The following is a 57,671-nucleotide window of genomic DNA, read 5'->3' as shown; positions in this document are numbered from 1 at the left end:
ACTCGTTTACTAAAACGCTACATGCCTGAAGATGAAAAATCTCAAGGCTACGCAACCTTGTTGGAATGGAAAAACATCTTCTTCGAACCAGATACTAACGTGATTCGTTCACGTAAAACCCAAGTTCGTATCGGTGCGATTCAGTGGCAAATGCGTGAAGTAGAAAGCGTTGACGAGCTACTAAAGCAAGTCGAATACTTTATCGATGCAGTATCTGATTATAAAAGTGACTTTGTATTATTCCCTGAATTTTTCAATGCACCATTGATTGGACTAAGCCCAGATCAAAGTAACCAGACTGAAGCCATTCGCTTTTTAGCAAGCTTTACTGAACGCTTTATCAATGAAATGTCCCAGTTCGCGGTCAGCTATAACATCAACGTCATTACCGGCTCCATGCCAGTAATTGAAGACGAGACTGTTTATAACGTCAGTTACCTATGTCGTCGTGACGGTACCGTGGAAGAGCAAAAGAAAATACACATCACTCCCCACGAACGCCGTGACTGGGTTATTGAAGGTGGCAATGATTTACGCGTCTTCAATACTGATGCGGGCCGAGTAGGCATCTTGATTTGTTACGATGTGGAATTCCCTGAGCTAGGTCGATTACTGGCCGAGCAAGACATGGACATTTTGTTTGTACCATTCTGGACAGATACGAAAAATGGCTACTTGCGTGTACGTCGCTGTGCCCAAGCACGTGCCATTGAAAACGAATGTTACGTGGTTATTTGTGGTAGCTGTGGCAACCTTCCACAAGTGGAAAACCTTGACATTCAATATGCACAGAGTTCCGTGTTTTCACCATCTGATTTCTCTTATCCGCACGATGCGGTTATGGCGGAAACTACACCAAACACAGAAATGATCATGTTCTCGGATCTAGATTTAGATAAGCTAAAATTGACTCGCAGCGAAGGCTCAGTGAACAACCTAAAAGACCGTCGTACCGATCTTTACTCAGTCAATTGGAAAAAATCGAAATAAGCGATACAGCTTTTTCCTGTGATAACATGGACGTTATCGCAACATCTTAAAGAGACCTCTCATGGCCAAAGCAAAAACCGCCTTTGTATGCAATGAATGCGGAGCCGACTACGCAAAATGGCAAGGACAGTGCCAAGCCTGCAGTGCGTGGAATTCACTATCCGAAATACGCCTTACTTCTAGCAAAACTTCTGCTCGTGTTTCCGCTAGCCAAGATCCACGTTATCAAGGTTACGCTGGCGCTGTTACTGGTATACAGAATTTATCCGATGTGGATTTAGGCGATGTTCCTCGCTTTAGCTCAGGTGCAAACGAATTCGACCGAGTATTAGGCGGCGGATTGGTTCCTGGTGGTGTAGTACTGATCGGTGGACATCCCGGCGCAGGGAAAAGTACCTTATTGCTGCAAACCATGTGCTGGCTTGCGCAACAACAAACCGCGTTGTATGTAACTGGCGAAGAATCTCTTCAACAAGTTGCCATGCGAGCACAACGCCTTGGTTTACCGACTCAAAACCTCAAGATGCTGTCAGAAACCAATGTGGAAGCGATTTTAACCATCGCCCAACAAGTTAAACCGAAAGTCATGGTTATCGACTCGATCCAAGTAATGCATTTGGATGGTGTTGAATCCGCCCCAGGCAGCGTATCGCAGGTTCGAGAAAGTGCGGCTGTCTTGACACGTTTTGCCAAGCAAACACAAACTGCGGTATTGCTCGTTGGTCATGTGACTAAAGACGGCTCTTTGGCTGGACCAAAAGTACTAGAACACATGGTGGATTGCTCTGTGTTGCTCGAAGGCTCAGAAGACTCACGCTTTCGCACCCTTCGCGGCATGAAAAACCGCTTTGGTGCCGTGAATGAGTTAGGCGTTTTCGCCATGCTAGAAAATGGCCTAAAAGAAGTCAAGAACCCAAGTTCCATTTTCTTAAACCGTAGCAATCATCCAGCAGCTGGCAGTCTTGTGATGGTCGTTTGGGAAGGCACTCGCCCTCTTTTGGTGGAGCTGCAAGCGCTGGTCGATGATTCAGCTTTAGGTAATCCAAGACGGGTCACAGTGGGCTTTGACCATAATCGTTTAGCCATGCTTTTGGCCGTTTTGCATAAGCACGGCGGCTTACTAACATCAGATCAAGATGTGTATCTGAACGTGGTTGGCGGTGTAAAAGTATTGGAAACCAGCGCAGATCTCGCGGCCATCGCTGCAGTCGTTTCTAGTTTCCGCGATAGAGTATTACCGCATGATTTAGTGGTGCTTGGGGAAGTTGGTTTATCGGGTGAAATTCGTCCTGTACCATCAGGACAAGAACGTATCAGTGAAGCGGCGAAACATGGCTTTACCAGAGCTGTGGTACCAAAAGCTAACTGCCCGAAAAAGCCTATCGAAGGCATGAAAGTCATCGGAGTTGAACGTTTATCTGAAGCGCTAGACGCAATTTTTGAGAATTAATTGACCGATTAACAACCCGAATAGGTCAGTAATCATTTGTTAGTTCAAACAGGTCTGTCATCTGTTCATCTTCCATACCATATGGAAGCGCCTTGGCAGAATCGGCTTCCAATCTTTCTTGGCGAGCTTTTAGCAGACGCGCACGACGTTGCTGACAAAGATCCAATACATGATGTCGCGCTTCATTGGACAAAGAAAACCAATGAAAGCGCTCTTCCCTACTGCGCAAACAACCTTTACAGAATCCTTTGGCACTGTTTTCACACACACCTCGGCAAGGGCTTTCTATGGCAAACAGTTCTATTTGTTCCATAACGCCTCCCTCTAAAGGTTTATGTGAGTCTGCTTTATTCTGTCGCTAGCTGAAAATCGTACACTTCTTCAGGCGACAAAAAATACACTCGGTCCGCTGGAGCGGCATCCAAGGAAAACCAATAAAAACGTTCTGGCACACCCATTTCCAAATAAAAATTAACATAGGCGGCGTGAACAGGATCAGATACATTTAAATTTGTTGCTTTAATTCTTGTACCATCCGACCAAGCATGAACACCTACGCCAGCACCTGCACCGATACTTCGTGTTACGCCTCCTAAGAATAAATCAACTCCGCCAGAAAGCACATAACCAGTCTGAGCGATACTAGTATTCAAGCCAAGGCGACGAATCAATCGCGCACCTTCCATTGTCGCTTCTTGATCAACAGAACCAGGCACGTCAACTAAGACTAAGTCCGTTACATTCGGATTTTTACGCACCATATCACTGAGCTGTTTAACTAGATCACTACCTAAGACACCGGACAAATAAGCCGAATTTCCTTCTACATCAATTACTAAACTGTCAGATACGTCGACATCTGCTTTTTTATTTGCCTCCATTCCTGAACAAGCGGTTAAAAATAACGCTATGATTAAGCATAAGAATCTTGATAATGAAGCAACGCTACGCTTTTTCTTCATATGACATCCGGTAGTGTAAAGAAAAATTTTAATAGAAATGAACCAAAGTAGATTCTATTTCGTAATTATAAAAGTGCAATTAATTGATGAAAAAGCACTTTTGTATACTCAACTAAACAAGTCAAGGATTGCAGCACTCGTGGTAAATACTAGCAAATTTAAGCACCAGCATTCTTTCACTTCAAACCACATATTCAATAGCCTCCAGCAAACCTCTAAAATTTTAAATACAGCATCCTCTATTGGGTGTGTTGCTCATTTTATTTTCATTTTATTATTTATCTACCTCGATCACCCCCTGCTTGCTTGGATCAATATTTTAAGTGTATCCGCTTGGCTACTGACATTTTGGTTTAATCGTATTGGACGACACGATATTTCTATTTTAATCATGAGCATCGAAGTACTCAGCCATGCTGTTTTAGCCACCAGCTTATTGGGAGTTGAGGCAGGCTTTCAGTATTACCTTTGGCCGATGGCTCTACTCTTGATGGCCATTCCCTGCTTTAGTGTTGCTTGGTCAACAGTGATTGCTTTAATCCATATAACAGCATTCACTCTACTTAACGTATTCTCCCAAGATAAAGCAGATAGCTTAACCTCTTACTATCCGCTGTTTTTTATATTCAATGTCATGGGAGCAAGCCTTCCCTTCATCATCACTGCAGCTATTTCTCGCTCGGCGTATGATAAACAATACTTTTTAATGGCTGAGTTAGCCGAGAAAGATGAACTAACACAGCTATTTAACCGTCGCTTTGGTCTTGAAGCGTTAAATTATTACGCTAATCAAAAGGGTGAGGATAAAGCCCCTTTCTGTATTAGTTTAGTTGACGTTGACCATTTCAAAAGAGTAAATGACCAACTGGGGCATAGCAAGGGTGATGAGATTCTCGTCAAGATCTCAAGTTATCTGTCGAAATCCATGCGTGAAACCGATATTTCAAGCCGTTGGGGTGGCGAAGAGTTTCTGTTCATCTTCCCTAATGTGGAACTCGCTAAAATTCAACAACGTATAGAGACAATCTGTAAAGAGATGCCTAATCATGTATTTTTAGAAAACTGGGATAAGACTATCAGTTGTAGCTTTGGTCTGATTCAAGTAGAAGAAAATGAAACCGCTGAAGACGCTTTAAAACGAGTCGATGATTCGCTTTATCAAGCTAAAAAAAATGGCCGCTACCAAGTAGTAAGCGACCATTAAAACATTTCTCACATTGCATAAAAGAATCGAAAGAAACGTCTGAGATTTAACTTATTCAACTTATGAAGGGAAAGAAAAACTCTTTCCCTCACGAACACCAGCCGAAGGCCAACGCTGAGTAATGGTTTTGCGTTTAGTGTAAAAGCGCACGGCATCTGGACCGTAAGCGTGTAAATCACCAAACAGAGAACGTTTCCAACCACCAAAGCTGTGATACGCCACAGGCACAGGTAAAGGTACATTAATACCTACCATGCCCACTTCAATATGATCAGAGAAATAACGCGCCGCTTCGCCATCACGAGTGAAGATACAGGTGCCGTTACCGTATTCATGGTCGTTAATCAGCGTCATAGCCTCTTCCATAGTATCGACTCGCACCACTTGCAGCACAGGGCCAAAAATCTCTTGCTGATAGCTTTCCATGTCTTTGGTCACGCCATCTATCAATGTCGCCCCAACAAAGAAGCCATTCTCATAACCTGAAACATTTGGATGGCGACCATCAACAACAATAGTGGCACCTTGTGATTCTGCACTATCAATAAAGCCAACTACTTTGTCTTTATGCTCTTTGGTGATAACTGGACCAAAGTCATTACTCTTATCTGAGCATTCCCCCACCTTAAGCGGTTTCATGGCGTCGGCCATTTTACTCACCAAAGCATCTCCAGCCGCTTTACCAACCGCAACAGCAACCGACAAAGCCATGCAACGCTCCCCAGACGAACCGAAGGCCGCACCAAGTAACTGGCTGACGACGTTATCCATATCTGCATCTGGCATGACAATCGCGTGATTTTTTGCTCCGCCTAGAGCTTGGCAGCGTTTGCCATTTGCACTGGCTTTGCTATAAATATATTCAGCAATTGGTGTGGAACCCACAAAACTCACAGCTTTTACTCGTTTGTCTTCCAACAAGGTATCAACTGCCACTTTATCACCATTTACCACGTTAAAGACGCCGGCAGGCAAGCCCGCATCATGCAGTAACTCAGCGATAAATAATGCAGTGCTCGGATCACGTTCCGATGGTTTCAAAACAAAAGTATTGCCGCACACAATCGCCATCGGGAACATCCATAGCGGCACCATGGCTGGGAAGTTAAATGGTGTAATACCAGCAACTACTCCTAACGGCTGAAACTCGCTCCAAGAATCGATATTTGGACCGACGTTTTTACTGAACTCGCCTTTTAATAACTCTGGCGCACCACAGGCGTATTCAACATTTTCAATGCCGCGCTGCAACTCTCCGGCGGCGTCATGGCAAATCTTGCCATGCTCAGCGCCAATCAGTTCGCAAATTTTATCCGAGTGTTTTTCTAATAAGACTTTGTAATTAAACATAATGCGGGCGCGCTTTAATGGCGGAGTATTACGCCATTCTGGATAAGCAGCTTGAGCAGCGGCAATCGCTTCTTCAACCGTTGCACGAGAAGCAATAGCGACTTTTTTTGATACCTTACCAGTTGCTGGATTAAACACATCCTGAGTACGTTCGGCTTGCTCTGAATACTTGCCGTCGATCAAATGCCCGATGATTTCCATGAGTACTCCATATAGTCATTCTAAAAGGGTTAGTCGCATCATAACGACATAAAAAAGTCACATTAGTAACAAACATTGACTCTACTATGCCTATGGGAATAGATTATAAAAAGTCGAATCTATTAACGCTTAGTTAATCATTTACTTAACTAACTTAACGAACATATAGGCCAACAATGAACCAATTTCAAAGTCAGGTAAGCGATGCAGATCTACGCGTATTGCGGATTTATCGAACCGTGGTGGAATGCGGTGGCTTTTCAGCCGCAGAGGTTGAGTTAAATATCAGTCGAGCCGCGATCAGTATTGCCATATCTGATTTAGAAACACGTTTAGGCTTCCGTTTATGTCAACGAGGACGCTCAGGGTTTTCGCTGACAAACGAAGGCAGTCAAGTCTATGACTTTACCTTACAGCTACTGTCTTCCATCGAAGATTTCAGAACCAATATCAACGCTCTTCACCAACATCTAAAAGGTGAGTTAAATATTGGCATCACTGATAATCTCGTTACCTTGCCGCATACTCGTATCACAAGAGCTTTAGCAGGACTAAAAGACAAAGGCCCACAGGTTGCCATTAACATTAGAATGATTCCGCCTACGGATGTAGAGCGAGGCGTGCTAGATGGGCGTTTACATGTTGGTATCGTGCCAGATTTAAAAATACTCAGCGGTTTGGATTATCACCACCTTTACGAAGAAGAGTCCAAACTCTATTGTAGTGACACTCATCCATTGTTTAGTGTCGCTGATAATAAAATATCAAAAGCCAAACTTAAAGAGTTTGATGCTGTACTTCCTGCCTATGCCCAAACACCCGAAATAAAAGCCCAGCATCAACCTCTTACCGCAAGTGCCACAGCCACAGACAGAGAAGGAATTGCCTTCCTTATTTTAACTGGCCGTTATATCGGTTTTTTACCAGATCATGTGGCTGCCCACTGGATTCGTGACGGACGCATGCGCCCTATTCTCCCAGAAGAATGCCACTACATAACACAATTCTCAGCTATCACCAGAAAAGGTGCCCGCGCCAATCTTATTTTAGAAACTTTTTTAGATGAGTTAGAAAAAACACAATAAGGCAAAATAGCAGCTATTCTCATTAGATATCCCTTTAGAGGAATATCTTTCATATATATTTAAAAGTTCATATCCTTAAGCAAGAGATATAATATAGATTCATCTAACTATTAATTTCCTAAATATTTACGGAGCAATGAATGAACCCCAAAAAACGTTTAAATACGATTATTGGTATGACGCTGGCTGCCTCTCTGCTTCTAGTCGGTTGCTCATCGAACGAAGATGAAGCCGTCGTAGAAAAAGAAATTATTCGCCCAGTTAAGCTGATTTCAATTGCCGCAACCGATGCTGTAAATGTCCGTCGTTTCCCTGCTGAATTAAAAGCCAGTGAAGAAGCTGATATAGCATTTCGTGTTGGTGGACAGTTAATGGAGTTAAATGTTGTTGCAGGGCAACGCGTGAACAAAGGCGAACTACTTGCAGTTCTTGATCCAACGGATTTCAAACTTCAAGTAGAACTTGCTCAAGCAAACCAAAGCCTTGCCGAAGCACAATTCAAACGTATTCAAGCAATATATAAGCAAAACGCTACAACAAAATCCGAGTACGATTCAAGTAAAGCAACATTAGATCAAATGAATAATGCTCTAGAAACGGCAAAAAACCAGCTTAAATACACTAAAGTATACGCGCCATTCAAAGGCGTCATTGCCTCTGTACCCACAGAAAATTTCCAATACGTAAGTGCGACACAAACACTCATGCACATACAAAACATCGAAGATTTAGATGTGGAATTTCAAGTACCTGAAAGTTTAGTCGTCAGTATTAAATCCACTAATTCAGATTACAAACCGACGGTTGTTGTGGACGTTGCACCAGACGAAGTTTTAACTGGCAGCTATAAAGAACACAAAACCACACCAGATCAAACAACAAAAGCCTACGATGTAACATTACGACTCCAGCGTTATGATGGCCCACACCATACGCTACTACCTGGTATGACGGCCAACGTAGACATAGATCTTAGCCGCCTATTAGGTCAGAAGAAACATTATGTTGTTCCCGTTGAAGCAGTTCTTCGCCACGAAGACACGACAACTGGAGAATCAAATAGCACTGTTTGGGTATTTAATAAAGACACTAACCAAGTTAATGCTCGCCAAGTGAAGTTAGGGGCATTACAAGGTAATCAAATTGAAATCGTTTCAGGACTTAAAGCCGGAGACCAAGTAGTTGCAGCTGGTGTACATAGCCTGACTGAAGCCATGCACGTTCGCCCATGGACACGTGAGCGAGGCCTATAATGGATATTGCTGCTTATTTTATTAAACGTAAAGTTACGAGCTGGATGGTCACGCTGATCTTATTGGTTGGCGGTATTATTGCATTCACAAGCCTTGGTCAATTAGAAGATCCTGAGTTTACTATCAAGGACTCTCTTATTATTACTTACTACCCTGGCGCCTCACCAGAACAGGTAGAAGAAGAAGTTACTTACCCTATTGAGCGAGAACTACAAAACTTGCCTTACGTTGATAAAATCACATCGACCTCAAAGGCAGGCTATTCAAAAGTTCAATTGACGATAAAAGATACCTATCGAGCAAAAGAACTTAAACAGATATGGGATGAAGTACGTAAGAAAATTCGTGATATTACTGGTACTTTTCCTAGTGGCGTTGCAACACCTATCGTTTTAGATGATTTTGGCGATGTATACGGTGTCATGCTGGCAATCAATGGCCAAGGCTATCCATATAAAGACCTGAAAAACTACGTAGATTATGTCAAACGCGAGCTAGTTCTTGTGGACGGCGTTGCTAAAGTGACTGTGGCTGGCGAGCAAGATGAGCAAGTCACCATTGAGATCTCTCGCTCTAAGCTAACTAACATGGGCATTGCTCCTAGTCAGTTAGAAACCTTGTTATCAAACCAAAACAGCGTATCTAATGCTGGTAGCGTCAAAGTAGGTAGTGAATACATTCGCATCAGCCCTACAGGTGAATTCAAAGATATTTCTGAACTTGAAAACCTCATTGTTGGTACACCAACGGATGGGAATTTAATTCGTTTGAGTGACATAGCCACCATCAAACGTGAATACGTAGAGCCAAGAACTCACATTGTCGATTTTAACGGTGCCAAATCCCTATTACTTGGCGTCTCGTTTTCATCGGGTGTAAACGTCGTCAAAATTGGTGAAGCATTAGAAAACCGAATTGAGGAGCTGCAATATCAGCAACCGGTTGGTTTAAACATGGAACCAATCTACTTCCAATCTAAAGAAGTAGAACGCTCCGTATCGAATTTCCTACTAAACCTAGCTGAAGCTGTGGGTATCGTTATCCTTGTGCTGTTGGTTTTTATGGGCATTCGCTCTGGTATTTTGATTGGTATCATTTTACTACTTACCATTCTTGGCACCTTTATCGTGATGGATTACTTCCATATCAACCTGCAGCGGATTTCCCTTGGTGGATTAATTATAGCGCTCGGGATGCTGGTCGATAACGCCATAGTGGTAACCGAAGGTGTGCTTATTGGAATGCAAAGAGGCATGACCAAATTGCAAGCGGCTAGCGCCGTTGTGAAACAAACTAAATGGCCTCTTTTAGGCGCAACCGTAATTGCTGTTACTGCGTTTGCACCCATTGGCTTATCTCCAGATGCTGTAGGGGAATTCGTCGGTTCACTTTTCTATGTATTGTTGATTTCACTGCTGCTCAGTTGGATCACAGCTATTACGCTAACACCTTTCTTCTGCGATTTATTTTTCAAAGAAACGATTGCAAAAGCCAACAGTGAAGACAGTTCTGCTGAGGAACTAGTCGACCCTTACAAAGGATTTATCTTTACTGGTTATAAATGGTTGTTAGATAAAGCCATGCATTACCGCTGGGTAACTGTCATTCTTTTGGTAGGTAGCTTGTTTACTGCAGGTTGGGCGTTTCAATTTGTAAAACAATCTTTCTTCCCACCTTCAACAACACCTATGTTCTATATGGACATTCAAATGCCTGAAGGAACGCACATTGATAATACTTACCTTACTGTGCAGGAGATCGAAAAAGAACTATTGAAAGACGACCGAATTGAATACGTCACCTCAACCACAGGACAAGGCGCTTTGCGCTTCATGCTGACTTACGAGGCAGAGCAAACTAACTCAAGCTACGCGCAGTTTATTGTTCGAACTAAAGACACTGACGTTATTCCTGGCTTGCTCAAAGACTTGTATTACAAAATGCAGGAAGAGTACCCAGAGCTTGAAGTTAAACTACAGCGCCTTCAGTTAGGCCCCTCAACAGGTGCAAAATTAGAAGCTCGTATTAGTGGCCCTGATCCTAAGCTTTTACGTCAATTCAGTGCTCAAGTTCAAGAAATCTACCGTAATGATGGTGGACTTGAAAATATTAAAGATGATTGGCGTCAGCCTGTTAAGGTACTTCGGCCTCTCTTTAATGATGCTCAAGCTCGACGTTTAGGTATTAGCAAAACAGAGCTAGACGATGTTCTGCTAACGAACTTCACTGGATCACAAATTGGCTTGTATCGTGAAGGCACAGATTTATTGCCTATCGTACGAACAGCACCAGAGAATGAGCGAGTTTCTATTGATCAAATCAGAGATCTACAAATCTATAGCCCAGCGACAGGATCGTACGTAACGCTTTCTACCCTGGTATCTGGATTTGAAACCGTCTGGGAAGATCCCATCATTGAGCGTCGTGATCGTAAACGAACCATTACTGTAATGGCAGATCCGAAGATTCTAGGGGATGAAACTGCCATGGCAATCTTCTCTCGTACTCGTGGTGCAATCGAAGCTATTCCATTGCCGCCAGGTTATGTCTTAGATTGGGGCGGTGAATACGAAAGCAGTACCGACGCCCAAGCGAATATATTCAAAGCATTGCCTATGGGCTACTTGTTTATGTTCATTATTACCATACTACTATTCAACTCAGTTCGTGTTCCGCTGACTATTTGGTTCTGTGTACCATTAGCATTGATTGGTGTATCAACCGGATTGTTAGTAATGAACTCTGCGTTTAGTTTTATGGCATTGCTTGGGTTCTTGAGTTTATCTGGCATGACTGTGAAAAACGGTATCGTATTAGCAGACCAAATAAACTACGAGCTTGAACAAGGTACAGAGAAGTACGAAGCCATTTTCGTCTCCGCAGTGAGCCGAGTTCGCCCAGTATGTATGGCCGCCGTTACCACTATTCTGGGTATGGTACCCTTACTTTACGACGCGTTCTTTGAAGGAATGGCGGTAGTTATTTCCTTTGGGTTAGGCTTTGCAACCTTACTGACACTAGTCGCAGTACCTGTGTTTTACACTATATTATTCCGAGTCAAATATCGTAATCACAATGACTTTGAATAATACCTAAATGTGATATTAAAAAGAGAGAGCCTTATCGTGGATAGAAGGTAAGGCTCTTGATTACCCAGTAATCTATCTTATTTGAGAAATTTATGCATTTAGACGAAATCTTAAAACTGGACATTAAGCTACTCGTCGCCTTCGTCACTATTATGGAAGAAGGCAGTGTTTCACGAGCAGCAGAAAGACTTGGAGTGACCCAACCAGCACTTAGCAAAAGTTTGCAGCGATTAAGGGACTTGTTTAAAGATTCTCTATTCACCCGCCAAGCTTATGGCTTAAGCCCAACGGCTCGCGCTTCAGAGTTACACGACCTGATACAGCCAATTTTAAGCTCTCTATCTGAATTAATGAGTCCAAATTCATTAGATCTAAAAAATTTAGATCGTCGCTTTAAATTACGTGCAGATGAAGGCGATCTTGAAAACTTTATTGAGCCATTACTAGCATCATTACAATACCAAGCACCAGGCATGAGATTATCAATAAGCTCATGGGGTGACTCACAGCTTGATGAACTTGTTTCTGGCAATATAGATCTTGGGATTATGCGTATTAATGATACGCCTGGAAATATTCGCAGCAAACTCATAGGTTATATGGAAGCCTGCATTGTATTAAGTGAAGCGCATCCATTATTCCATCAAGATGAATTATCGGTGACAGATCTACTTGCACATAAAGTGGTTACTCATCACTTGCGCAGTCATCGCAATAGCTCTTTTTCAAAAACAGAACAAAAGCTCAAACAACAAGGCCACATCATTCAACCTAGCTTAGAGACAGATAGCTTAATGGTCGCTATGCAGGCGGTGAAACGAGGAATGGCACTTGTCACTTCGCGCTCAATTGGAGACTTATTCTTGCAAGTGATGTGTGAAAAAGCACATTTTTACCCCGTAAGAATACTGCCAATTCCAAAAGAAGTATTGGAGATCGATGAATATCATGGTCGACATCCTATACATATTTTTTGGCATGAGCGTTTTAACAATGACCTTGCCCATCGCTGGCTGAGAGAGCAAATCATTTACTTCATGCGCGAATCACCCTGGATGCATTCGCCAGCCTAATACATGTCCAATATAATATTATTATCCCGCGTCGAGCTCTGCTCTGACCCAATCAAAACGCGGGATTCTTTCTCCATTTATCTCAACAGACTCTTGAAACATACTTAATGGCCTTGCCCACCAACCGAACTCACCATATAAGGCCTGATAAATCACCAGTTCTTCTTCTGTTTCACTGTGCTTTACCACTCGCTCAACCCAGTACAGCGCCCCTTTATAATGTTGATAAACGCCAGCCTTCATATCTAAACCCTCTATACTTTTTAAAAATCGACCATAATTAGCCAATATCTAGAAAAACTTGTCGCCAATTCGAAAGTTGCTCTCTTACACGCCTAATAGAACTCAGCAATAATACTTACATACTATCGCCCTAACTCATTTTCAGGAATTTTCTATGTATCTAGTACGTCCAGTAGATTTTGCAGATCTTCCTGCGCTGGAACGCCTTGCTCAACAGGCAGGTATTGGTATTACAAATTTCCCAGCCAATAGAGAGCGCCTGAACGACAAAATTGCTTCTTCACGCCGTTCTTTTCAAACCGACGTAGTGCAGCCAGGCGACGAATCCTACTTGTTTGTGTTGGTAGATACCAGCAATGAACAGATTGTTGGCTGCTGTGGTATTGATGCTATGGTCGGAGTCGATACACCGTTTTACAGCTACCGAATTGATGAAGTGGTACACGCGTCGCCACAGTTACAAATTCACAATCGTATCCCTGCTCTTTTCTTATGTCACGACTATAGCGGAACAAGTCGGCTTATCGCCTTAGTTGTCGACAAGGCCCACCAGAATCCCGTTGCCATGTCTTTGCTATCACGAGCTCGCTTACTCTTTATCGCTCGTTACCCAGAGCGTTTTACCAAACGATTATTCGCAGAGCTACGTGGTGAAAGCGACAAACACGGTTACTCTGCTTTTTGGGATGCCTTGGGAAAACACTTTTTTACCATGGACTTCAAGAAAGCCGACTATCTTTCAGGTGTCAGTAACAAAAACTTCATCGCAGAATTAATGCCGCGCTACCCTATTTATGTACCAACGCTTCCAGAAGCAGCACAAGAAGCCATTGGTGTTGTGCATGAAAACTCAGGTCAAAGTGCCGACATTTTATTAGAGGAAGGTTTTGAGTTCCGGGGCTATGTAGACATATTTGATGCTGGACCAAGTATCGAAGCAAGAACAGAAAGCCTGCACACCATTACCAACCAGAAAACTGACAAGGCACTAACGCTAACAGAAACCTCAAAAGGCGCTATGCACCTTATATCAACAGGCCATTTAGAACATTTTAGAGTGACTGCTGCACCTGCTGAACCACAAGCAGCAGGATTAGCATTAGAAAAAACCACCCAAGAACGATTGGGTATTTCTTCAGGAAAACGCATCCAATGGGTTGCTCTATAAACAATAATAACCACCTGCGTGACCTTAATAACCGTCAAAAGCAGCTTAATTAAACACGAGGAACACCATCATGATGGTCATACGCCCCATTTGTCAGAATGACCTAAAGTCACTTTACCGACTTGCCGAAAAAACCGGCATAGGTTTTACCTCTTTGGTATCTGACGAGACCATTTTACAAAAGAAAATCGACGGCGCCGTACGTTCTTTTAGCAAAGAAAACGTCACCAAACCTCACAATGAAGATTACTTAATGGTGCTTGAAGACACCACAACAGGTGACATCGTAGGTACCTGTGGGATATTAGCCACCGTTGGTTTAGATGAGCCATTTTACAGCTATCACCTAGGAACCATTACTCACGCTTCTCGTGAACTTGGCGTGCATAATGCCATTCCAACGCTAATACTCAACAACGACTTCACTGGATTTAGTGAAATCTGTACGCTGTTTTTAGAAGAAGATTACCGTCATTCAAAAAATGGCCAACTGCTTTCTAAAGCACGTTTTATGTTCATGGCACAATTTCCTGAACGCTTTACAGAGAAAGTCTTCGCTGAAATGCGTGGTGTCAGTAACGAAGAAGGAGTATCTCCTCTATGGGAAAGTCTTGGTCGTCACTTTTTCTCGATAGATTTCAAAGAAGCCGACGAGCTTACCGCGCAAGGCAACAAACAGTTTATTGCCGAGCTAATGCCGAACAATCCAGTTTACGTGAACTTGCTGCCACAAGAAGCTCGAGACGTCCTGGGACAAGTTCACAAAAATACAGTGCCAGCCCGTCGTCTATTAGAACAAGAAGGCTTTCGTTACGAAAACTACGTCGACATTTTTGATGGCGGCCCAAGCTTAGAAGCTCGCGTTCAAGACATACGCGCAGTCCGTGACAGCCGACTTTGCCTTGCAAACATAGGCCAGCCTAAAGGCATCCGTGAAGGTAAAAACGAAGGTAATTACTACCTAGTCTCGAATGCAAAGGTAAAAGACTTTCGTTGCATTCTGATTCAACGCTCAATACCGCCCGGCAGTGCCATGACCTTGACTCAAGAAGAAGCTGACAGTCTATGCATAACAAATAAAGAACCCGTTCGAATCGTGGAATTATCCCCCTATTCAAGATAAATACGCACGAATTAACAGGAGCTATCATGAAGCAAGCACATTATATTAATGGTCAATGGTTAGCAGGCGAAGGCCAGTTACTACGCTCTATCGACCCAGCGGACGCCAGTTTAGTATGGCAAGCTAACACCGCAACTTCAGGCCAAGTAGATTTAGCTATCAAAGCCGCTCGCGCTGCCTTTCCTGCTTGGGCCAATCGTCCTTTAGAAGAACGCTTAACGATTATTGAAGCCTTCGCAGAATTGGTAAAAGAACACAGCGAAGACATCGCTACGACCATCAGCCGAGAAACTGGCAAACCGATTTGGGAAACTCGTACCGAAGCCGCTGCTATGGTGGGCAAGGTCGCGATTTCCAAACAGGCGTATCACGAAAGAACAGGCGAAAAAAACACGCCTATGCCGGGCGCAACAGCTCGACTGCGTCATCGTCCACATGGCGTGGTTGCTGTATTCGGCCCATACAACTTTCCAGGTCACTTGCCTAACGGACACATTGTGCCAGCGCTGATTGCGGGTAATACAGTGGTTTTCAAACCAAGCGAACAAGCACCGGCCACGTCTGACCTAATCATCCAATTATGGGAAAAAGCAGGCTTGCCAGCTGGCGTACTTAACTTGATTCAAGGCGAGCGTGAAACAGGTGTTGCCCTAGCAAACCACCAAGGCATAGATGGGCTTTTCTTCACTGGCAGCCCACAGGTTGGTCATATTTTACATAAAGATTTTGCCAGCCATCCAGGGAAAATTTTGGCACTAGAAATGGGCGGTAACAACCCATTATTGGTTTCTGAAAAAGTGACGGATCAGCGTGCTGCTGTGCATGAAATCATCCAATCAGCGTTTATATCAGCAGGACAACGTTGTACTTGTGCACGCCGTTTATTATTGCCCAAAGGCGCGCTAGGTGATGCGATTTTGCAATCCCTTGTTACCGCAACCAAAGCCCTAAAAATTGATCGTTTTGATGCAATCGAACAACCCTTTATGGGACCTGTCGTATCAGCTCAAGCCGCCGACGGTTTACTGCAAGCCTACCAAAAACTGATCAAATTAGGCGCATCACCGATCCTAGAAATGACTCGCGGCGACAGCCAAACCGGCTTTGTTACACCGGGTATTATCGACGCAACAGACATGCTAGACGAACTTCCAGATCAGGAATATTTCGGTCCGTTGCTTACTTTGATTCGCTATGATTCTTTGGATCAAGCCATGACCATTGCCAACAATACAAAATTTGGCTTGTCTGCGGGTCTATTATCCGATGAGGCAGCCGAGTATGAATGGTTCTTACAGCATAGCCGAGCAGGGATTATCAACTGGAACCGTCAAACAACGGGAGCTTCCAGTAATGCGCCATTTGGTGGCACAGGAGCTAGTGGTAATCATAGAGCCAGTGCCTACTATGCAGCTGATTACTGCGCTTACCCAGTGGCCAGTATTGAGGCGGACAGCTTAACCATGCCAGAAAAACTCGGTCACGGCATTACCCTTTAACGAAATAGAATACGCAATTTACAAGAGGCAATTATGAACATAGCGACAGAAGCCAATTTTGACGGCTTAGTGGGCCCAACCCACAACTACAGCGGCCTATCTTTTGGTAACGTCGCTTCATTGAATAACTCTGCACGCCCATCCAATCCGAAAGCGGCGGCAAAACAAGGCTTGGTAAAAATGAAAGCCTTGGCTGACATGGGGTTTGTACAAGGCGTACTCGCGCCACACGAACGTCCGCACATCCCTACGCTGCGTCGTTTAGGTTTTTCTGGTACTGATGCCTATATATTGGAACAAGCCGCTAAACAAGCACCAAAACTGCTTGCTGCGGTTAGCTCTGCGTCTTGTATGTGGACAGCCAATGCCGCAACCGTATCACCAAGTGGTGACACCAGCGACAAACGAGTACATTTCACGCCAGCCAACTTGGTAAACAAGTTCCATCGTTCAATAGAACATGAAACCACTGGCGCGATTTTACAAGCGACTTTCAGCGACGATAAGCACTTCGCTCATCACCCCGCCTTGCCTAGCGTCGATCATTTTGGTGATGAAGGCGCAGCAAACCACACACGTTTTTGTCATGGTTATGGCGAACAAGGTATCGAATTCTTTGTGTATGGAATGGAAGCTTTTAATTATAACGCACCGCATCCTGCTAAATTTCCAGCTCGTCACACTCTGGAAGCTTCACAAGCGGTTGCTCGTCGTCACGGTTTATCCGCGGATCAAGTGGTTTACGCACAGCAAAACCCAAGTGTCATTGACGCTGGTGTTTTCCATAATGACGTGATCGCCGTTGGCAATCGCAATGCGCATTTTTATCATCAAGAAGCCTTCTTGGATACGGCTAAAATGAAGCAAGACTTACTCACAGCGTGGGGAGATAGGGCATCTAAGTTCCACCTGATTGAAGTACCAAGCGACGCGGTATCGGTACAAGACTGCATTCAGTCATACCTGTTTAATAGCCAATTATTAAGCCGTGGCGACGATGACATGGTACTGGTTGTACCAGGAGAATGTGAGAATAATACTGCAGTTTGGACGTATTTAAATAGCCTAGTTGCTGGTCAATCACCCATAAATGAAATCAAAGTCTTCGATCTTAAACAAAGCATGAGCAACGGCGGCGGCCCAGCTTGCCTGCGACTTCGCGTTGCTTTAACGCAAGCTGAGCAAGCGGCGATTAATCCATCTACTCTAATGAATAATACCTTGTTTGAGCTTTTAAATACTTGGGTAGATAAGCATTACCGAGATGAACTGCATGAAAAAGACCTTGCCGATCCGCAATTGCTAATCGAAAGCCGCAACGCATTAGATGAGTTAACTCAGATAATGAACTTGGGAAGTGTTTACGAATTTCAAAGGTAAGGTTCGAAATCAATAAAGAAGTTAAACATAGAGGCCTTTGCTCGATGTAGCGAGCAAAGCTAAAACAAGGCAAAAATAGACGAGGAAGCGGAGTTTATATTTATAAATGAGCATTCCGAGTCTATTTTTAACAAAGTGTTAGCAAGCGTAGTAATCGAGAAAAGGTTGCTCAAAAATGCTCGCCATTCTCGTAATAATCTTTGCCCTGTAGATCATGAAACAAAACGGTAATGTCTTGGCCACTATCTACCAATGGTCTAACCAACTCTTCAATGATTAACGCCACTTTGCGTTTTACTTCATCGCCTCGGTCAAACCACAAAACATCAAAAAACGGATAAGCAGGTGAAGCACCGCCGACAGCAAGGTAGGTTGTTGCTTGGTATTCAAGTGTAAAATGCGAATTAGGCGTATCGGTAATTTCAGCTAAATTTTCTATCAAAATATCTGCGATAGATTCTAATTCGTCAAAAGCGAGTCCACGAACACGTAAATGAGGCATATTAATCCCTAGTCGATATTAAAAATTAGCCGTAAATAATGCCTGATTTACTAGCCTTCATCTACATAATCAAACGTACGAGTTTCTATCACTTGGCCATCCTGAACAACATCCACACTCCATTTGCCATCAAAGCCTGGCATTAATCGCTTACTTGACCATACACGCCAACGGTCACCACCTATATCAAAACCTACATCCGCTTGATCTTCGCCGTCTAGCTTCCAACGATGAATCACTTGGCTGCCAGACATATCACGCAAATCAGTAAAGAAGTATATTCTTTGAATTTCACCGTATTCTACTTTTACAGTGGGACCAATATCATCAATTGGTTCGCGATCAACAACATCTGTTGAAAATTGAGCACGAGCCACAGTACCTTCAGCCCAAGCAGGTAAAATCATCGCAAACGATAAAATACCAGCCAAAGCAACTCTAGTTAACGTTTGCCACATATTAAAACCCTATTGTAATCACATAAAACATTTGCATTAAAAATGCGTGGAACACGCTATTTATTTCGCCGCTCTTTGACTCTAATTTAGAAATGAATATAACCATAAAGTTAGCTGAAAACTGTGTAAAGGAAGCGAGAGTTTTGTGTAATTTTGCAAACTCTCTCGCTCCTTTTGTGTCAAACGATAACTAACTTTCTGTTGAGGTTTTCTCTTTAGACTTTTTTAGGGAGTATGTGGCTGAAGTGAATACTTACTTTGCGTGACGATCTGCCAAAGGGGTTGAAAACGTATATTCCATATCCCAAGGAAAACGTATCCACGTATCTTGGCTTACTTCGGTAATAAAAGTATCAACTAATGGCTTACCGGCAGGTTTTGCGTAAATGGTTGCAAAATGTGCTTTAGGCAACATTTCACGTACTTTTGCCGCAGTACGTCCCGTATCAACTAAATCATCGATCAAAATAAAACCTTCACCGTCGCCTTCTACACCTTTCAAAACGTTCAGCTCACCTTGTTTCATTACTCCGTCGGCTTTTTCGCCAGCGCCGTAACTAACAATACAAATCGTATCAATTAAACGAATATCCATTTCGCGACATAAAATAGCCGCAGGCACTAAACCACCACGAGTGATAGCGATAATACCCTTCCAAGGACCTTGCTCAAGCAAACGCCAAGACAAAGCGCGAGCATTCCTATGTAACTCTTCCCAAGATACCGGAAAATCTTTTGAATAAGGGGTCATCAAAGCTCCTACGCCTTTCGCTATTGGTTTTGATTTCTCAATTATGTACCGCTAAAGGAATAACATAATACAAGAAAAGATTGAGTGGAAATAAAAGATTAAGATTTTAGCGGTAATGGTAGGCCGGCCGCAACAAAAGTTACCCGATCGGTCAATTTAGCTAGCGCCTGATTCATTGTGCCAGCCTCATCACCAAAACGCCTAGCCAGCGCATTCATCGGCATAATACCTAGACCTACCTCACTCGATACTAGAACTAAATCTCCTTCAAACACTTCAACCGCATTTAATAGTGCTTGTTTTTCCTCTTCCAAACGAGTTTCATCTTCTAGGCACAATAAATTTGTCATCCATAAGGTAAAACACTCAACAATGACTGCTTGATCAGGTGAATTAAGAGAATGTAAGACACTTGCCAATGCTAATGGCTCTTCTATCAATTGCCATTCACTCGGTCGGTTATCTTTGTGCTGACGAACACGATCCGCCATATCGTCGTCCCACACGTGAGACGTCGCCACATAACACACCGGTTTTCCAGAAGCGGCTATTTGTTCTTGAGCAAAAGCACTTTTACCACTACGAACGCCACCTAAAACGAGATGCTTCATGCTAGCTGCCCCCTTGAAAAGCCCTGCGTTTGGCCTCCTGCCGTTTTTAATAAACGAATCAATGCGCTATTTAAAGCATCCATTTCATGCAAAGCCGGTAATGCCACACGAATCCAACCTTCGCCTAAGCGAGTATGAACGCCAACTTGATGCAACATCTCAAATACTTGCGCCGCATAGTCACCACTTTCGAGAGTCCAGGTCACAAACAGCGGACTCAATACATACTCTTGAGAATCAAAGATAGTATTAAATTTAGGCACAACACGTTCAACAAACGCCGCTTGCCGTACTGCTAAGTTCTGTCTAGCCTGAGACTGCCAAGCCGTATCAGCAAAGGCCAATCGCACCAAATGCAAACTTGGCGTAGCCACTGGCCAAGGACCAAGTAAATTCTTTATCGCCGCTTGCCATTTACTGGCACAAAAAACGAATCCGACACGAGCCCCAGCCAAACCAAAGAATTTCCCAACCGAGCGCATCAGAAAAAGTGCTTCACTCAGATCTTCAGCCGTTTGATGATTTAACAAACTTAATTCAGGACTGGCATCAATAAAGGCTTCATCCACGACAAGATAGGCTTTCTGCTGTTCCGCGTAAGCAATCAATTGAGTTAAAACCTCAGCTGAAGCGACCTCCCCCGTTGGGTTGTTCGGCTGAATCACCACGGCAACCGCCCATTTCTGTCCTAATAACTCTTCCAATGCATCGTAATAAGCAATATCAAAGCCCCATTTTTCCCAAGCAAAAGCATGTTCCTGATAACCAATGCGCGGCACAAAAACCGTTTTCGTTGCAGTAAGCAAAGCCGAAGACTGACTCGCCAGCAACATGGGCGGCAAAGATTCGATAATATGCTGAGAACCCGCACCAATCGCATTGGGACGACGACCGAAATAGCGCTCGGCTTCGTCTAATAAATCCGCTTGATCGGGTAAATCCATCCACAAGGAAGCTGCTACCTCAGGAATAGGCCAAGGTTCACGATTACAGGCTGAAGATAAATCCAACCAATTTAACGCCTTGCTGCCAACCTTACGTTGCCAATAAGCCAAATCGCCGCCATGTTTCGGCGGAGTGCTTTCTAGATTAGGAACATTTCCTAAACTTGAAGTGCTGCCTAACTTAGAAGATTTTAGACTAACAGACATATAACCAATCCCCACAAAATCACGCTTTTATCCACCAGCCAAATGGCTTCTTTTAAATGTCGAGGCGTCGGCAAGTCGCCTTCCCCAAGAATCGGTCTGGTTTCTATTTTGCCAAAATACGGTGCTTCGCCACCTAACTGAATACCTAACGCACCAGCACCCGCCGCCATCACCGGACCAGCATTAGGGCTTTTCCAGCGCGCAGAAGGTCGACGAGCACTGCGAATGGCTGAATGCCATTTACCACAAGCCCCATAGGTATAAACCACAAGACGAGCCGGAATATAATTCAACACATCATCAAAACGTGCGGCAAACCAGCCGAAGTGCAATAAAGATTCTGTTTTGTAGCCCCACATGGCATCCAGCGTATTTGCCAAACGATACAAAAGCACACCCGGCGCCCCGAATATCAAAAACCAAAAAATAGGCGCAAAAATCGCATCACTGCCATTTTCTAATACTGACTCAATACCTGCTTTCGCCACGGCAGACTCATCCAAGTTTTGCGTATCGCGACTGACAATATAGCTCACGGCACGGCGTGCTTCATCGAGCTTATCGTCTGATAATGGCGATGCAGATAACGGCTGATATATGGCCAACGCATGCTCCCGCAAGCTTTGCCAACCAATGGCAAAATACAACACCAAAACGGACAACAAAATATCCAGCCAATCAGGGAGCAACCACAGCAGAGCCAATAAAACCATCAACCAAGGTAGAACCGCCACCAGCCAAGCCAAAACACCCACCAAACGTTGGCGAGAAGCAGAAGCATCTAATGGCAATTGAATATACTGACGACAAAGATCCACCCAACGGCCAAACCAAATAAGTGGATGCCAGCTTTTGGGCTCTCCCAACAAACGATCCAACACCAAAGCGGCAACTAAAATCAAACTGGTGACAGAAGAAAAGGCTAAGAAATGATCGCAAAAAGCATGAATAGCAGAGTCTAGATTAGAAAGGATCATAAATATAAGTCGTTTTTTCACTTAACAAGGTGAATAGGTCAGGTAGAATTCTATCACCTTATTGATTCAAAGCGTGATGATACTGAATGCCAGCCTTTAGTTTAATGATCCAAGGAACCACCTCGGATGCCGGAAAAAGCACCCTAGTCACGGCATTATGTCGTTTATTTTATCGTCGAGGCATTTCCGTTGCGCCCTTCAAACCGCAAAACATGGCATTAAACAGCGCGGTCACCAAAGACGGTAATGAAATTGGTCGAGCACAAGCGGTACAGGCCTATGCAGCCGGGTTAGAACCGCAAGTAGATATGAACCCCATTCTACTCAAACCCAATACAGACACCGGGGCGCAAGTCATCATCCAAGGCAAAGCCGTGGGCAACATGAACGCGGTTGGCTATCACGAATACAAAAGCATCGCCAAAGTCGCCGCATTGGATTCTTATCATCGCTTAGCCGAACAATACCAAGCTGTCTTAATTGAAGGCGCTGGCAGCCCAGCGGAAATAAACTTACGCGCTCGTGATATCGCCAATATGGGCTTTGCTGAAAGCATTGATTGCCCTGTTATCATCATTGCCGACATAGACAAAGGTGGCGTGTTCGCTCACCTCGTTGGAACGCTGGATTTGCTTAGCCCAAGTGAGCAAGATAGAGTCATTGGCTTTGTGATAAACCGTTTCCGTGGCGACATCAGCTTATTGCAGTCTGGCCTAGATTGGCTTGAAGAACGCACAGGCAAACCTGTCTTAGGGGTGCTGCCCTTCTTAAAAGGTTTCCATTTAGAATCCGAAGACGCCGTTGCCAAAAGCCCCATTAAAGCAGACAGCAAGGCCAAACTAAACATCGTCATACCGATCATGCCGCGCACCAGCAACCACACAGACTGGGACGCTCTGCGCCTTCATCCAGAAGTTCAAGTCACCCTAGTAGGCGCCAACGAAACCATTCCACCTGCTGACTTGGTTATTTTACCTGGCAGCAAAAGCGTACAAAGCGACCTCGCCTATTTACGTCAAGAAGGCTGGGAAGACTACCTCAACAAACACTTACGATATGGCGGCAAAGTCATCGGGATTTGCGGCGGGTATCAAATGCTCGGCGAACAACTGCTGGATCCACTAGGACTAGAAAACCAACACGCTAACACGCGATCTACAGGTTTTGGCTTTATTCCCATGGAAACCGTCCTAAAAGAAGAGAAACAGCTTAAGCAACGCCAAGGGCAACTCGCTTTCGCAGCAAATGCTCAAGTGACAGGCTATGAAATTCATTCAGGGGTTTCACGCTTTACCGATGAAACACAGATTGCGCATTTCGCTCTCTTAGATGATGGAAAGAACAAAGAAAACAGCGAGAAAGAAGGCTACATATCACCAGATGGTCAAATCATCGGCACTTATCTACATGGTGTCTTCGATCACCCAGACGCCCTACAAGCCCTACTCAACTGGGCGGGTGTCGACCAAGCTGCAGCATTTGACTACGACCAATTCCGCGACAAAGAAATTGACCGACTTGCCGACAGTACAGAACAAAATATGAACATCGATGCACTAATTGAACAGTGTCAAAACTTCCAACAATAAAAAAGCGAGCCGCGGCTCGCTTTTGTCAGTTCCAATAGAGAAAACTAAGTGCTAACTCAAGGCTCTGGAGTGATGCTCTAGGTGATCGTCGATAAAGCTGGCGATGAAGAAGTAGCTGTGGTCATAGCCAGGTTGACGGCGTAGCGTAATCGGATGTCCGGCTTTTTCACAGGCCGCTTCTAGGGCTTCTGGCTTAAGTTGTTCTACCAAGAAGTTATCCGCTTCGCCTTGGTCAATGAACAAAGGCAAACGCTCACTTGCCTTCTCGATTAGCAAAGTCGCATCCCATTCGTTCCAAGTGGCTTTGTCTTCACCCAAGTATCCAGTAAAGGCTTTTTCGCCCCAAGGACAGTTAGTTGGATTAACGATCGGTGCGAACGCTGAAACAGATTGATACTTGCCTGGGTTCTTCAACGCGCAAATCAAAGCGCCGTGACCACCCATTGAGTGACCAAAGATAGAACGCTTGTCGGTCACAGGGAAGTTGGCTTCTACCAAATGCGGCAATTCTTGAACCACGTAATCATACATGTGGTAAGTATTCGAATAAGGTTCAACCGTCGCATTGATATAAAACCCTGCCGCAGAACCAAAGTCGTAGCTTTCATGCTCGTTTGGATAATCCGTGCCGCGTGGGCTGGTATCTGGACAAACAATGGCTAAACCTAATTCTGCTGCTTTGCGAAAAGCGCCCGCTTTCTGTGTGAAGTTTTCGTCATTACAAGTCAAACCTGACAGCCAATACAAGACTGGCACTTTTTGCGTTTCTGCTTGTGGAGGTAGGTAAATAGCAAAGGTCATTTCGCTTTTCACTGACAAGCTTTCATGCTTGTAACGCTTCAACCAACCGCCGAAGCTTTTGGTGCTGGATAACAATTCCATAGCTGTCTCCTTAGCTGTGTTAAAAAAGCCCGCTTAGCGGGCTTATCAAAACGGTGTGATTTCGATTATTTATCGAAAAGAATGACAGTACGAATACTCTCGCCTTTGTGCATCAAATCAAACGCTTCATTGATGCGCTCAAGTGGCATAGTATGTGTCACGAATGGGTCGATTTCGATCTTGCCGTTCATATAGTCTTCTACGTAACCTGGCAATTGGCTGCGACCTTTTACACCACCAAAAGCAGAGCCTTTCCAGACTCGACCGGTTACCAATTGGAATGGACGCGTGGAGATTTCTTGGCCAGCACCAGCAACACCGATGATGATGGATTCGCCCCAGCCTTTATGACAGCACTCAAGTGCTTGACGCATAACTTGTACGTTACCGATACATTCGAATGAGTAATCTACGCCACCGTCTGTCATATCAACGATAACTTGCTGAATTGGTGCGTCGAATTTCTTTGGATTGATGCAATCAGTCGCACCAAACTGTTTCGCCATTTCGAATTTAGATTCGTTGATATCGATAGCGATAATGCGAGAAGCGCCTGCCATGCGAGCGCCTTGGATAACCGATAAACCAATGCCACCCAAACCAAAGACAGCAACCGTTGCGCCTTCTTCAACTTTCGCTGTGTTTAGTACTGCACCGATACCTGTTGTGATACCACAACCTAACAAACAGACTTTTTCTAGCGGTGCATCAACGTGGATTTTCGCCAAAGAAATTTCAGGAACAACGCTGTATTCAGAGAAGGTAGACGTACCCATGTAATGGAAAATTGGCTCGCCATTGATGCTAAAACGGCTAGTGCCATCTGGCATTAGGCCTTTACCTTGGGTAACACGGACCGCTTGGCAAAGGTTGGTTTTGCCAGACTTACAGAACTTACACTCGCCACATTCTGCGGTGTATAGAGGAATAACGTGGTCACCCACTTTTAGGGTCGTAACGCCTTCGCCTACCGCTTCAACAACACCTGCACCTTCATGACCTAGGATCGCAGGAAAAATACCTTCTGGATCTTCACCAGACAAGGTAAACGCATCTGTGTGACAAACGCCTGTTGCAACCATACGAACAAGTACTTCACCTTTTTGTGGATCTTGAACATCTACTTCTTCGATTTTAAGTGGTTGGCCTGGTCCCCAAGCAACAGCTGCTTTACATTTCATAGCGCACTCCAATGTGTGTTTTAAATTCAGTCTTGATGCAACCAGTGTAGACGTAAATAATTACAAGGATAATCCCCAATTTGGAAAATGATTATTGCTATACAGCAACAATCATTTTAAAAATCTTTTATTTGGTTATAATGTAACAACTCAAGCATCAAGCTAAACCTTTATCTATCGGTACAAAAAGACTATGAAAAACTGGGAAGCCATGGAAGCGTTCGTCGAAGTTGTCAGACAAGGCAGCTTTTCAGCCGCCGCAGTCAAACTGAGCGTATCCGCTTCGCACATTAGTCGATTGATCACCCAACTAGAGGCGGAGCTTGAAACCACCCTGCTGTTTCGTACCACGCGCCGTATTCGTTTAAGCGAAGCGGGTGAGCTTTACTATCAGCATTGTCGCGGTTTGCCAGAAGCGTTAAGTAGCGCCGAAGAAGTCATTTCCACGCTCAATCAAGCGCCAATAGGCTCATTTAAAATGACCTGCGCCACGACCTTTGGCGAACGTTACATTGCACCATTAATGAATGATTTTTTACTAAGCCACCCAAAGATAGAGCTAGATTTTCATCTAACGAACCGCTCGGTAGATTTGATAGAGGAAGGTTACGATCTTGCTATTCGCATGGGCGCCATGAAGGACTCCAGCCATTTATCGCGGCGTTTATGTGACCGTGAGGAATACCTTTGTGCATCGCGGGAATACATAGACCAACACGGCATGCCGCACACGCTGGCGGAATTAAGCAAACACAGCTGTCTAATTGGTTCAAAAACCCACTGGTTGTTTCAGCAAGATGGGCAACGTAAAGAAGTAAAAGTGAGCAGTAACTGGCGCAGTAATTCAGGCCCAGCTTTACTAGATGCGGTTAGAAAAGGCTTGGGAATTGCTCAGCTACCAGACTATTACGTCGGCGACGACCTTGCCAGTGGCAAGCTCATCCCCTTGTTAACGCAATATCAGTATCCCTACAGCGGTGTTTGGCTGGTTTACCCCAAGGTACGTCAGCCATCGCCGAAGCTACAGAGTATTTGTGACTATTTGATTCAACGCTTTAAACAAGATCCGCCATTTGCCAAATAACTCACGTATGGTTAAATACGCTCCACATACTCATTCTTAAGCATCATTAAGCGAAGCCCATGTTTTCACAAGAAGATCTCGTCCAAGTTGCTCGTCAAACCATGCCATTTGGTAAATACCAAGGTCGTGTTTTGATTGATCTACCGGAAGCCTATTTACTTTGGTTTGCCCACGAAGGTTGGCCGAATGGCAATTTAGGGCAATGGTTGCAGCTCGCGCTGGAAATAAAAATCAATGGCCTTGAAAAGTTGGTCGATCCTTTGCGTAAACCGACCGAGAAAAAGCCAGACGAACCGAAAGTCCGCATTCGCTTTGATGATTAATCTCTAACCTAAATTTGCTAAGATTTCTGGGGTGGTTGACGGCTATAAATTAACGTATTGCCGCCTTTTTTGACGCTCTTTTTTAAAACAAAGCCAGAACGCTCTGCCACTTTAATAGAGGCTATATTATCCGCTTTGACTTCAGCTAACAGTGGCTCATCAAAGTAACTCACCAATTTAGACAACATGTCATGAGCAAAGCCTTTTCCGCGAGCTTCTGGGGCAATTGTCCACGATAATTCCCACGCGTCTCCCACCCTATCCGCTCGACAAGACCCAACCGCGATGCCATCTACTTCCGCTATCCACAAAAGCCTTTTCTCAGGATTACTCAAGGATGCTTTTAACCATGTAAAATGTGATTCCAACACGACTTCATCGGTGTTATGGGATGCATGACGGGTTTCTGGATCATTGCGCCATTTAAATAGACAATCCGCATCTTGCTCATTAGCTGGTCGTAACAGGATGTTCGCCATTATTCATAACTCCTTACTATCTGCCGTCCATATTCACACAAACTTATTACCTTTACCAAGGGAACGATAGCAACACTTCGTCCACTTATTATCTCGCGTGTCGTCATAGGAGAAAACGAAGATGTTAAATAAGATCATGGCAAACTTAAATATGCAGAGCCATCATACTGCTGCAGCAAAAGGCAATAAGCCCTCAACAGAATTGCCAAAATTAAACCTTTTAACAGCACCTAAAGACAGTCTCCCTATTTCCAAAGACGTACAACTGAAGTCAGGCACTATTTATGAAGCCGCGGATTTAAAATCAGTTCTTAGTCGCATGTCTGATAAAAAACACCCTCCTATATGGCTTATGCTAAACAAGCAGTCTGACACGCCACAAAACACACCAGATAAAGTTGTACTCTTAGAGAGAGATAAAAAAGGTAATCTCAACTTAAGTTTTACTGACATAGAAGGCAGCCACAAAATCAACTTAGGCCATGCCTCTTCGAAAGCATCAAAAATGGATAAATTAGCTGACAAAATCCATGAAAACCTCGGTTATGTGCGCTATTTCATGAAGGAGTCAAACACCACAAAAGAACTCATCCAACAAGCCGATAATAACATCGGAATGGGTAAAGGCCGTGTGTCCGTTTCATTAAACCAGCCAGGCATCCCAGGTTTGAAACTCCCAGGACCTGTCCCCCGACCTACAGCCTCTATTGATGAAATAAGACTGACTGGCGCAGCACGGTGGCCAAATAAAAGCTTGGATAACTCCAGTTCACCTGACAACCAAGCCTACAGTAGCAGTATGTGGCGCCATGCAAGGGGCTCAGGAAAACACATCAAAGAAGGTCAAATAACCAGCTATCGACAGCTTTGGCGCGATGCGACGGACTGGCGTTTAAGCACCATTAAAAATAAGCAAGCGCCCGATCTGCAAAATTTTATACTTCCCCGTTCATTAGAAAAGTTCAGTAATGGTCTTTATATTACGCCACTGCATAGCGACGGCCCATACGCTTATATGAAAGATAGATTTATCGAGAAAGCCGAACACTATGGTATTCCAGTCGAAAAATGGCACTCCGAAGACGGTGGAGAAAACCTTAACTATACGGATTTCTCCCAATTAGGTAACAATGAAGTTGACCTTAATCATATCTATCTTAGCACTCCGCCCGACTCAAAAATCAATGAACCGATACGTCTAGGCACTATTCATCACACCGCAGGCTTCCAAATAAATGAAATCATGAATCATATTGAATCGAGCTTTCAAGAAGCCATGTCGGGAGAATTGTCACCGTCAGAAAGCATGGACAAAATCGCAGAAATGCATTGGTGGGTCACCAACTCCTGCCCAGATTTTCGCGGCAGCGCCGCCAAAGCCGAATATTGTGCCAGAGCCATGAGCGAAGCATTAGGCATAGAAATGCCACCATTTAAAGATGGTATATTACCTGATCTGGAAGCCATGGCCATGAGCAAAGAAGACTTTGTAAAGGCCTACTCAAGCTTGCTAGAACGCCCTCCTATTTAGAGGTGATGGATAGAGCAAAACTAGCAGACAAAAGACACCCTATACGATAAAGTTCAAACAAAGTTTTATCGTATAGGGGAAGGAAGTGGAAATAAAAGTGGACGATTTATCTGGCACAGAAGTCAAAAAAATACTCACAGAACACCTTGAAGATATGTTTGCTGCATCGCCGCCTGAATGCGTTTTTGCATTAGATTTCGATGGGTTAAAAAAGCCGAACATTACCTTCTGGACGGTTTGGGAAGATAAGCAATTACTCGGCTGTGGAGCGCTTAAAACGTTAGACGAAACACACGCTGAAATTAAGTCCATGCGCACCACCAGCGCTGCCCGTAACAAAGGCGTTGCTTCGACGCTGCTCCGCCATATTCTTGAAGCCGCAAAAAAGAAAGGTCTTAACAAAATAAGTCTAGAAACCGGATCGCAAGATTTCTTTGCGCCAGCAAGAAAACTTTACGCAAAACACGACTTTATTGAGTGCGGTCCTTTTGCCGACTATAAGCTAGATCCTTATAGCGTATTTATGACTCGTAGCCTGTAAAAAGGTTATTGTCGCATTACAGTCCGCTTCACTTATTTCATTATCTGTACATTACAGCCATTGAATAAGCTCGTTAGACTTTATGTATTCAGAATGGGAAACAAAGGATTCGAGCATGAAAACAATCGGCATTATTGGTGGCATGAGCTGGGAGTCTTCCGCTTTGTACTACCAAAATATCAATAAGATGACTAAACAAAAGTTAGGCGGGCTGCATTCAGCCAAGATTATTTTATCCAGTGTTGATTTTGCCGAGATTGAGCGGTTGCAACATCAAGGCGATTGGACTCAATTAGGGGAAATCCTCGCTGCAGAAGCCAAACGTTTAGAACAAGCTAAAGCTGATTTTATCCTTATCGCAACCAACACCATGCACAAGGTAGCTGATGTTGTTCAAAGTGCGGTAAAAATTCCTTTACTACATATTGCCGATGCCACTGCCAAAGAGCTTGTTAAACAAAAGCATCAAAAAGTAGGCTTTATCGGTACGCGTTATTCGATGGAAGAAGGCTTTTATATTAAGAGATTAGAAGAACAATATGGTTTGGAGGTAATCACTCCATCCAAGCAAGACAGGGACAACATACATAGAATTATTTACGACGAATTATGCCTTGGCAAAATTCTTCCTGAATCGAGACAAGTTTATATCGATATCGTCAATCGACTCCAAGAAAGCGGAGCGGAAGCTGTTATCGAAGGATGCACGGAAATTACTCTACTACTCAAGCAAGAACACGTTGATGTGCCTTTATTTGATACTACTTATATTCACGCTAAAGCCGCTGTAGATAAGGCGTTAAGCGTTTGACATGCATCTATCAATGAAGACTATATCAAACGCTAATTACTCCTTGAACTGATATATCAATATATGAATATTAAGTCGGGATTTATCAATTAGTGTCCGCTGGCAGCCTTTTTCGTAAAAAAAACAAACGGTGTCAGAACAAAAAATAAGACTGTCAGCATCATGAATAGGTCGATAGTTGACAGCATTAAGCCTTGTGACGTCACTGTTTCATTAAAGCTCATCAGACTTGCCGTGCTTGGGTTTTGAAGTTGCGGTGACACTATCGGGTTATATTGCGATATATTTTCACTTAATACCGAATGATGGGCGCTTGAGTTACGAGCCCATATCCACGCGGTTAAAGAAGATGAAAAGCTCGCTCCAAGCGTTCGAATAAAGGTAGACAAAGAGGCTCCATCCGCAATATCAGGACCATTCAAATCAGCCATCAAAATCGTCGTCATTGGCATAAAAAATAAGCCGATGCCAATACCCATAAACAACTGTATAAACGCAATCGTCGTAAAATCGACCTCTAAATTAAACAGCGTTCGCCAATAACAACTTATACCAATCACTACAAATGAACCACCTGCCAACCAGCGCATATCAAGTCGACTGCCGAATTTACCCAAAAAAGGCGACATTAATAGCGGTAAAACACCCATTGGCGCAGCCGCTAATCCTGCCCATAATGCGGTATAACCCATTTGAGTCTGAAGCCACTGCGGAAGAATGAGGTTAAGACTAAAAAAACCGCCATAACCCAATGTCAGCAAAATGGTACCGATACAAAAATTTCGATTTAAAAACAAACGAAGATTAATTGCCGGATGATCATCTGTTAACTCCCAAATAACCATAAATGTCAGCATGATGGCGGCAAATACTGCCCCACCAATAATCCAGTTATTTGCGAACCAATCTAAATCATTGCCTTTATCTAAGACGATTTGCAATGCTCCAACGCCCAACGCCATGCTTGCTAATCCGATGACATCCAGTTTCGGTTTGGTTTTCTGCTGAGGACGGTTTTTAAACTGCGCTGAGATAACTACAATCGAAAAAATACCTACCGGAATATTGATAAAGAAAATCCATGGCCAACTATAGTTGTAGGTTAACCAGCCGCCAAGTATTGGACCTACGATAGGCCCAACAACCGCGACCATGCCTATCAAAGCAAGCGCCATTCCTCGTTTCGCCCGCGGAAAAATCGACATCAAAAGCACTTGGCTCATCGGAAACAGAGGTGCAGCGGATAAACCTTGCAATGCGCGAAAAAACACCATTTCCGCCATATTTTGTGAGATACCGCACAAAAATGATGTGATAATAAAGCTGAGCAAAGCCGCAACATAAAGCTGCACTTCCCCAAAGCGACGACTTAACCAAGAGGTAATAGGTAAGCCAATCGCAAGACAAACAGTAAAGGAAGTAATAACCCAAGTACCTTGGTTAAAACTCACCCCCATGTTACCTGCAATAGTTGGTAGAGCCACGTTTGCAATGGTGGTATCCAACACTTGCATAAATACACCCAGCGAAATGGCAAAGATACACAGTGCCATATTCGCTGGACGGAACTCTTCTTGTTGACTCATAAGTCGACCTTACGATTTATCAGTAGATGTCTGTTTAAGCTGAGCATCGTTGTCTTTGATTATCTGGCTGATAACCTGCTGAATCTTTTCTGTAGGTTGGTTATAAGCATTCGTTTCAAAACGCGGCATTTTGGGACTGGTGGTCGATAACAATTGCCCCGACATATCTGTGGTGTCCACATCAACACTCATAGAAAGACCAATACGCAAAGGGTGACGTGCAATATCATCACCGTCTAGCTTGATACGAACAGGCAAGCGTTGGACAATCTTAATCCAGTTACCTGTGGCATTTTGTGCCGGTAACACAGAAAAAGCACTGCCTGTACCAATGCCTAAGCTTTCTACGGTGCCGTGAAAAATAACCTCGTCACCATACAAATCACTAACCATAGAAACTGGCTGACCAATACGCATATCATCCAATTGAGTTTCTTTAAAATTTGCGTCTACCCATACTTCGTTTAGTGGCACAACGGCCATGAGTGTTGAGCTTGGCGAAACTCGTTGGCCCAACTGCACTTGGCGACGGGCTACATAACCGGTCACAGGGGCAACAATGTCTGTTCGCTGTTTAGCTAGATAAGCTTGTTTCAAACTGGTAATCGCGGATTTAACAAGCGGATGTGTTTCCACTGTTGTACCAGAGATCATGGATGATTCTGCATTCAATTGCTCTATCGCAACAGCCAGTTCCGTGGTAGCTGAATCCACCGTATCTTTTGCATGACTTAATTCTTCTCTTGTCACGCCTCCGACATTCACCATATTTTTACGGCGTTCATAATCTCTTTGTACTTTGTTTAGCGTTATTTTCTTAGACTCAACAACCGCTTTCGCTTGGGTCTCATTGTTAAACATAACTCTTACTTGGCGGACTGTTTGAGCTAATTCTGATTTGGCATTTTCATATTGGAGATCTGCATCGGCGTTATCAAAACTGACTAACACTTGTCCCTTCTGCACAAAATCACCATCGTCAACGGTAATACGCGTAACCGTTCCTTCCGTTTCAGACGTGATAGAAACGATATTGCCTTGAACGTAGGCATCATCTGTATTTTGATTGCCAACAACATACTCTTTGTAGTACCAGCCAGCACCTAATGCACCAAGCACAACAATACTAAACAGAATCACTAAGCTCTTAGTTCGCTTGCTGTTTTTTGGTGTCACTGTGTTTTCAACATTGTCTTGCATGATTATTTTTCACCATTAGTTTTAAAAAGAGAAGAAGGGCAATCTTCTGATAGAAACGAGGCAACAATTTTACTTAAGCCATGTAATAAATTTTGCTTTTCTTCGAATGTTAAACATTCGGTTAAATTGTCAATGGCAGCTTGAGCAAGAGGAATAGCACGGGATGTCACAATATGGCCGTTGTCAGTTAATTTAATTAAAACGGAACGACGGTCATCAGGATCAGCTATTCGCTGAATTAAGTGTTTTTTCTCCAGCCGATCCAACATTCTCGTCATTGCACCGCCATCAACGTTTAATGACTTACTAATATCAGAAGAACGCTGATTATTTTGGAAATAAAGTCTAAACAGCACCTTAACTTGACCCGCTGTAATGTCCTCTTCAATCAAGAATTGATCAAGTAAACGATCTTTTATCTGATTGGTTTTACCGAGTAAAAATCCAATATTAGTAAATAAAAACTCATGAGAGTCTTGGGGGGATTGAGTCATTTTCAGCCTAGTTAGAGTGACATAAAGAAAATTGCCTATGCAATAGATGCCTAGGCAATTAAATTATCGCTATTATGCCCTCAACCCGTCAATATTAGCGCTGCACTATTTAATGGTGTTTTTGAAAATTGATTGTTTTATGCACATTCTTAATAAATTAGGGATGCAACATGAGTGGTATATAAGATCGCAAGCTAACCAACATCACACCTAAAAAAGCGCTTAACAAGTAAATTTTGCTTATGCCGAAAAGAATAGCGCCAAGACAAAAAAAAGCCAGCGCGGGCGCTGGCTCGTTTTCCTTATTAGGTAAGGGAACAACCAAATAAGGAAACCTTTTCTCCACTTTATTAAATCCCCCCGTGGGTTAGCTTGGCTGGATCTAATAAAGTAAGTAATTCTTCTCGGCTAATGTCTGTTTCTTCTTCGGCAACATCCACCACTGGACGACCTTCTTTGTAAGCCTTTTTGGCAATTTCTGCGGCTTTGCCATAACCAATAATCGGATTAAGTGCGGTCACTAAAATAGGATTACGATGCAATGCTTGGTTCAATTTATCTTCATTTACCACTAGTGTCGCAATAGCATTGTCAGCCAAAAGCTGCCCACTGTTTGCCAGCAGCTTGATACTGTTTAATAGATTCTTGGCAATCATTGGTAACATGACGTTCAATTCGAAATTACCGGATTGCCCACCTATGGTAATCGCCGCGTCATTACCTATCACCTGCGCCGCGACCATAGCCGTTGCTTCTGGAATCACTGGATTCACTTTACCTGGCATAATAGATGAACCTGGTTGCAAGGCTTGTAGGGAAATTTCACCTAACCCTGCTAATGGGCCAGAATTCATCCAACGAAGGTCATTCGCAATTTTCATATAAGTCACCGCTACCGCTTTTAACTGACCAGATAAGGCAACAGCAGTATCTTGAGAACCAATCAAGGCAAAAAAGTTATTACCCTTGCTGAAAGTGACATTTGTTAGGTTAGACAGTTCTTTGGCAAATAGTTCAGCGAATTCTGGATGGGCATTAATACCCGTTCCCACTGCGGTACCTCCTTGCGCCAATTGAGTCGTTTTGTTCTCCAGATAGGTTAAGTTATCGATATGATCTTGCAGCTGAGCCGCCCAAGCATGAAAGGTTTGATCCATGCGAACTGGCATAGCATCCATCAAATGTGTTCTGCCAGTTTTAGTGTATCCCGCCAGAGCTGTGCCTTTCTCTAGAATAGTGTCTTTTAGATGAACCAATACAGGCAAAAGATGACCAGTTAATTCCAATGTGGCGCTGACATGAATAGCACTAGGAATAACATCGTTGCTGCTTTGACCATAATTCACATGATCATTTGGATTAACGCGTGCTCCCAACTTTTTACTGGCAATGGTTGCGATCACTTCGTTAGCATTCATATTCGAGCTGGTACCCGAGCCTGTTTGAAATACATCCACAGGAAAATGCTGCATCAAATCGTCGGTGTTTAGAAGTTCGTCACAGGCATTTTGAATCGCTTTAGACATTTCAGGCGTTATGCATTCAAGGGATTCATTAGCTCGTGCAGCGGCGGCCTTGATTAAGATAAGAGAGCGAATAAAGGCTTCTGGAAGTGGCTCGTCGCTGATAGGAAAGTTGTTAATGGCTCGTTGTGTTTGGGCGCCATAGAGTGCTTTTTCTGGGACTTCTAATTCGCCCATGCTATCTTTTTCAATACGCATTTTCATTAGTAAATGATGTCCTTATTGTTCGAAGGAAGAAATAAAGTAATGGCTCAAAATTCGTAAATTATGCTCCATCTTGAAATAGTTCTTGGCATCTTGATACGTCACAATTAAATGTTTGAGGTGTGACAAGGGCAAATACACCTTATCTAAACAAGTCTGGCGCCAGTGAGGCGCAACACTGGTATCACAAACCGTATCCAGCAACACATTAAACACTCTTTGATGCAGCAAAGTTGCATCGGTAATGTTCAATCGCTCAGCGTACTCTTCTGTTAAGTTCAAATAATGATAGAGCACTTCTGGGGAATCTGCACACTGCCCACCCTGAATGGTCTGCTCGAGTACTGAAAATGGCACTAAATAATGACTCATCGCTTTGCCCTCTGAAAATCCAACAACATAAATGATAACTATTATCAATAATGTGCATGAAGGCGAGAGCTGTCAAGTAGTTGATAACGATTCTTATTAAATTTAACTATTTGCTGCGATTACTTGATTCAAATCAGTCGTTTCCTCACAACTCAAAAAATAAAAGGATAAAACGCAAAAGCCCCTGCTATGTCATCCATAACAGGGGCTTTCTTTGTAAACAACAATACTTAAAGAGCTTTGCTCTTAGTGATGATGACCACCAACACCGTGCGCATGACCATGAGCAATTTCATCATTCGTCGCTTCACGAGAGTCAACGATTTGAATGTTGAAAGTCAGGTCTTTACCAGACAATGGGTGATTCAAATCAACCGTGGCGTGCTTCAAACCTACTTTCACGACGGTTACCTGACGCATACCTTTGTCGGTTTGCACCATAGCAACCATGCCAGCTTTCCAGCGTTTCGCGCCTTGTAGATGTTTGACTGGTACTTGTTGCTGACGATCTTCATGACGCTCACCATAGGCATCAGCGCAAGCAACGGTAACTTCAAACTCGTCACCGACTTCTTTTCCTTCCATTGCTTTTTCAAGCCCTGGAATAACATTACCGTGGCCATGTAAATACGCCGCTGGATCTTTACCCGCAGAAGTTTCGATCAACTCTTCGCCATGACGCAAAGTATAGTGAAATTGAACGACTTGATTGTCTGCAATCGACATGCTGTTTCCTCATTTTTAATTCAATAATTAAGCGCTAAGGCTTAGTCTATCGGGTTCTGTAGTATTGGAGCATTATAGTGACTATGTAGAAACTTACCTAGACCCGTCTTACCTAAAAAATAGAAAGCTCTAAGAAATCTTCTTTAATAATGATGTCTTTCACCAAGGACGCGGCGGTTTTTTCAAATGGAGAATGGTTTAGTACGTAGACTGGATGTTCATCAAAATACTGCACCAGCGCCTTTTCAAAATCATCATGTAAAGATCCTAAAGTAGATCGCAGCATTTTGTCGTTAAAGCTTGAACCTTCTACCTCAATTTGGGTGATTTTTGGCGCGACCAAATACAAGCGATCTTCTTCGATTCTCACACCAGATTCAAAAGAAGGGTTCACATTTGTAGTCAGTGAAAAAGTCTGACCAAATGCAGTTAAAGTACCGGTCATTTTACTCATAAGATCAACAAGTACCAGACCACCATCGCGCTCGGTAAAATCGATCTGTGCAGATGTTACCAAAAGGTCCAGATTGAGGGTATTACTGTCTAAAGTCAGCTGAATATGATTTTCCTGTGGCTGAGCTAATTGCTTAGCAACTTCTTTATTTACATCATCTTCGCTGACACGGAAGCTATTACAACCGACCAAAAGCACTGAAGTTGATATCAGCATAAGAGTTGCAATAGTACGAGTAAATCGCATCATTCTTCCTGTACTCCGTTAGCATTCATGTCGCGTTTTTCATACCAGAATCTCATAAAATCTTCGGTGACTTTTTGCTCTATTTCAACCGCTTCATCGGTTGGGCAGAACAATGAAATAGTAAAAACGTTATAGCCTTCAACCGTTGTTGTAATTCGAACTCGCGGCTCGGGGCCTGAAATCTTGATGTCCAAACGTTTCTCAATGAGGCTGTTATAACGAATAGCCACATCGTGAAAATGCTCGCTGTATTGGCGAATTTTATCGAGAATCTGTTCTTTTATCGTAAACAAGTTCACATCATCCGCATGACGAGAAATAGAAAACGTATGCGTCACATAACGGCGCATGTAGTTTAAATTTTGTACGGTATTCAGCAGCAATACGCTATTCGGAACCACTGTTGTACGGCCTGTATAAGTATAACTACCGCCTTTCAAATCCACTTCAAATAAGGTTGTCGATAGCCAGTCACTGTCGGTCACTTCGCCTTCATAATTAGCGATACGTATCCAGTCACCAACTTGATACGGCCGTGTACTAGCGCGATAAAACGCACCAACGATACAGGCGATAAATTCTTTCGTTGCGATAACCAATGCCACCATGAAGGCGGCGATTGAGATAGCAATATTTTGCAATTCAGATGACCAAATTAGAACCAGACCAACCACCAAAAACAGGTTAAATATATTGTCGACGGTATTAATTCTTTGACGTTTCTTATCGTGTTCAATCTTTTGATGGAGTCGAATAGCGCGCTTAGTGTAACGTCGAACAATGTAAGACAATAAAATCCAAGCGACTGTTAAAACAATCTCAACGTGATCCATCAGAATGGAAAAGTCTAATTGGGAAAAATCAACAGGCATAAAAAGTGTTTCCTTTATTGAGCAGGCTACTTTAACAATCATTGTTAGGATCAACAAATAAAAGCGCTAGACAAACAACGAAAAATAACTGTATATTTATACAGTATTATTTTTCACGAGGTGGATTATGCCTGTAATTATCAAATATGTTGTAGAACGCGATGGAATCGAAAAAATGACGTTTACTTCAAAAGCGGAAGCCGATGCGTACGACAAATTGTTGGATACTGCTGAAGCGCTATATGAGATTTTGGATCAAAGCGAACTAGCTGGAGATCACAGTCAAAAAGAAGCGCTTTCCATGTATCTTGCACAGAACAAAGACTCTATTTTAGACGTCTTTAGTAACAAAAAGAAAAGCCCTCAGAAAACTAAAAAAGCAAACAAGGCTGCCAGCGCACAGCTTGATCTAGCAGAAACTGCGCCTAAAAAAACGCTTGAAGACCTAGTGATAGAACCAGATGAAGATGTGGTATATAACGAAGATGAAAGCAACGTAGTGTTTGATGACGAACTAGTCGATTTTCGTGAAAGTGATGCCGCGTAATGCAGCATCACTTTCATTACTCCGAAGCTAATAATGGCTCAAATAATTAGTAACCTTTGTTAGCGCGGATTTTATACTGCGTTTTACAGTAACCACGAGAAATATCAGGATTGCGCAGCGCCAAATGTTTACTTGCACGCCCAGATACTCTAGCCCGCCAATTTTTAAAGGCTTTAGATTTTAGATTGCTGCGCATTAACAAAATAACATCAGGCTCTGAAAGACCATAAAGAGTTTGAATGGCTTCAAATGGCGTGCGATCTTCCCAAGCCATTTCGATAATTCGTGACTTGTCTGGAGTCAAAATATAGTCTGGAGTCAAAATATGCCCTTAAGTAATAACCATTATATGCATTATACGAAAGGCCTCAATCAACAGATCACCTATTTTCAATAAGACACTTATTTAAACATATGAGTCTGTCTAACCAACCAATCGAAAAACACAGCCGCAGCACCATGTAATTCAGCACCAGATCGTCGCACTAAATAAAACGATTCACTGGCTTCAATGCCTTGTCCAAACGGCGCGACTAGTTTTCCCTCATTCAACATGTCTTCAACCATAGAAGAACGCGCCAAGGCCACACCTTGCCCAAGTTCTGCCATGCGCAATGTAGAAACAAGCGTATCGAATTGCATGCCCACTGATGAATCAACAATGTCCACACCCATTATATTCAGCCAATAGCCCCACCCCTCTTCGTAACCGATAACATGCAGAAGCGAATGATTCGCTAAATCCGCTGGCTCCAACAAAGGTGATCGCGCCATCAATTCAGGTGAACAAACAGGCACCAAGCGATCCCAAGTCAGTCGCTGCGAGATCAATCCTGTCCATTCGCCATGTCCCCAGCGAATTTCCATATCATCTTCATCGTCTAATGCTTGTACCCAAATATTGCTCACGTAGCGAATATCGTATTGAGGATAAGTCACACTAAAATCAGCCAATTTTGGCGCTAACCAGTGAGAAAAGAACGACAAGCTCCCGCAAATTTTGATGGTTTGTTTATCATGTTGGGTAAAGATCTCGTTCGTGCCGACAGCTAAACGAGAAATAGCGTCCTTTACCACGGGAAAGTAAGAACGCCCTTCTTCCGTTAAACTCAAACCACGTGGCAAACGTTTAAATAACGACACCCCCAAATGGCTTTCTAACAAACGAATCTGCTGACTCACTGCTCCTTGGGTCAAGCACAACTCTTCAGCAGCATGAGTGAAATTAAGACATCGAGCCGATACTTCAAAGGTATGCAGCCAATTTAATGGAGGAAGGGATTTCTTATTCATGATGAATATCCAAAAAAGGAGAGAATCTTGACCAACAATTGTGGCCAAGATTTGTCATCAATACTAGAGGACTTGCCCAAGGAAACGCTGTAGACGTGGGTTATCAGAACTAAAGAAGCGCTCAGGGCTTTCTTCGAACACTAACTCGCCCTCTTCCATGAACACTACGCGATCTGCCACTTCACGAGCGAAGCCCATTTCATGAGTTACCACGACCATAGTCATGCCATCGCTGGCGAGGCTTTTCATAACGTCTAACACTTCCCCAACCATTTCTGGATCAAGCGCACTGGTTGGTTCATCAAACAGCATAATCTTAGGGTGCATGGCCAATGCTCTTGCTATTGCCACACGCTGCTGCTGACCGCCAGACAAATGAGATGGATAGTTATTCATGCGCTCAGCTAGGCCTACTTTTTTAAGCAACTCACGGCCTTCTTGTTCCGCGACAGTACGAGGCTTTTTCTTCACTTTAATCGGTGATAAAGCTACGTTACCAAGCGCGGTTTTGTGCGGAAAAAGATTAAAGGACTGGAACACCATGCCCACTTCTTCACGTACTTTATTTATATTGGTTTTCCTGTCTGTCAGGCTCACTTCGTCAATATGAATCGTGCCATCAGAAATGGTTTCCAACTGATTCAAGGTACGTAAAAACGTCGACTTACCTGAGCCGCTTGGCCCAATAATCACCACCACTTCACCACGATTAATATCGAGAGAAACGTTTTTTAAAGCATGACAGCCATTCGGGTAAATCTTTTCAATATTACGAGCTTGAATGATGCTCTTATCGGTCATATTAGTCACTGGCAGATAACCTCTTTTCAAGACGCTGAATGGCCCAAGACAAAGCGCCGGTTAACACTAAATACATAAGAGCCACGGCGAACCACACTTCAAATGGCGCAAAAGTAGAACTCACCACTTCTCGGCCAGCCTTAGTTAAATCGGTAATTGAAATAACCGACACCAAAGACGAATCTTTAATCAAATTAATAAACTGTCCCGCCATTGGCGGTAGAGTACGCTTAAACGCTTGAGGCAAAATCACATTAACCATGGCTTGAACGTAATTCATGCCTAAGCTGCGTGCGGCTTCCATTTGCCCTGGGCTAATTGACTGAATACCAGAACGCACTATTTCTGCGATGTAGGCGCCAGTAAACACAGACAAGGCCGCCACACCGGCAGTAAAACGATCTAGATCTAACACGGTGCCAATAAAAAAGTAGAAGATAAAAATCTGAACTAGTAAGGGCGTACCACGAATAAGTTCGATATAAGTAACGGACAAATAACGTAGTGCCGGATTAGTCGATATTCGAGCCAAGCCAGCGAATAAACCGATAACCACAGCAAAAACCAAAGACACCACAGACAACTGCAATGTCATCACCAGCCCCCACGTAAGCGGGCCAATATTCCAGTTTTCTACCTCAACAAGAGGATCACCCTCAAACACCAAATCACCATTACTCACCAACAAGTTATCAAACTTCTTGATTACCAACGGATCATCACCGTAGTCGGAAGTCACTACCAGCTTATTGCCTTTTTCGATAGTGGCTGTTCCATCAAAAGGTGATCGCACCGTCGTTGCTTCAGTGTTGATTATGTACTGCGGAATTCGTTCCCAGCGCCAAGTGTAGTCAATGCTTTTGCTGCCAGCATAAATGCCAAAGCCTAGTCCTATGATGATTAGAACGAAGACTGCTTTCCACAAAAGTAGATGAGATTGTTTTTCCATCGATGAGAAGTCCCGTCGTGTTTTTTTAACTCAAAGAGCCGTGTTTTATTCAAAGAAGAGCCAACAAAAAGTGGCGCTAATCTGCGCCACTTTTGTCTGATATCTATATTACTGAACGTTGCTGATCCAAGAGCTGCTAGCAAACCATTTTTGATAGATCTTGTCGTAAGTACCATCGCCTTTAATTTGCGCAAGGTAGTTATTCAAGAAATTCATAAAGTCTGGGTCACCTTTACGAATCGCAAAACCGAGTGGCTCATAGGTGAAAGACTCGTCTAAATGCACTACTTTGCCTTCATTCTGAGCTGAATAAATCGCGTTATATGGCAAATCATAAACGAAAGCATCGGCATTACCGTTCACCACTTCAAGCACGCCTTCTGATTCTGTTTCAAACAGATTCAATTTGGCTTTGCTCATGTATCTTTTTACAGCGTAATCGGATGTCGCACCCAATTTAGTAGCTATGGTGTATTTAGCATCGTTCAAATCACGGTAATTAGTCACTTTGCCTTTAAGCTTAGGGCTTAATAAAATTGTTTGACCAACAACAATGTAGGGATCGGTGAAGTTCACTTTCAAATTACGCTCAGGCGTAATCGTCATACCAGAAATAATGATATCGCACTTATCTGTCAACAACGCAGGAATGATGCCATCCCAAGCTGTGTTACGAATATCCAGTTTAACGCCCATCGCTTTTGCCATGGTTTTCGCAATATCCACGTCAAAACCAACGATGTCGCCTTTTTTATCGCGCATATCAAAAGGCATGTAGCCTGCTTCCGCACAAACACGAAGCTCACCACGCTTAAGCACTTGGTTTAACGTTGATTTTTCCCACAGATCATTGTCTGAAGCTGATGCCAGCGTTGCACTACATAGAGCCAATGCAGTAATAAATATTTTTTTCATTCTTATATGTCCCCAATTTTTTGTAAAAACAAACCCTAATCTGTTTTAAATGCATTACTCGAACGCCATTTTCTAGCGGCGCATAATACAGGAGTTGCGACGAACAGTCCCTATTGAAACGTTAATGAACTCCAACGTATTTTTCATTTTGCTCAAAATTAAACCCAGTCAGTTGCTGAGCAAGCAAGCGTCCTGACTCGTTCAAACGCCTGCTGCAAATCAGCGATTAAATCTTCAGTGTCTTCAATCCCCACAGATATCCGCACTAAACCTTCTGAAATGCCCAGAGCCAAACGCTCTTCTAAGGTATTTTCCACATGACTTGTTGTTCTGGCTGGCCCATAAATAGTTTCTACTGCGCCCAAGTTCCCCGCGCAATGGGCGTATTGTAATTGTGGTAATAAAACTTTAACCGTATCCATACCACCCACTAAAACAAAACTGACAATTGCTCCAAAGCCTAGCATCTGCTCACAGGCAATCTCGTGATTCGGGTGGTTTGGCAGTCCTGGGTAATTCACCGCCTCCACCAAGGGTTCAGTCAATAAATATTCAGCAATCGCCTGCGCACTACTTTGTTGTTGGCGAATACGTAGTGCCAAGGTTTTCATACCACGAATAATCAAATACGCCGAAAATGGATCCAACGACGCGCCATTAATTTCTCGATAATGACGGACTTTGGCCATCAAATCTTCAGAGCCACATACCAAACCGCCCATAGCATCGGCGTGACCGCTCAAGAACTTAGTCGCACTGTGCACAACAATGTCGACACCTAGCGCCAAAGGGCTTTGGTTCAAAGGCGTCGCAAAAGTGTTATCCGCCATCACCAAGGCGCCAACTTTTTTAGCGGCAGCGACAAGACGTTTCACATCGACAATTTTCAACGTCGGGTTAGTTGGTGTTTCCAAATATAAAACATCGCAACCTTTGGCGATTTCTTCTTCAATTTGCTCATGACTGTGCGTTTCACAAAGCGTCACGCTCACGCCCATGCGTGGTAAAAATTCTTCAAAGACTTTATTGGTGCCGCCATAACTGTCTTTCGTCGATACCACTCGGCAGCCATTCGACAAAAAGGTATATAGCACACTGCTGATCGCCGCCATGCCCGTGCTGAATGCAACCGCTGACTCGGCATTTTCTAGGCCACAGATCTTTGCCTCTAAGATTTCCACCGTAGGATTGCTCATACGGCTATAAATAAAACCGGGAGCGGCCCCCAAAGCAACGTCGTACCATTCGTCGATATCTTGGTAGCCATACGCAGCACTGGCGACGATCGGCGTTTGTGTGGCACGGTAAGGATGCGTTATTTGCTCACCACTCCATACCGAACGAGTTCCACTTCCAGCTTGATCAAGGGCAGGCTTCGCCATTTTATTGCTCATTACACATCTCTCACATTCTATGGCTAAACAGCCAGTATAAATTCCATTAGCTTTCACTATAGCCAAACGATGAAAACGCGAGAAATCATCTTATCAAGCACTAAGGGTCGGTTTTTTTAATGGATAAAACTTCGGCTGAATGACTTATACTATTCACTCCTCTGCGCTCATTTCCTGACTTCTAGGACCTTTAATGAAACCTGCTGCTTCGCCTAATAATACTGTCGATAAAAATATGTTTGGCGTCTTTCGTTATAGCCGTCGCGCAATTGATTTAGTTTGGAAAACCTCGCCTGCGTTAACCATCGGTTTGGCATTGGCAACCCTAATTGCTGGTGTCACGCCAGCCGCCATGGCGTATGTGGGACAGCTAATCGTAGATGCCGTCGTGGCAGCGATGGAAAGCTATAAACAAGATCAAGTTCTGCATTATCAAACTGCACTCAACTATGTGGTGTTAGAGGGAATCTTAGTGTTGGTGATTGCCGCCGCGCAACGCGCCTTAACTGCGCAACAGGCAATTTTGCAAGGTTTATTAGGTCAAAAGGTCAACCTACTGATATTAGAAAAAGCCCAAAGCTTAACCCTGTCCCATTTCGAAGATTCTGAATTTTACGACAAATTAGTTCGAGCTCGTCGTGAGGCCTCCAGCCGCCCGCTTGCTCTGGTGAATAAAACCTTTGCACTACTGCAAAATGCCATCACGTTATCCAGCTTTGCGGTCTTGTTATGGCACTTTTCTCCATGGGCGTTGGCGTTATTGGTATGCGGTGCTTTGCCTTCCTTTATCGCTGAGGCCAAGTTTTCTGGCGATGCCTTTTTGATGTTTCGTTGGCGCTCGCCAGAAGTCCGCCAACAAAACTATTTAGAAACCTTGCTCGCTCGAGAAGACAACATAAAAGAAGTTCGCCTATATCAATTGGGTGATCGTTTTTTACAGCGTTACACAGAAATATTCATCAAACTATTCAAAGAAAGTAAGCGACTGATTTTGCGTCGCGAAAGCTGGGGCTTCGCCCTTGGCGTTATCAGCACCTTGGTGTTTTATGGCGCCTATGGTTGGATCGTCAGCGATACCATTATTGGCGCGATTACTTTGGGGCAAATGACAATGTATTTGCTGTTATTCAAACAAGGTCAAAGTTCGGTTTCCGCTTCTCTTACCGCCATTAGTGGCATGTACGAAGACAATTTGTATTTATCCAACCTCTACGAGTATCTAGAACAAGAAACGCCGCTTTCAACATCCGGTTTGTTAGTAGGGCCAACTCCAAACGATGGCATTCGTTTTGAAAATGTCTCTTTCCAATATCCAGGCAGCGAACGTCCCGCGCTTGCCAACATCAACTTACACATTCGCCCCGGCCACAGTCTCGCGATTGTTGGTGAAAACGGTTCTGGCAAAACCACGCTCATCAAACTGCTGACTCGTCTTTATAACCCAACCCAAGGGCGCATTTTGCTAGACGGCTTAGATTTGCTGGAATGGGAAGAAAGCGCACTACTAAAACGTGTTGGCGTGATTTTCCAAGACTTCGTGCGCTATCAATTTATTGTTGGTGAAAACATCGGCGCGGGCGACAACGACAGATTTAATGATCAAACTGGCTGGAAAAAAGCCGCTGAGCTTGGCAAGGCCACCGACTTTATTGATGAACTTGAAAACGGCTACCAAACACAACTAGGGCGCTGGTTCCGCGGCGGACAAGAATTGTCTGGTGGGCAATGGCAAAAAATCGCCTTGGCACGAGCTTTCATGCGTGAAGACGCGGATATTTTGGTATTAGACGAACCGACCGCAGCGATGGATGCTCAGGCCGAAGCCAATATATTCCAGCATTTCCAAGAACACACCAAGGACAAAATGGCGATACTGATTTCCCATCGTTTCTCCACAGTGCGTCTTGCTCACGAGATTATTGTCATGGAACATGGGCAAATTAAAGAGCGCGGCACCCACGATTCACTATTGGCTCAACAAGGCCAATACGCGCACTTATTTACCTTGCAAGCGCAGGGTTATAAATAGTGCTTAACGCTTTGCTAAACTCATTGCCAACACACTCAAAATAACAATGCCGCCCCCCAGCAGCACCAAAGCAGAAGGCAACTCACCCAACATAAACGCCGCCATCAGCATGGCGGTCGGCGGAATCAAATACAGTACAATAGATACTTTGCTGACTTCTGAATGCGACAACACATAAGCCCAAGCCACATACGCTAAGGCGCTCGGAAAGACACCCAACATCAACACGGCAAAATTTACCTGAAAGTTAGAAGCTAACATAGAGGCCAACAAACTAGGAGAAAATACCAACAAAACTACTGTGCCTGTCCACACCGTATAACACACCATGGTTAAGGTACTGTAACGCTGCGAATAGCGTTTTTGCAGAATAAAATACACACTCCAAGAGCAAGCAGCCAGAAGAATCAGTAAACCATTAAAGCTGATATTGCCGATGCCTTTATCACCGATCACTACGATCAGCGCGCCTATCATGCCGCAGAATACACAGCACCAACGCCATAAATTAATTCGCTCCTTTAACACACAGCGCGAAATAATTACGGTAAAAATCGGCGTCGATTGCGCTAACACACTCGCCGCCCCCGCACTCACACCTCGTTGTCCAAAATTTAACGCAATGTGATGCAAGGCCACGGCAAAAAAACCAAGCACAAACAACAAGGGAATATCCTTAAATTTAGGCACTTGCACACCCTGATAAATCGCTACTATTCCCATAAAAATCGAGGCGATGATAAAGCGTAATAGCGCTAACTGACCGGGCGAATATGATGCAAGACCGAGATGAATACCAATCGGTGAATAGGCCCAACACAGCACCACAAACATCGCCGCAATGGCCACCTTTCCTTTCACTTTTTTCATACATCCCCCTATTGTGCGTTCACTTGCCATCAAAGAAGGAGTTAGTATTAAGAGAAAGGCTCGATACAACAATTAACGAATACTGAGGTCAGTATTCACTTGGAATGAATGATGGAACTCGCTCAAATTCGAATGTTCAAAACAGTCGCCAATCTTGGCAGTGTTGCGCAAGCGTCTGTTGCATTACACTGCGTTCCCTCAAATGTAACCGCGAGAATTAAGGCACTTGAAGCTGAGTTAAAGGTATCGCTGTTTTACCGACAAGGGCGCGGCCTACGCATTACGCCTGCTGGAGAAGTGTTTCTCACTTATGCCGAGAAGATTTTAGTGCTAACAGAAGAAGCCAAACGAGCCGTTGATCCAACATCTGAACCCTCTGGCCTACTGCGCATTGGCGCCATTGAATCCTCAGCAACCAGTCGTTTACCGCCGATGTTGACAAAGTTTCACGCGCAGCACCCAAACGTTGAGCTGCAATTTAAAACGGGGACTTGGTCACAACTTGTAGACGATATACAGCATCACAGACTGGATGGCGCCATTGTCGCCGTTGATATTAACCGACCTTTTTTAGACAGCACTACTTTCTTTAATGAAGATCTGGTGCTCATTTCCTCCGCCTCTGCTGACCCCATCAAGTCCGTGAGGAATATAGAAGAAAAAGCCATCTTCATGTGGCCGGAACCTTGTCCATATCGAGCCGCATTAGCAACTTGGCTCAATCAAAACAAGGTAAAAGCGCCCATCACCAGTATCGCCAGCTACGGCACCATTATTGGCTGCGTCAGTGCTGGAAGCGGCATATCACTCGTTCCAAAAGGCATTTACGAACAATATCAATCGGGCATGGGATTAGTCGGATATGAGTTCGCAGAATTAGAAACGATTGAAAACCGTTTTATTTGGCGCAATGATGGTGGTCAATTTCCCGCTTTAGACGCTTTCACTCAGATGATTAAACAAAATAATCATGGTGAATAACCATTCACAGCATGCACAGGAAAAACCGTTTTGAACCGACGTAATTTTATAAAATCCAGCCTTTTAGTAGCCATGACAAGTACACTGCCTAGAGTCGTTCTTGCTGCTACGCCGTCTGCTGGTTTCGACTATGAATTGATCGTCGCGCCAGCCGATGTAAACATTGTTTCTGGCGGCAGCACGCCAGCGCTTTGCTTTAATGGCGGTTACCCTGCACCTGTGATTCGCGCCAAACAACATCAGCCAGTTCGTATTCGTGTGATCAACAAGTTAAACGAGCCGACGACCATTCATTGGCATGGTATGAGAATCCCGATTGCAATGGATGGCGTGCCGTTTTTAAGCCAACCTCCAATCATGCCCGGCGAAACCTTCGACTATGAGTTTACGCCACCCGATGCGGGTTCTTTCTGGTATCACCCGCATATGAACAGCGTCGAACAGCTTGGTAAAGGATTGGTTGGCGCATTGATTGTGGATGAAGCCGAGAAGCCAGACTTTGATGAAGATCTGGTGCTTTGTATGAAGAACTGGCACATCAAAGACGATGGCTCTTTTACCGCGTTGACGACGCCACAAAATGCTTTTCGTATGGGCACACCGGGACGAGTGATGACCGTTAATAGTCAAATACATCCAACTTATGACGTGCCTGCCGGCGGCGCGATTCGAGTGCGCTTCTTGAACGTCGATAACACAGTGATGTATCAAATAAACTCAACCGATCCCGCAGCGCAAATCATCGCCATAGACGGTAACCCAATCGCCGAACCCGTAGCCTTAACCCAACATATGACAGCGCCTGGCATGCGCCTTGACCTTGGTGTAATCGCGCCTAGCAAAGTTGGAGAAACCGTCACCTTTAAACACAAGGGTAAACCCATGGTGACCATCAAAGCCGTGGCGAGCCAACTTAAAGACCGCAGCTTACCTAAGCTGCCACTCAACCCAATTCCCGCACCAGATTTAGATAACGCAGAAACCATTAAATTTGCTTTCGAGTGGAACGCGAACATAACGCCGATTGAGAAAGATGGCGAAGTCAGCTACAACTTCTGGACAATGAATCGTCGTTCGTGGGAAGGCATGTCAAAAGGCCACATTCCTGATCCTCTTGCCACATTAGAGCGCGGCAAAACCTACATTTTCGAGCTGTCGAATTTAACCCAATATCACCATCCGATTCACATACATGGTCATACTTTCACGGTTTTAAAATCGAATAAAAAAGACATCACACCATTTCATACGGATACGGTTTTACTTGGTCAAAACGAAACCGTGTTTGCTGCGCTAGTTGCCGATAACCCTGGGCGCTGGATGTATCACTGCCATATTATCGAACACTTAAAAACAGGCTTTATGAGTTTTGTTGAAGTGACATAAAGCATAAAATTCTCACTGAGAGACCAGATTCGAAATTAATCTGGTCTCTTTACTTATTAGAGCTTATGACTAAATAAAGTCATCGTCACCAAAATCATCAAAGCCGCCCATGTCGTCAAATCCACCTTGATCAACACCGCCAGAATCAATGTCACTTTGATCCATATTAGCTTGATCGAAACCTGCCTGCCCAAAGCCTCGATTAGGGTCCAAACTCTCACCGTATTGATCAAAACCCGCCTGACCGAATCCACCTTGGTCTGCGCCACCGCTATCGGCGAAACTCTCCTGCCCAGAATCTGATGCGGGTCCAATATCTGGCTCTTGCCCAAGATCAGAGGCCGCAGGCGTTTCATTAATAACATTGGCCATGTCCGCTTCGGAATGATGGCTAAACATGTTCATCAACATATTCCCAACGACCATGCCACCAGCCACGCCAGCGGCGGTCTGCAAGGCGCCACCTAAAAAGCTACTACCTCGCCCAGTACCTCGCTGTTGGTTATAAGCTTGATTGCCTGCCTGTTGATTGCTGGGCTGTTGAAAGCCTGGTTGAGAGAAATTACCTCTCCCCCAACCTGAACCTTGTTTCACTGACTCTTGTGAAGCACCCTGCTCGCCACCAAATAACCCAGACAAGAATCCACCAGAATTAGGCTTTGCCGACGCTTTACGCTCTAGCTCTTCTACCCGAGTATTTAACTGCTTTAACGCGGCTTCTTGCATGATGATAGTTTGCGCCATGTAATAAGGAGCAGCTGGATTCGCAACAAGGTGTTTGTTAATCTGCGCTTCTGCTTCTTTGTCCCGCTCACCTGTGTTTTTCTCAGCAATATTAATACGCTCAAACAAACTATCAATTAAACCGCTCGCGTCGTTACTCATCACTTTATCTCCAACCTAAATATTACCTTTGCACAAAGGTCTCTAAAAATAGTCAGCAGGCAAATGAAAAAAGGGGCCTGCGATCTCTTAATGATAAGGCCACGCAGTACGCGAACAAGTGATTAAAGAGTCAGGAAAAAGGAAACAAGATCTTGAAATGAGATAAGATTTTTACTTAGTTGCGAACAATACACAAAGCACTAGGCTGAAAACAAAAACGCCAGATCAAGATATGATCTGGCGTTTAATATTTGTGATCAAATCGCATTGCTTATCGATCTTCGTCGTGCTCTTCACTTTCTAGATATTCATCTTCTTGCTCGTCAGCATCATCCCGTTTTGTACGTTGTGCTGGCGTGGCTAGAATTTCAAGGTAGAACTCAGTCCACTCTTTGCTTTCAGCAAAGCTGATTTTTTCATTGATTTGAGCAACATGAATCTCTTCAGCCAAGGCTTCGGTTTGACCAAAGCGGCAATCAAATCCCCAAAAGTCAGCGTATTCTGGCAATTTTTTATTGCGCTCTCTTTTTAAATATTTTTTAACTTCGTTTTTCGTTGCTTCGATTAGGCGTGGGTATTTGATGGTTGGGTGAGATAACTTAAAGGTCTTTTTCATTGGGATCCTAAAGGATTAAAGATCAGGAGCTGAGGTTATCATGCTCCCATTGCAGAGCATGATAACGGATCGCCTTATTTGTCGCCATGAATTAGTCGTTAAAATACACAGCTGCTGGCAATCCACCAGCCACATATCAGACAGTTTTACTTTAATTACCCGTTATTCAGTTTGATAAGCCATCAATAAACGATGAATAAAAGCCAACTTATCACGTACCGCTGGAACCAAGATAAAAGGATACAAATCCGGTTGCCCCATGCCACGGTTTAGGTTGTTTACTGCAAAAGTTAGCGGCACATATTGCGCAAGAATCTCATCGAAATTATCGTGTCGATAAGGATCAATATTCACCATTACAGCGAGATTTTGTCGATTTGAACCAACAGGCTGCAGACTCAAACCAAGATCACTGGCCATTTCCAGGGTATCGACAATATGCAGGTAATGCGCCCAAGTTTCTGCCCAATCTTCCCAAGCATGTGAAGACGCATACACACTCACGAAAGACTGCTGCCAATCTGGGTTTGGCGTTTTGTAATGAGCCTCTAACGCATCGGCGTAACTGGCACGATCATCGCCAAAAATAGCCCTAAAATCGGCTAAAACCTGTTCATCATCAAAAACCAGCTGATCCCAATAATAATGACCAATTTCATGGCGAAAATGACCTATAACGGTTCGATAAGACTCTTTCATGTCCTCGCGCATTTGCTCACGATCAACCGAATTGCCCTCTGCAGCGTTAATAGTCACTTGTCCAGAAGCATGGCCTGTCATGGCGCTCACATCTTCTGGCACCACGTTATTTTCAGAAATAAAATCAAACGACAAACCATCTTCTGGCTCCGTTTTTTTGCTGATCAAAGGCAAGCCAAGACGCAATATAGAATACACCAACCGGTGCTTAGCAAATTCTAACTGCTGCCACGCCTGACGCTCCTCTATTTTACCTAAATTAGGAATATGGCGATTCAATTCACACGCAACACAAAACGTACTGCCACCCTCTTCTACCAACCAGTTACACACTTGGTGCTGATGGTTCTCACAGTAATACCAACGCTTTGCAGGAATGGATTTATCAGCCATCGCATACCAAGCATTATCAACTGTCTTTAACGCGCTAATCACCAATTGATCTGGCAAAAAACCTAATGATGAAGAACATTGCTCGCAATGAGTGTTCTCAAATAACACCGTCTGTCCACATTGCTGGCAGCTGAAAATTTTCATAGTGCTCCTGCTATTAAAAGACTGTCTATAATTGCGTCCCGCTAGGATCATAGTTTACAGTACGGAAAAACGCCTACCTCTTTATTTGCGCGTATGGATGTTCTTTCCGTTAATCTAGCCATTGAGACAACACATTGCTGAAGAAAAATAACAAAAGCTTCACCACCATTTCAGATGTGGCAAAATACGCCAAAGTGGGTAAGACCAGTGTTTCACGTTACCTTAACGGGGAACAAGACAAATTATCAGAAGAGTTGCGAGAAAAAATCGCGCAAGCCATTGCTCATCTTGATTTTCGTCCTAACCATTCGGCTCGCATGCTCAGAGCTGGACACTCAAAACTGATCGGATTATTACTCGCAGATGTGACCAACCCTTATTCTATCGATGTGTTACAAGGAATAGAGCACGTTTGTCGCCGTGAAGGCTACATGCTGATGGTATGTAATACAGATAACAAAAAAGACTTACAAGACAGTTATTTATCCTTGCTCGAAGCCCACCGAGTCGATGGCATCATCGTCAACACGGCTGGCATGGCACAAAAACAAGTCAGCAACTTAAAGCGCATTTCCTGTCCTTTGGTATTGGTTGATAGGATCAATACTTCCCTCGGCTTCGATACGATCGGACTCGACAACGAAGCCGCAGCAAAAGAGGCTTGCGAACACCTACAAGCCCAAACTTATGAATCTATTTTAGTGGTTACCGAATCCATCGCAATTGATCCTCGCCAAGCAAGGGTCGACGCCATTCAAGCTTTCGCCAAAGAAAACGACAACATAACCTGCGATGTCATTGAAATCGAAAAGATGAGCGTCAGCTTATTAGTCAAGGTCATTACAGACTTCATCGCCGCTCACCCAAAGCACAAAAAAGCCATCTTCACCACCAACGGTGTTGCCATGATGAGTACAGCGAAAGCCTTGAAGCAGCTAGACATTCGCATCGGCACGCAAATTGGTTTAATCAGCATAGACGACCCAGAATGGGCACAACTATTCGAAGGCGGCATAACAGTCATGCGCCAGCCAACGCAACTCATAGGTCAAACCGCTTGCGAGCGATTGCTTGCTAGAGTTCAAGGTAACAACGAAGCCCCACAACACATCAAACTCAAAGCTGAGCTCATTGTTCGTCATTCCACTTAACGCTTTCACAAAACAGCCTTTAGACAAAATCAAATTGAACAAAAAATAGCCATAAAATTCTTTAAAAGCGATTGGCGAAGGCTATCCATGGAATCGATTCCATGATATCGTCTTTTGCCTAAAGTGTGATCACCATAATCATAAAAATCGATCCATAATGGAGTTACCATGAAAAAACTATTTACTCTGCTAACCGCTGCTGCCATTTCTCTCGCTGGATGCAGTGATGATTCAACCAAATCTGACACGATTAAAATCGTTGCTGCCCACAACCAAACCAACCTTTCTAGCCCATACCAAACAGGCATGCTGAAACTGAAAGAAGTCGCTGATAAATCAGGCCTTTTCAATGTAGAAGTACACGCAGGAACCATTGGTACCAATGAAAATGAATTGGTTGAAAAACTGGTACTTGGCGGCGCGGACATGGTTCTGGTTTCACCTGGCTTTATGACATCATCAGGTATTGAAGAAGTGGACCTGTTCTCTTTGTTGTACTTGTTTAACGATTACAGCCATTGGGAAAAAGTGGTTGATGGCAAAGTAGGTAAGGATATTGCCGACATCATCTATACCAAGTCTGGTGAAAAGTACCGTGTCGCCGCTTATTGGACCGCCGGTGTGCGTCACTGGTATGGCAAGCAACCGGTTAATAGCTTTGCAGACGTAAAAGGCATGAAAATCCGTACCCAAACATCCGGTGTGGTATCTCAATACTGGAAAGAAATCGGCGCAGTTCCAACCTCTGTAGCTTGGGCTGAACTTTACCAAGCACTATCAAGCAATGTGGTTGATGCGGCCGAAAACGCTTATCCCTACTTCGTTCCAATGGAGCACCACAAAACAGCAAATGGCAAATACATTTCTGAAACCGGTCACGACTACACCACTCGTCTATTGCTAGTGCGAAATTCAGTCTGGGAAAGCTTCAATGATGAACAGCGCGCAGCCTTCAACCAAGCAGTGAAAGAAGCGACTCAAGCGGAACGCCAAGCGTTATACAGTGAAGAGTCGACTTACAAGCAAAAAGCCATTGATGATGGTGCCATCGTTAATACGTTAGACCGCACTCCTTTCATTGAAAAAGCACGCTCTATCCAAGATCAGTGGGCGGCGAAAAATGGTATGACAGAGGTTCTTGAAACCATCCGTCAGACTAAATAACGCTCTCTGCTAGCCTAGCTCCGAGGACGCCTCGGAGCATCAAGGATATATGGTATGAAAATACTGACTAATTTTATTGCTCGACTCCAAATCAGTTTAGGCGTTTTGCTACTGGTGATTTTCCTCGCCGCGACCTTGATTCAAGTAGTTACTCGCTACCTAGGTATTTCGGTGTTATGGACGGAAGAAATCGCCGTGAATTCTTTTATCTGGGCCATGTTCCTTGGCACAGCAGTCATGGTAAAAGAAAACAAACACTTTGGTTTTGACGTTCTCACACATTATTTCCAAGGCGATAAGCGCTCGGTTTTAGTGATCATTCAGAATCTTATCATGTTGATTTTCTGTTTATTCTGCTCGCTATACAGCGTTGAAATCACTCAAGCATTTTGGAACTCGCGCTGGATCAGTATCCCTGAATTTCGACAAGGCTATGTATGGCTCATTATGCCAATCACCTTTATTAGCTCCAGTGTTTATCTGGTGGATAACATCTACAACGAAGCAAAAACATTATCTTGCTTCAAGGGGGCTTCATGGAACTCGCGCTAATCACCTTACTGTTTGTTGGTCTTATTATTCTTGGGATACCCATTGCCTTCTCTATCGGCATCGCGTCTTTAGTGGGTATCGGCACCATGACTGGCGCGCCAACGACCATGATCCCAATGAAGATGTTCTACGGCCTGAACTCTTATGTGTTGCTCGCTGTGCCACTCTTTGTACTAACAGCCAACATCATGAACAGCGGCCAGATATCTCATCGACTTATCAACTTTTCTATCGCCTTAGTCGGTCGTAAACCGGGCGGACTTGGTCACGCAAACGTGTTGGTATCTATGTTGTTTGCTGGTGTAAGCGGATCGTCTACCGCCGATACTGCTGGCGTAGGTAAAATCCTCATACCTAACATGATAAACAAAGGCTACAGTCGCGAAATGTCAGTTGGGGTTACCGCGGCTTCTTCTACCATTGGAGGCATTATTCCACCTAGTATTACGATGGTAATTTATGGCGGATTAACCAACACCTCTGTTGGACAATTGTTTATCGGCGGCATGGTTCCCGGAATTCTGATCGGACTTGGAATGATGTTTGTCATTAGTATTATTGCCAAACGTGACAACTTACCAAAAGCAGAAAAAATCAGTCGTACGGAATTTATAGCATTAACAAAAGATGCCATTCCAGCAATGATCACGCCTCTTATCATTATTGGCGGTATTGTTTTTGGTGTCTTCACTCCAACAGAAGCGGCCGCTTTCTCCGCCGTTTATGCTTACTTCGTCAGCGCGTTTTACTATAAATCCATCAGCCTAAAAGATTTGCCAAAGATTTTTACCGAAACATTAAAACTAAGCTGTTTATCACTCTTCGCTTTAGCTGCGGCCTCAGCTCTCGGGGAGTTTCTCGGCTATTACCAAATCAACGCGATGGTATCGGGATTTTTCAGTGGAATGGGCAGCAATGAATACTTATTCCTATTCATTATTGTGGCCTTCTTTCTATTTGTCGGTACCTTCATGGATGCCATTCCTGCCATGGTGCTGTTTGTGCCTGTTGTTTACCCTGTAGCACTTACATTAGGGGTCGACCCTGTTCAGCTTGGCATAGTCGTTATCATCACTTTATCCATTGGTTTAATTACACCGCCTTATGGTTTGTGTTTGTTAATAGCAAGCGCCATCGGTGAACTGTCCATAGACAAGTCATTCAAAGCGGTTATGCCATATATTTCTGTCATTATACTAGTACTGGTTGCCGTTATATTTATGCCATTTATGTTATTGATCTAAGAGAAAATCAAGAAGGAATCATCCATTATGGAAACAAAACAAACACACTCTTTTGTCACTCTTGGTGAAGCCATGGCCATGTTTGTGGCCAACACACCTGGCCAACTTGCTGACATAGAAGAATTCCATCGCTCTTTAGCTGGGGCGGAAGTTAACGTTGCTATTGGTATGGCACGTTTAGGTTTTGAAGCCAGCTACATTAGCAAAGTCGGTAAAGACAGTTTTGGTCAATTTATTCGCCAAGCGATCAGCAAAGAGAACATTCGTACGGACTGGATTTCTGAAAGTACCAATCACGCCACTGGCTTTATGCTGAAATCCAATGTCACCGATGGCAGCGATCCTAAAGTAGAGTACTTCCGTCGTAACTCTGCTGCGTCAACATTAAGCACTACTGACATCGACAACACCTTATTCAAAGCGGGCGCACATTTGCATCTTACTGGCATCTCTGCAGCCGTATCAGTATCGATGCGAGACGCAGCGAAACACGCGTTAGAACTCGCCAAAAAACAAGGCTGCAGCGTTTCATTTGATACCAACTTGCGCCCTTCCCTATGGCCTGATCAAGCAACCATGGTCGCCACTATTAATGAGTTTGCCTTTGCCAGTGACATCGTTCTACCAGGCATAGAAGAAGGCAAAATCCTCGCGGGTAGCGACCAACCTGAAGTGATTGCAGACTTTTATCTCCAGCATGGCGTCAAAACGGTTATCGTCAAACTCGGTAGCAAAGGCGCATACTTTAAAACCAGTAATGGTGAATCTGGCACCGTCGCTGGCTTTCCTGTATCAAAAGTGGTCGATACGGTTGGAGCGGGAGATAGCTTTGCCGTTGGCGTGATATCTGCGTTGCTTGAAGGAAAAACAATGGAACAAGCCGCTCGCCGGGGCAATCTGCTAGGCTCTTTAACTGTGCAAGTTCGTGGCGACAGCGAAGGCTTGCCAACTAGAGCCATACTAAGACAGTTAGAACAGGAGTCATAAAATGAAGAAAAAAGTCATTTTATACCGAGACATTCCAGCAGCAGAGCGCCAGC

58 protein-coding genes (2 of these 58 running past the window's edge) are annotated in these 57,671 nt (G+C 43.9%); 27 read left to right on the top strand and 31 right to left on the bottom strand.

Features of this window, described 5'->3' with window-relative positions; translation table 11 throughout:
• Positions 1-990: the 3' portion of a carbon-nitrogen hydrolase family protein gene (locus KPL72_RS10610; RefSeq protein ID WP_100188287.1), read on the top strand. 540 nt of this gene lie to the left of the window's left edge; the window shows 990 of its 1,530 coding nt (coding positions 541-1,530); the start codon falls outside the window, past its left edge; its stop codon occupies positions 988-990.
• 61 nt (positions 991-1,051) lie between these two features.
• Positions 1,052-2,440, top strand: a complete 1,389-nt coding sequence (radA, locus tag KPL72_RS10605; protein ID WP_012071325.1) for a DNA repair protein RadA — start codon at positions 1,052-1,054, stop codon at positions 2,438-2,440.
• Between the two features lie 25 nt (positions 2,441-2,465).
• Here radA and KPL72_RS10600 read toward each other — a convergent pair whose 3' ends face one another.
• Together KPL72_RS10600 and KPL72_RS10595 are read right to left on the bottom strand one after the other, a co-directional pair.
• A complete protein-coding gene (locus tag KPL72_RS10600) occupies positions 2,466-2,753 on the bottom strand; it encodes a DUF1289 domain-containing protein (RefSeq protein WP_072840638.1) in 288 nt (95 codons plus the stop codon).
• A gap of 34 nt (positions 2,754-2,787) precedes the next feature.
• A complete protein-coding gene (locus KPL72_RS10595; RefSeq protein ID WP_212916347.1) occupies positions 2,788-3,402 on the bottom strand; it encodes a COG3904 family protein in 615 nt (204 codons plus the stop codon).
• 73 nt (positions 3,403-3,475) lie between these two features.
• Between KPL72_RS10595 and KPL72_RS21445 the strand changes: the two genes are divergently transcribed.
• Positions 3,476-4,606 carry a GGDEF domain-containing protein gene (locus tag KPL72_RS21445; protein WP_175550786.1) on the top strand — a complete coding sequence of 377 codons (1,131 nt, stop codon included), beginning with the start codon at positions 3,476-3,478 and terminating at the stop codon, positions 4,604-4,606.
• Positions 4,607-4,666: 60 nt separating this feature from the next.
• Here KPL72_RS21445 and KPL72_RS10585 read toward each other — a convergent pair whose 3' ends face one another.
• The gene (locus KPL72_RS10585; protein WP_219702705.1) at positions 4,667-6,157 is read right to left on the bottom strand and encodes a CoA-acylating methylmalonate-semialdehyde dehydrogenase; all 1,491 of its coding nucleotides are present in this window, start codon (positions 6,155-6,157) and stop codon (positions 4,667-4,669) included.
• A 176-nt stretch (positions 6,158-6,333) separates the two neighbouring features.
• On the opposite strand from KPL72_RS10585, the gene KPL72_RS10580 reads away from it, so the two are divergent.
• The 4 genes from KPL72_RS10580 (at position 6,334) to KPL72_RS10565 (ending at position 12,657) form a co-directional block, all read left to right on the top strand.
• On the top strand, positions 6,334-7,242 hold the full coding sequence (locus KPL72_RS10580) for a LysR family transcriptional regulator (protein ID WP_212916349.1): 909 nt from the start codon (positions 6,334-6,336) through the stop codon (positions 7,240-7,242).
• A gap of 140 nt (positions 7,243-7,382) precedes the next feature.
• The gene (locus KPL72_RS10575; protein WP_212916350.1) at positions 7,383-8,495 is read left to right on the top strand and encodes an efflux RND transporter periplasmic adaptor subunit; all 1,113 of its coding nucleotides are present in this window, start codon (positions 7,383-7,385) and stop codon (positions 8,493-8,495) included.
• Positions 8,495-11,584: an efflux RND transporter permease subunit gene (locus KPL72_RS10570; RefSeq protein WP_219702704.1), complete on the top strand. Its 3,090-nt coding sequence runs from the start codon at positions 8,495-8,497 to the stop codon at positions 11,582-11,584. Before KPL72_RS10575 ends, KPL72_RS10570 begins: the two co-directional genes overlap by 1 nt.
• Positions 11,585-11,676: 92 nt before the next feature.
• The gene (locus tag KPL72_RS10565; protein ID WP_212916352.1) at positions 11,677-12,657 is read left to right on the top strand and encodes a LysR family transcriptional regulator; all 981 of its coding nucleotides are present in this window, start codon (positions 11,677-11,679) and stop codon (positions 12,655-12,657) included.
• Positions 12,658-12,678: 21 nt separating this feature from the next.
• On the opposite strand, the gene KPL72_RS10560 is transcribed toward KPL72_RS10565, so the two are convergent.
• Positions 12,679-12,900, bottom strand: a complete 222-nt coding sequence (locus tag KPL72_RS10560; RefSeq protein WP_212916353.1) for a DUF1653 domain-containing protein — start codon at positions 12,898-12,900, stop codon at positions 12,679-12,681.
• Positions 12,901-13,054: 154 nt separating this feature from the next.
• Between KPL72_RS10560 and KPL72_RS10555 the strand changes: the two genes are divergently transcribed.
• From KPL72_RS10555 to astB, 4 genes are all read left to right on the top strand, one after another.
• Positions 13,055-14,068: an arginine N-succinyltransferase gene (locus tag KPL72_RS10555; protein WP_219702703.1), complete on the top strand. Its 1,014-nt coding sequence runs from the start codon at positions 13,055-13,057 to the stop codon at positions 14,066-14,068.
• Between the two features lie 70 nt (positions 14,069-14,138).
• Positions 14,139-15,191, top strand: coding sequence for an arginine N-succinyltransferase (astA, locus tag KPL72_RS10550; protein ID WP_219702702.1), 1,053 nt, complete (start codon positions 14,139-14,141; stop codon positions 15,189-15,191).
• Between the two features lie 26 nt (positions 15,192-15,217).
• Positions 15,218-16,690, top strand: a complete 1,473-nt coding sequence (gene astD / locus KPL72_RS10545) for a succinylglutamate-semialdehyde dehydrogenase (RefSeq protein WP_219702701.1) — start codon at positions 15,218-15,220, stop codon at positions 16,688-16,690.
• A gap of 33 nt (positions 16,691-16,723) precedes the next feature.
• Positions 16,724-18,070 (top strand): N-succinylarginine dihydrolase, encoded by a 1,347-nt coding sequence (astB, locus tag KPL72_RS10540; RefSeq protein ID WP_212916357.1) that lies wholly within the window; start codon positions 16,724-16,726, stop codon positions 18,068-18,070.
• 169 nt (positions 18,071-18,239) lie between these two features.
• Here astB and KPL72_RS10535 read toward each other — a convergent pair whose 3' ends face one another.
• The 6 genes from KPL72_RS10535 to cbiB all read right to left on the bottom strand — a co-directional run bounded on the left by KPL72_RS10535 (position 18,240) and on the right by cbiB (position 22,520).
• A complete protein-coding gene (locus KPL72_RS10535; RefSeq protein WP_012071338.1) occupies positions 18,240-18,572 on the bottom strand; it encodes a DUF1904 family protein in 333 nt (110 codons plus the stop codon).
• Between the two features lie 50 nt (positions 18,573-18,622).
• Entirely contained in the window at positions 18,623-19,030 is a 408-nt protein-coding gene (locus tag KPL72_RS10530; RefSeq protein ID WP_212916358.1) for a DUF2914 domain-containing protein, read from the bottom strand.
• Positions 19,031-19,283: 253 nt separating this feature from the next.
• Positions 19,284-19,781: a xanthine phosphoribosyltransferase gene (gene gpt, locus KPL72_RS10525; RefSeq protein ID WP_212916359.1), complete on the bottom strand. Its 498-nt coding sequence runs from the start codon at positions 19,779-19,781 to the stop codon at positions 19,284-19,286.
• Between the two features lie 98 nt (positions 19,782-19,879).
• Complete coding sequence (gene cobU / locus KPL72_RS10520) at positions 19,880-20,392, bottom strand: bifunctional adenosylcobinamide kinase/adenosylcobinamide-phosphate guanylyltransferase (RefSeq protein ID WP_219702700.1); 513 nt, start codon at positions 20,390-20,392, stop codon at positions 19,880-19,882.
• Entirely contained in the window at positions 20,389-21,543 is a 1,155-nt protein-coding gene (locus KPL72_RS10515) for an aminotransferase class I/II-fold pyridoxal phosphate-dependent enzyme (protein ID WP_249422192.1), read from the bottom strand. Before KPL72_RS10515 ends, cobU begins: the two co-directional genes overlap by 4 nt.
• Positions 21,528-22,520: an adenosylcobinamide-phosphate synthase CbiB gene (gene cbiB, locus KPL72_RS10510; protein ID WP_219702699.1), complete on the bottom strand. Its 993-nt coding sequence runs from the start codon at positions 22,518-22,520 to the stop codon at positions 21,528-21,530. Before cbiB ends, KPL72_RS10515 begins: the two co-directional genes overlap by 16 nt.
• A gap of 86 nt (positions 22,521-22,606) precedes the next feature.
• On the opposite strand from cbiB, the gene KPL72_RS10505 reads away from it, so the two are divergent.
• Complete coding sequence (locus KPL72_RS10505; RefSeq protein WP_219702698.1) at positions 22,607-24,109, top strand: cobyric acid synthase; 1,503 nt, start codon at positions 22,607-22,609, stop codon at positions 24,107-24,109.
• 51 nt (positions 24,110-24,160) lie between these two features.
• Here the strand turns inward: KPL72_RS10505 and fghA are convergent, their stop codons facing one another.
• Both fghA and KPL72_RS10495 read right to left on the bottom strand, forming a co-directional pair.
• Positions 24,161-24,991 (bottom strand): S-formylglutathione hydrolase, encoded by an 831-nt coding sequence (gene fghA / locus KPL72_RS10500; RefSeq protein WP_219702697.1) that lies wholly within the window; start codon positions 24,989-24,991, stop codon positions 24,161-24,163.
• A 65-nt stretch (positions 24,992-25,056) separates the two neighbouring features.
• Entirely contained in the window at positions 25,057-26,172 is a 1,116-nt protein-coding gene (locus KPL72_RS10495) for an S-(hydroxymethyl)glutathione dehydrogenase/class III alcohol dehydrogenase (protein ID WP_212916365.1), read from the bottom strand.
• 193 nt (positions 26,173-26,365) lie between these two features.
• Between KPL72_RS10495 and KPL72_RS10490 the strand changes: the two genes are divergently transcribed.
• Both KPL72_RS10490 and KPL72_RS10485 read left to right on the top strand, forming a co-directional pair.
• Complete coding sequence (locus tag KPL72_RS10490) at positions 26,366-27,256, top strand: LysR family transcriptional regulator (RefSeq protein WP_219702696.1); 891 nt, start codon at positions 26,366-26,368, stop codon at positions 27,254-27,256.
• 59 nt (positions 27,257-27,315) lie between these two features.
• Positions 27,316-27,579: a DUF3820 family protein gene (locus tag KPL72_RS10485; protein WP_100188303.1), complete on the top strand. Its 264-nt coding sequence runs from the start codon at positions 27,316-27,318 to the stop codon at positions 27,577-27,579.
• A 17-nt stretch (positions 27,580-27,596) separates the two neighbouring features.
• Here the strand turns inward: KPL72_RS10485 and KPL72_RS10480 are convergent, their stop codons facing one another.
• Entirely contained in the window at positions 27,597-28,058 is a 462-nt protein-coding gene (locus tag KPL72_RS10480) for a GNAT family N-acetyltransferase (RefSeq protein ID WP_219702695.1), read from the bottom strand.
• A gap of 121 nt (positions 28,059-28,179) precedes the next feature.
• On the opposite strand from KPL72_RS10480, the gene xopAH reads away from it, so the two are divergent.
• From xopAH to KPL72_RS10465, 3 genes are all read left to right on the top strand, one after another.
• The gene (gene xopAH, locus KPL72_RS10475; protein ID WP_219702694.1) at positions 28,180-29,589 is read left to right on the top strand and encodes a XopAH/AvrB family type III secretion system effector; all 1,410 of its coding nucleotides are present in this window, start codon (positions 28,180-28,182) and stop codon (positions 29,587-29,589) included.
• 85 nt (positions 29,590-29,674) lie between these two features.
• A complete protein-coding gene (locus KPL72_RS10470; RefSeq protein ID WP_219702693.1) occupies positions 29,675-30,130 on the top strand; it encodes a GNAT family N-acetyltransferase in 456 nt (151 codons plus the stop codon).
• A gap of 115 nt (positions 30,131-30,245) precedes the next feature.
• Positions 30,246-30,941, top strand: a complete 696-nt coding sequence (locus KPL72_RS10465; protein ID WP_219702692.1) for an aspartate/glutamate racemase family protein — start codon at positions 30,246-30,248, stop codon at positions 30,939-30,941.
• Between the two features lie 89 nt (positions 30,942-31,030).
• On the opposite strand, the gene KPL72_RS10460 is transcribed toward KPL72_RS10465, so the two are convergent.
• The 8 genes from KPL72_RS10460 to KPL72_RS10425 form a co-directional block, all read right to left on the bottom strand.
• On the bottom strand, positions 31,031-32,527 hold the full coding sequence (locus tag KPL72_RS10460; RefSeq protein ID WP_219702691.1) for a DHA2 family efflux MFS transporter permease subunit: 1,497 nt from the start codon (positions 32,525-32,527) through the stop codon (positions 31,031-31,033).
• A gap of 9 nt (positions 32,528-32,536) precedes the next feature.
• On the bottom strand, positions 32,537-33,727 hold the full coding sequence (locus KPL72_RS10455) for an HlyD/EmrA/EmrK family protein (RefSeq protein ID WP_219702690.1): 1,191 nt from the start codon (positions 33,725-33,727) through the stop codon (positions 32,537-32,539).
• Positions 33,728-33,729: 2 nt separating this feature from the next.
• Positions 33,730-34,221 carry a MarR family winged helix-turn-helix transcriptional regulator gene (locus KPL72_RS10450; RefSeq protein ID WP_212916372.1) on the bottom strand — a complete coding sequence of 164 codons (492 nt, stop codon included), beginning with the start codon at positions 34,219-34,221 and terminating at the stop codon, positions 33,730-33,732.
• A gap of 350 nt (positions 34,222-34,571) precedes the next feature.
• Positions 34,572-35,948 carry a class II fumarate hydratase gene (locus tag KPL72_RS10445; protein WP_219702689.1) on the bottom strand — a complete coding sequence of 459 codons (1,377 nt, stop codon included), beginning with the start codon at positions 35,946-35,948 and terminating at the stop codon, positions 34,572-34,574.
• Positions 35,949-35,963: 15 nt separating this feature from the next.
• Positions 35,964-36,320: a hypothetical protein gene (locus KPL72_RS10440; RefSeq protein WP_212916374.1), complete on the bottom strand. Its 357-nt coding sequence runs from the start codon at positions 36,318-36,320 to the stop codon at positions 35,964-35,966.
• 246 nt (positions 36,321-36,566) lie between these two features.
• On the bottom strand, positions 36,567-37,046 hold the full coding sequence (locus tag KPL72_RS10435; protein WP_212916375.1) for an FKBP-type peptidyl-prolyl cis-trans isomerase: 480 nt from the start codon (positions 37,044-37,046) through the stop codon (positions 36,567-36,569).
• Positions 37,047-37,158: 112 nt separating this feature from the next.
• The gene (locus KPL72_RS10430) at positions 37,159-37,749 is read right to left on the bottom strand and encodes a DUF1439 domain-containing protein (RefSeq protein WP_249411618.1); all 591 of its coding nucleotides are present in this window, start codon (positions 37,747-37,749) and stop codon (positions 37,159-37,161) included.
• The gene (locus tag KPL72_RS10425) at positions 37,746-38,618 is read right to left on the bottom strand and encodes a mechanosensitive ion channel family protein (RefSeq protein ID WP_219702688.1); all 873 of its coding nucleotides are present in this window, start codon (positions 38,616-38,618) and stop codon (positions 37,746-37,748) included. Before KPL72_RS10425 ends, KPL72_RS10430 begins: the two co-directional genes overlap by 4 nt.
• A gap of 127 nt (positions 38,619-38,745) precedes the next feature.
• Here KPL72_RS10425 and KPL72_RS21440 point away from each other — a divergent pair, with 127 nt between their 5' ends.
• Positions 38,746-39,165, top strand: a complete 420-nt coding sequence (locus tag KPL72_RS21440) for a YebG family protein (RefSeq protein WP_212916377.1) — start codon at positions 38,746-38,748, stop codon at positions 39,163-39,165.
• Between the two features lie 46 nt (positions 39,166-39,211).
• Here KPL72_RS21440 and KPL72_RS10415 read toward each other — a convergent pair whose 3' ends face one another.
• The 6 genes from KPL72_RS10415 to KPL72_RS10390 all read right to left on the bottom strand — a co-directional run bounded on the left by KPL72_RS10415 (position 39,212) and on the right by KPL72_RS10390 (position 44,517).
• Positions 39,212-39,487: a TIGR03643 family protein gene (locus KPL72_RS10415; protein ID WP_283247998.1), complete on the bottom strand. Its 276-nt coding sequence runs from the start codon at positions 39,485-39,487 to the stop codon at positions 39,212-39,214.
• 80 nt (positions 39,488-39,567) lie between these two features.
• Positions 39,568-40,458 carry a LysR substrate-binding domain-containing protein gene (locus KPL72_RS10410; protein ID WP_219702687.1) on the bottom strand — a complete coding sequence of 297 codons (891 nt, stop codon included), beginning with the start codon at positions 40,456-40,458 and terminating at the stop codon, positions 39,568-39,570.
• A 63-nt stretch (positions 40,459-40,521) separates the two neighbouring features.
• Positions 40,522-41,259: an amino acid ABC transporter ATP-binding protein gene (locus KPL72_RS10405; protein WP_249411619.1), complete on the bottom strand. Its 738-nt coding sequence runs from the start codon at positions 41,257-41,259 to the stop codon at positions 40,522-40,524.
• A 1-nt stretch (position 41,260) separates the two neighbouring features.
• Positions 41,261-42,208, bottom strand: coding sequence for an amino acid ABC transporter permease (locus KPL72_RS10400; RefSeq protein WP_212916379.1), 948 nt, complete (start codon positions 42,206-42,208; stop codon positions 41,261-41,263).
• 108 nt (positions 42,209-42,316) lie between these two features.
• Positions 42,317-43,123, bottom strand: a complete 807-nt coding sequence (locus tag KPL72_RS10395) for a transporter substrate-binding domain-containing protein (RefSeq protein WP_212916380.1) — start codon at positions 43,121-43,123, stop codon at positions 42,317-42,319.
• Between the two features lie 158 nt (positions 43,124-43,281).
• On the bottom strand, positions 43,282-44,517 hold the full coding sequence (locus tag KPL72_RS10390; RefSeq protein ID WP_219702686.1) for a cystathionine gamma-synthase family protein: 1,236 nt from the start codon (positions 44,515-44,517) through the stop codon (positions 43,282-43,284).
• Positions 44,518-44,710: 193 nt separating this feature from the next.
• On the opposite strand from KPL72_RS10390, the gene KPL72_RS10385 reads away from it, so the two are divergent.
• A complete protein-coding gene (locus KPL72_RS10385) occupies positions 44,711-46,546 on the top strand; it encodes an ABC transporter ATP-binding protein (RefSeq protein ID WP_219702685.1) in 1,836 nt (611 codons plus the stop codon).
• Positions 46,547-46,549: 3 nt separating this feature from the next.
• Here KPL72_RS10385 and KPL72_RS10380 read toward each other — a convergent pair whose 3' ends face one another.
• Entirely contained in the window at positions 46,550-47,416 is an 867-nt protein-coding gene (locus KPL72_RS10380) for a DMT family transporter (RefSeq protein WP_219702684.1), read from the bottom strand.
• A gap of 111 nt (positions 47,417-47,527) precedes the next feature.
• Here KPL72_RS10380 and KPL72_RS10375 point away from each other — a divergent pair, with 111 nt between their 5' ends.
• Together KPL72_RS10375 and KPL72_RS10370 are read left to right on the top strand one after the other, a co-directional pair.
• Positions 47,528-48,397: a LysR family transcriptional regulator gene (locus KPL72_RS10375; protein WP_219702683.1), complete on the top strand. Its 870-nt coding sequence runs from the start codon at positions 47,528-47,530 to the stop codon at positions 48,395-48,397.
• 30 nt (positions 48,398-48,427) lie between these two features.
• A complete protein-coding gene (locus KPL72_RS10370; protein WP_249422191.1) occupies positions 48,428-49,783 on the top strand; it encodes a multicopper oxidase family protein in 1,356 nt (451 codons plus the stop codon).
• 69 nt (positions 49,784-49,852) lie between these two features.
• Here KPL72_RS10370 and KPL72_RS10365 read toward each other — a convergent pair whose 3' ends face one another.
• From KPL72_RS10365 to KPL72_RS10355, 3 genes are all read right to left on the bottom strand, one after another.
• Positions 49,853-50,668, bottom strand: a complete 816-nt coding sequence (locus KPL72_RS10365) for a DUF2076 domain-containing protein (protein ID WP_219702682.1) — start codon at positions 50,666-50,668, stop codon at positions 49,853-49,855.
• A 271-nt stretch (positions 50,669-50,939) separates the two neighbouring features.
• On the bottom strand, positions 50,940-51,284 hold the full coding sequence (locus KPL72_RS10360; RefSeq protein WP_219702681.1) for a DUF6172 family protein: 345 nt from the start codon (positions 51,282-51,284) through the stop codon (positions 50,940-50,942).
• Positions 51,285-51,446: 162 nt separating this feature from the next.
• Positions 51,447-52,520, bottom strand: coding sequence for a zinc-binding metallopeptidase family protein (locus KPL72_RS10355; RefSeq protein WP_219702680.1), 1,074 nt, complete (start codon positions 52,518-52,520; stop codon positions 51,447-51,449).
• A 134-nt stretch (positions 52,521-52,654) separates the two neighbouring features.
• Between KPL72_RS10355 and KPL72_RS10350 the strand changes: the two genes are divergently transcribed.
• From KPL72_RS10350 to KPL72_RS10325, 6 genes are all read left to right on the top strand, one after another.
• On the top strand, positions 52,655-53,671 hold the full coding sequence (locus tag KPL72_RS10350) for a LacI family DNA-binding transcriptional regulator (protein WP_219702679.1): 1,017 nt from the start codon (positions 52,655-52,657) through the stop codon (positions 53,669-53,671).
• 168 nt (positions 53,672-53,839) lie between these two features.
• Positions 53,840-54,835 (top strand): TRAP transporter substrate-binding protein, encoded by a 996-nt coding sequence (locus KPL72_RS10345; RefSeq protein ID WP_219702678.1) that lies wholly within the window; start codon positions 53,840-53,842, stop codon positions 54,833-54,835.
• A gap of 54 nt (positions 54,836-54,889) precedes the next feature.
• Positions 54,890-55,387, top strand: coding sequence for a TRAP transporter small permease (locus KPL72_RS10340; RefSeq protein ID WP_072840685.1), 498 nt, complete (start codon positions 54,890-54,892; stop codon positions 55,385-55,387).
• Complete coding sequence (locus tag KPL72_RS10335; protein WP_212916390.1) at positions 55,372-56,631, top strand: TRAP transporter large permease; 1,260 nt, start codon at positions 55,372-55,374, stop codon at positions 56,629-56,631. The genes KPL72_RS10340 and KPL72_RS10335 overlap by 16 nt, the downstream gene beginning before the upstream one ends.
• A 27-nt stretch (positions 56,632-56,658) precedes the next feature.
• Positions 56,659-57,618 carry a sugar kinase gene (locus tag KPL72_RS10330; protein ID WP_219702677.1) on the top strand — a complete coding sequence of 320 codons (960 nt, stop codon included), beginning with the start codon at positions 56,659-56,661 and terminating at the stop codon, positions 57,616-57,618.
• 1 nt (position 57,619) lies between these two features.
• Positions 57,620-57,671: the 5' portion of a 2-hydroxyacid dehydrogenase gene (locus KPL72_RS10325; protein ID WP_219702676.1), read on the top strand. It continues 926 nt past the right edge of the window; 52 of the gene's 978 nt are visible here — the first part of the coding sequence; it begins with the start codon at positions 57,620-57,622; its stop codon lies beyond the right edge, outside the window.

This window comes from Marinomonas lutimaris (assembly GCF_019426345.1).
Classification (GTDB): Bacteria; Pseudomonadota; Gammaproteobacteria; order Pseudomonadales; family Marinomonadaceae; genus Marinomonas; species Marinomonas lutimaris.
The sequence above is the reverse complement of the archived record's forward strand: the minus strand, read 5'-3'. Positions and strand labels throughout refer to the sequence as shown.

What these genes read in the sequence shown, in the direction of transcription:
- KPL72_RS10575 (WP_212916350.1), top strand. Translation starts at nt 7,383, where the DNA reads ATGAACCCCAAAAAACGTTTAAATACGATTATTGGTATGACGCTGGCT.
- KPL72_RS10400 (WP_212916379.1), bottom strand. Translation starts at nt 42,208, where the DNA reads ATGGAAAAACAATCTCATCTACTTTTGTGGAAAGCAGTCTTCGTTCTA.
- KPL72_RS10365 (WP_219702682.1), bottom strand. Translation starts at nt 50,668, where the DNA reads ATGAGTAACGACGCGAGCGGTTTAATTGATAGTTTGTTTGAGCGTATT.
- KPL72_RS10455 (WP_219702690.1), bottom strand. Translation starts at nt 33,727, where the DNA reads ATGCAAGACAATGTTGAAAACACAGTGACACCAAAAAACAGCAAGCGA.
- KPL72_RS10410 (WP_219702687.1), bottom strand. Translation starts at nt 40,458, where the DNA reads ATGAATAAGAAATCCCTTCCTCCATTAAATTGGCTGCATACCTTTGAA.
- KPL72_RS10375 (WP_219702683.1), top strand. Translation starts at nt 47,528, where the DNA reads ATGGAACTCGCTCAAATTCGAATGTTCAAAACAGTCGCCAATCTTGGC.
- KPL72_RS10450 (WP_212916372.1), bottom strand. Translation starts at nt 34,221, where the DNA reads ATGACTCAATCCCCCCAAGACTCTCATGAGTTTTTATTTACTAATATT.
- KPL72_RS10385 (WP_219702685.1), top strand. Translation starts at nt 44,711, where the DNA reads ATGAAACCTGCTGCTTCGCCTAATAATACTGTCGATAAAAATATGTTT.
- KPL72_RS10425 (WP_219702688.1), bottom strand. Translation starts at nt 38,618, where the DNA reads ATGCCTGTTGATTTTTCCCAATTAGACTTTTCCATTCTGATGGATCAC.
- KPL72_RS10405 (WP_249411619.1), bottom strand. Translation starts at nt 41,259, where the DNA reads ATGACCGATAAGAGCATCATTCAAGCTCGTAATATTGAAAAGATTTAC.
- KPL72_RS10435 (WP_212916375.1), bottom strand. Translation starts at nt 37,046, where the DNA reads ATGTCGATTGCAGACAATCAAGTCGTTCAATTTCACTATACTTTGCGT.
- KPL72_RS10535 (WP_012071338.1), bottom strand. Translation starts at nt 18,572, where the DNA reads ATGCCTCATTTACGTGTTCGTGGACTCGCTTTTGACGAATTAGAATCT.
- KPL72_RS10560 (WP_212916353.1), bottom strand. Translation starts at nt 12,900, where the DNA reads ATGAAGGCTGGCGTTTATCAACATTATAAAGGGGCGCTGTACTGGGTT.
- radA (WP_012071325.1), top strand. Translation starts at nt 1,052, where the DNA reads ATGGCCAAAGCAAAAACCGCCTTTGTATGCAATGAATGCGGAGCCGAC.
- KPL72_RS10505 (WP_219702698.1), top strand. Translation starts at nt 22,607, where the DNA reads ATGCCAGCCTTTAGTTTAATGATCCAAGGAACCACCTCGGATGCCGGA.
- KPL72_RS10530 (WP_212916358.1), bottom strand. Translation starts at nt 19,030, where the DNA reads ATGTGGCAAACGTTAACTAGAGTTGCTTTGGCTGGTATTTTATCGTTT.
- gpt (WP_212916359.1), bottom strand. Translation starts at nt 19,781, where the DNA reads ATGACCCCTTATTCAAAAGATTTTCCGGTATCTTGGGAAGAGTTACAT.
- KPL72_RS10355 (WP_219702680.1), bottom strand. Translation starts at nt 52,520, where the DNA reads ATGAAAATTTTCAGCTGCCAGCAATGTGGACAGACGGTGTTATTTGAG.
- KPL72_RS10360 (WP_219702681.1), bottom strand. Translation starts at nt 51,284, where the DNA reads ATGAAAAAGACCTTTAAGTTATCTCACCCAACCATCAAATACCCACGC.
- KPL72_RS10485 (WP_100188303.1), top strand. Translation starts at nt 27,316, where the DNA reads ATGTTTTCACAAGAAGATCTCGTCCAAGTTGCTCGTCAAACCATGCCA.
- KPL72_RS10495 (WP_212916365.1), bottom strand. Translation starts at nt 26,172, where the DNA reads ATGAAATGTAAAGCAGCTGTTGCTTGGGGACCAGGCCAACCACTTAAA.
- KPL72_RS10345 (WP_219702678.1), top strand. Translation starts at nt 53,840, where the DNA reads ATGAAAAAACTATTTACTCTGCTAACCGCTGCTGCCATTTCTCTCGCT.
- KPL72_RS10580 (WP_212916349.1), top strand. Translation starts at nt 6,334, where the DNA reads ATGAACCAATTTCAAAGTCAGGTAAGCGATGCAGATCTACGCGTATTG.
- KPL72_RS10565 (WP_212916352.1), top strand. Translation starts at nt 11,677, where the DNA reads ATGCATTTAGACGAAATCTTAAAACTGGACATTAAGCTACTCGTCGCC.
- KPL72_RS10445 (WP_219702689.1), bottom strand. Translation starts at nt 35,948, where the DNA reads ATGAAAATGCGTATTGAAAAAGATAGCATGGGCGAATTAGAAGTCCCA.
- KPL72_RS21440 (WP_212916377.1), top strand. Translation starts at nt 38,746, where the DNA reads ATGCCTGTAATTATCAAATATGTTGTAGAACGCGATGGAATCGAAAAA.
- xopAH (WP_219702694.1), top strand. Translation starts at nt 28,180, where the DNA reads ATGTTAAATAAGATCATGGCAAACTTAAATATGCAGAGCCATCATACT.
- KPL72_RS10515 (WP_249422192.1), bottom strand. Translation starts at nt 21,543, where the DNA reads ATGTCTGTTAGTCTAAAATCTTCTAAGTTAGGCAGCACTTCAAGTTTA.
- KPL72_RS10490 (WP_219702696.1), top strand. Translation starts at nt 26,366, where the DNA reads ATGAAAAACTGGGAAGCCATGGAAGCGTTCGTCGAAGTTGTCAGACAA.
- KPL72_RS10465 (WP_219702692.1), top strand. Translation starts at nt 30,246, where the DNA reads ATGAAAACAATCGGCATTATTGGTGGCATGAGCTGGGAGTCTTCCGCT.
- KPL72_RS10430 (WP_249411618.1), bottom strand. Translation starts at nt 37,749, where the DNA reads ATGATGCGATTTACTCGTACTATTGCAACTCTTATGCTGATATCAACT.
- KPL72_RS10380 (WP_219702684.1), bottom strand. Translation starts at nt 47,416, where the DNA reads ATGAAAAAAGTGAAAGGAAAGGTGGCCATTGCGGCGATGTTTGTGGTG.
- cobU (WP_219702700.1), bottom strand. Translation starts at nt 20,392, where the DNA reads ATGAAGCATCTCGTTTTAGGTGGCGTTCGTAGTGGTAAAAGTGCTTTT.
- cbiB (WP_219702699.1), bottom strand. Translation starts at nt 22,520, where the DNA reads ATGATCCTTTCTAATCTAGACTCTGCTATTCATGCTTTTTGCGATCAT.
- KPL72_RS10390 (WP_219702686.1), bottom strand. Translation starts at nt 44,517, where the DNA reads ATGAGCAATAAAATGGCGAAGCCTGCCCTTGATCAAGCTGGAAGTGGA.
- KPL72_RS10440 (WP_212916374.1), bottom strand. Translation starts at nt 36,320, where the DNA reads ATGAGTCATTATTTAGTGCCATTTTCAGTACTCGAGCAGACCATTCAG.
- astA (WP_219702702.1), top strand. Translation starts at nt 14,139, where the DNA reads ATGATGGTCATACGCCCCATTTGTCAGAATGACCTAAAGTCACTTTAC.
- astB (WP_212916357.1), top strand. Translation starts at nt 16,724, where the DNA reads ATGAACATAGCGACAGAAGCCAATTTTGACGGCTTAGTGGGCCCAACC.
- KPL72_RS10480 (WP_219702695.1), bottom strand. Translation starts at nt 28,058, where the DNA reads ATGGCGAACATCCTGTTACGACCAGCTAATGAGCAAGATGCGGATTGT.
- KPL72_RS10330 (WP_219702677.1), top strand. Translation starts at nt 56,659, where the DNA reads ATGGAAACAAAACAAACACACTCTTTTGTCACTCTTGGTGAAGCCATG.
- KPL72_RS10585 (WP_219702705.1), bottom strand. Translation starts at nt 6,157, where the DNA reads ATGGAAATCATCGGGCATTTGATCGACGGCAAGTATTCAGAGCAAGCC.
- KPL72_RS10395 (WP_212916380.1), bottom strand. Translation starts at nt 43,123, where the DNA reads ATGAAAAAAATATTTATTACTGCATTGGCTCTATGTAGTGCAACGCTG.
- astD (WP_219702701.1), top strand. Translation starts at nt 15,218, where the DNA reads ATGAAGCAAGCACATTATATTAATGGTCAATGGTTAGCAGGCGAAGGC.
- KPL72_RS10335 (WP_212916390.1), top strand. Translation starts at nt 55,372, where the DNA reads ATGGAACTCGCGCTAATCACCTTACTGTTTGTTGGTCTTATTATTCTT.
- KPL72_RS10460 (WP_219702691.1), bottom strand. Translation starts at nt 32,527, where the DNA reads ATGAGTCAACAAGAAGAGTTCCGTCCAGCGAATATGGCACTGTGTATC.
- KPL72_RS10595 (WP_212916347.1), bottom strand. Translation starts at nt 3,402, where the DNA reads ATGAAGAAAAAGCGTAGCGTTGCTTCATTATCAAGATTCTTATGCTTA.
- KPL72_RS10600 (WP_072840638.1), bottom strand. Translation starts at nt 2,753, where the DNA reads ATGGAACAAATAGAACTGTTTGCCATAGAAAGCCCTTGCCGAGGTGTG.
- KPL72_RS10570 (WP_219702704.1), top strand. Translation starts at nt 8,495, where the DNA reads ATGGATATTGCTGCTTATTTTATTAAACGTAAAGTTACGAGCTGGATG.
- KPL72_RS10555 (WP_219702703.1), top strand. Translation starts at nt 13,055, where the DNA reads ATGTATCTAGTACGTCCAGTAGATTTTGCAGATCTTCCTGCGCTGGAA.
- KPL72_RS10340 (WP_072840685.1), top strand. Translation starts at nt 54,890, where the DNA reads ATGAAAATACTGACTAATTTTATTGCTCGACTCCAAATCAGTTTAGGC.
- fghA (WP_219702697.1), bottom strand. Translation starts at nt 24,991, where the DNA reads ATGGAATTGTTATCCAGCACCAAAAGCTTCGGCGGTTGGTTGAAGCGT.